This window comes from Pseudomonas inefficax, from assembly GCF_900277125.1.
Lineage (GTDB): Bacteria > Pseudomonadota > Gammaproteobacteria > Pseudomonadales > Pseudomonadaceae > Aquipseudomonas > Aquipseudomonas inefficax.
This window is the reverse complement of the sequence record NZ_OPYN01000184.1, coordinates 1-55,432: the sequence shown is the minus strand read 5'-3', so window position 1 is coordinate 55,432 and position 55,432 is coordinate 1. Positions and strand designations below refer to the sequence as shown.

52 protein-coding genes and 1 other RNA gene (1 of these 53 cut by a window edge) are annotated in these 55,432 nt (G+C 63.1%); 17 read left to right on the top strand and 36 right to left on the bottom strand.

Annotation, left to right across the window (positions count from 1 at the left end; all coding sequences use genetic code 11):
- On the top strand, positions 1-205 hold the 3' end of the coding sequence (locus tag JV551A3_RS22545; protein WP_133974303.1) for a GlcG/HbpS family heme-binding protein. 236 nt of this gene lie to the left of the window's left edge; the window shows 205 of its 441 coding nt (coding positions 237-441); its start codon lies beyond the left edge, outside the window; its stop codon occupies positions 203-205.
- A gap of 135 nt (positions 206-340) precedes the next feature.
- Here JV551A3_RS22545 and JV551A3_RS22540 read toward each other — a convergent pair whose 3' ends face one another.
- The gene (locus JV551A3_RS22540; protein ID WP_133974301.1) at positions 341-952 is read right to left on the bottom strand and encodes a TetR/AcrR family transcriptional regulator; all 612 of its coding nucleotides are present in this window, start codon (positions 950-952) and stop codon (positions 341-343) included.
- Positions 953-1,084: 132 nt separating this feature from the next.
- Between JV551A3_RS22540 and JV551A3_RS22535 the strand changes: the two genes are divergently transcribed.
- Positions 1,085-1,999 (top strand): DUF808 domain-containing protein, encoded by a 915-nt coding sequence (locus tag JV551A3_RS22535; protein ID WP_133974299.1) that lies wholly within the window; start codon positions 1,085-1,087, stop codon positions 1,997-1,999.
- A gap of 138 nt (positions 2,000-2,137) precedes the next feature.
- On the opposite strand, the gene JV551A3_RS22530 is transcribed toward JV551A3_RS22535, so the two are convergent.
- From JV551A3_RS22530 to puuE, 7 genes are all read right to left on the bottom strand, one after another.
- Complete coding sequence (locus JV551A3_RS22530) at positions 2,138-2,920, bottom strand: outer membrane protein OmpK (protein ID WP_133974297.1); 783 nt, start codon at positions 2,918-2,920, stop codon at positions 2,138-2,140.
- Positions 2,921-3,273: 353 nt separating this feature from the next.
- Complete coding sequence (locus JV551A3_RS22525; protein WP_133974295.1) at positions 3,274-4,059, bottom strand: outer membrane protein OmpK; 786 nt, start codon at positions 4,057-4,059, stop codon at positions 3,274-3,276.
- 137 nt (positions 4,060-4,196) lie between these two features.
- Positions 4,197-5,552 (bottom strand): nucleobase:cation symporter-2 family protein, encoded by a 1,356-nt coding sequence (locus tag JV551A3_RS22520; RefSeq protein WP_112253043.1) that lies wholly within the window; start codon positions 5,550-5,552, stop codon positions 4,197-4,199.
- A 225-nt stretch (positions 5,553-5,777) separates the two neighbouring features.
- Positions 5,778-7,106, bottom strand: a complete 1,329-nt coding sequence (locus JV551A3_RS22515; RefSeq protein ID WP_112253042.1) for a urate hydroxylase PuuD — start codon at positions 7,104-7,106, stop codon at positions 5,778-5,780.
- Between the two features lie 59 nt (positions 7,107-7,165).
- Positions 7,166-7,669, bottom strand: coding sequence for an ureidoglycolate lyase (locus JV551A3_RS22510; RefSeq protein WP_003259500.1), 504 nt, complete (start codon positions 7,667-7,669; stop codon positions 7,166-7,168).
- 57 nt (positions 7,670-7,726) lie between these two features.
- Entirely contained in the window at positions 7,727-8,242 is a 516-nt protein-coding gene (uraD, locus tag JV551A3_RS22505) for a 2-oxo-4-hydroxy-4-carboxy-5-ureidoimidazoline decarboxylase (protein ID WP_133974293.1), read from the bottom strand.
- A complete protein-coding gene (gene puuE, locus JV551A3_RS22500) occupies positions 8,242-9,168 on the bottom strand; it encodes an allantoinase PuuE (protein WP_133974291.1) in 927 nt (308 codons plus the stop codon). Before puuE ends, uraD begins: the two co-directional genes overlap by 1 nt.
- A gap of 399 nt (positions 9,169-9,567) precedes the next feature.
- Between puuE and uraH the strand changes: the two genes are divergently transcribed.
- The gene (gene uraH, locus JV551A3_RS22495; protein WP_003259496.1) at positions 9,568-9,921 is read left to right on the top strand and encodes a hydroxyisourate hydrolase; all 354 of its coding nucleotides are present in this window, start codon (positions 9,568-9,570) and stop codon (positions 9,919-9,921) included.
- A 196-nt stretch (positions 9,922-10,117) separates the two neighbouring features.
- Here uraH and JV551A3_RS22490 read toward each other — a convergent pair whose 3' ends face one another.
- A complete protein-coding gene (locus tag JV551A3_RS22490; protein ID WP_133974289.1) occupies positions 10,118-11,467 on the bottom strand; it encodes an NCS2 family permease in 1,350 nt (449 codons plus the stop codon).
- A gap of 282 nt (positions 11,468-11,749) precedes the next feature.
- Between JV551A3_RS22490 and JV551A3_RS22485 the strand changes: the two genes are divergently transcribed.
- Together JV551A3_RS22485 and aqpZ are read left to right on the top strand one after the other, a co-directional pair.
- The gene (locus tag JV551A3_RS22485) at positions 11,750-12,505 is read left to right on the top strand and encodes a GntR family transcriptional regulator (protein WP_015271161.1); all 756 of its coding nucleotides are present in this window, start codon (positions 11,750-11,752) and stop codon (positions 12,503-12,505) included.
- Between the two features lie 235 nt (positions 12,506-12,740).
- Positions 12,741-13,439, top strand: a complete 699-nt coding sequence (aqpZ, locus tag JV551A3_RS22480) for an aquaporin Z (protein WP_133974287.1) — start codon at positions 12,741-12,743, stop codon at positions 13,437-13,439.
- Here aqpZ and guaD read toward each other — a convergent pair.
- From guaD to xdhA, 4 genes are all read right to left on the bottom strand, one after another.
- Positions 13,436-14,740, bottom strand: a complete 1,305-nt coding sequence (gene guaD, locus JV551A3_RS22475) for a guanine deaminase (protein ID WP_133974285.1) — start codon at positions 14,738-14,740, stop codon at positions 13,436-13,438. The two genes, aqpZ and guaD, sit on opposite strands and share 4 nt — an antisense overlap.
- A 10-nt stretch (positions 14,741-14,750) precedes the next feature.
- Positions 14,751-15,596, bottom strand: a complete 846-nt coding sequence (gene xdhC, locus JV551A3_RS22470; RefSeq protein ID WP_133974283.1) for a xanthine dehydrogenase accessory protein XdhC — start codon at positions 15,594-15,596, stop codon at positions 14,751-14,753.
- 118 nt (positions 15,597-15,714) lie between these two features.
- On the bottom strand, positions 15,715-18,114 hold the full coding sequence (gene xdhB, locus JV551A3_RS22460; protein WP_133974279.1) for a xanthine dehydrogenase molybdopterin binding subunit: 2,400 nt from the start codon (positions 18,112-18,114) through the stop codon (positions 15,715-15,717).
- Positions 18,107-19,561 carry a xanthine dehydrogenase small subunit gene (xdhA, locus tag JV551A3_RS22455; protein ID WP_133974277.1) on the bottom strand — a complete coding sequence of 485 codons (1,455 nt, stop codon included), beginning with the start codon at positions 19,559-19,561 and terminating at the stop codon, positions 18,107-18,109. Before xdhA ends, xdhB begins: the two co-directional genes overlap by 8 nt.
- Positions 19,562-19,829: 268 nt before the next feature.
- On the opposite strand from xdhA, the gene JV551A3_RS22450 reads away from it, so the two are divergent.
- The 5 genes from JV551A3_RS22450 to ffs all read left to right on the top strand — a co-directional run bounded on the left by JV551A3_RS22450 (position 19,830) and on the right by ffs (position 28,058).
- A complete protein-coding gene (locus JV551A3_RS22450) occupies positions 19,830-20,489 on the top strand; it encodes a GntR family transcriptional regulator (protein ID WP_015271155.1) in 660 nt (219 codons plus the stop codon).
- A gap of 3 nt (positions 20,490-20,492) precedes the next feature.
- On the top strand, positions 20,493-23,981 hold the full coding sequence (gene smc / locus JV551A3_RS22445; RefSeq protein WP_133974275.1) for a chromosome segregation protein SMC: 3,489 nt from the start codon (positions 20,493-20,495) through the stop codon (positions 23,979-23,981).
- Positions 23,982-24,186: 205 nt separating this feature from the next.
- Entirely contained in the window at positions 24,187-25,077 is an 891-nt protein-coding gene (zipA, locus tag JV551A3_RS22440) for a cell division protein ZipA (protein WP_112253032.1), read from the top strand.
- 238 nt (positions 25,078-25,315) lie between these two features.
- Complete coding sequence (ligA, locus tag JV551A3_RS22435) at positions 25,316-27,646, top strand: NAD-dependent DNA ligase LigA (RefSeq protein WP_133974273.1); 2,331 nt, start codon at positions 25,316-25,318, stop codon at positions 27,644-27,646.
- Between the two features lie 315 nt (positions 27,647-27,961).
- Positions 27,962-28,058: signal recognition particle sRNA small type (gene ffs, locus JV551A3_RS22430), an RNA gene on the top strand.
- Positions 28,059-28,121: 63 nt separating this feature from the next.
- Here ffs and JV551A3_RS22425 read toward each other — a convergent pair.
- From JV551A3_RS22425 to JV551A3_RS22415, 3 genes are all read right to left on the bottom strand, one after another.
- Positions 28,122-28,448 carry a hypothetical protein gene (locus JV551A3_RS22425; RefSeq protein ID WP_133974272.1) on the bottom strand — a complete coding sequence of 109 codons (327 nt, stop codon included), beginning with the start codon at positions 28,446-28,448 and terminating at the stop codon, positions 28,122-28,124.
- A 213-nt stretch (positions 28,449-28,661) separates the two neighbouring features.
- Positions 28,662-29,087, bottom strand: a complete 426-nt coding sequence (locus JV551A3_RS22420) for a hypothetical protein (RefSeq protein WP_133974269.1) — start codon at positions 29,085-29,087, stop codon at positions 28,662-28,664.
- Positions 29,088-29,205: 118 nt separating this feature from the next.
- Positions 29,206-29,628, bottom strand: a complete 423-nt coding sequence (locus JV551A3_RS22415) for a helix-turn-helix domain-containing protein (RefSeq protein WP_133974267.1) — start codon at positions 29,626-29,628, stop codon at positions 29,206-29,208.
- Between the two features lie 82 nt (positions 29,629-29,710).
- Here JV551A3_RS22415 and JV551A3_RS22410 point away from each other — a divergent pair, with 82 nt between their 5' ends.
- Positions 29,711-30,211, top strand: coding sequence for a DUF2938 domain-containing protein (locus JV551A3_RS22410; RefSeq protein ID WP_133974265.1), 501 nt, complete (start codon positions 29,711-29,713; stop codon positions 30,209-30,211).
- 197 nt (positions 30,212-30,408) lie between these two features.
- Here JV551A3_RS22410 and JV551A3_RS22405 read toward each other — a convergent pair whose 3' ends face one another.
- Complete coding sequence (locus JV551A3_RS22405) at positions 30,409-31,176, bottom strand: substrate-binding periplasmic protein (protein WP_133974263.1); 768 nt, start codon at positions 31,174-31,176, stop codon at positions 30,409-30,411.
- A 123-nt stretch (positions 31,177-31,299) separates the two neighbouring features.
- Between JV551A3_RS22405 and dnaX the strand changes: the two genes are divergently transcribed.
- From dnaX to recR, 3 genes are all read left to right on the top strand, one after another.
- Positions 31,300-33,360 carry a DNA polymerase III subunit gamma/tau gene (gene dnaX / locus JV551A3_RS22400; RefSeq protein ID WP_133974261.1) on the top strand — a complete coding sequence of 687 codons (2,061 nt, stop codon included), beginning with the start codon at positions 31,300-31,302 and terminating at the stop codon, positions 33,358-33,360.
- A 63-nt stretch (positions 33,361-33,423) separates the two neighbouring features.
- Positions 33,424-33,759, top strand: coding sequence for a YbaB/EbfC family nucleoid-associated protein (locus tag JV551A3_RS22395; protein ID WP_003259671.1), 336 nt, complete (start codon positions 33,424-33,426; stop codon positions 33,757-33,759).
- Positions 33,760-34,064: 305 nt separating this feature from the next.
- Entirely contained in the window at positions 34,065-34,667 is a 603-nt protein-coding gene (recR, locus tag JV551A3_RS22390; protein WP_051101044.1) for a recombination mediator RecR, read from the top strand.
- A gap of 140 nt (positions 34,668-34,807) precedes the next feature.
- On the opposite strand, the gene JV551A3_RS22385 is transcribed toward recR, so the two are convergent.
- The 16 genes from JV551A3_RS22385 to ccoN (JV551A3_RS22305) all read right to left on the bottom strand — a co-directional run bounded on the left by JV551A3_RS22385 (position 34,808) and on the right by ccoN (JV551A3_RS22305) (position 50,533).
- Positions 34,808-35,356: an adenine phosphoribosyltransferase gene (locus JV551A3_RS22385; protein ID WP_054573138.1), complete on the bottom strand. Its 549-nt coding sequence runs from the start codon at positions 35,354-35,356 to the stop codon at positions 34,808-34,810.
- A 55-nt stretch (positions 35,357-35,411) separates the two neighbouring features.
- Entirely contained in the window at positions 35,412-36,146 is a 735-nt protein-coding gene (gene fnrA, locus JV551A3_RS22380) for a Crp/Fnr family transcriptional regulator FnrA (protein WP_016711709.1), read from the bottom strand.
- A gap of 183 nt (positions 36,147-36,329) precedes the next feature.
- Positions 36,330-37,712: an oxygen-independent coproporphyrinogen III oxidase gene (gene hemN / locus JV551A3_RS22375; protein WP_133974259.1), complete on the bottom strand. Its 1,383-nt coding sequence runs from the start codon at positions 37,710-37,712 to the stop codon at positions 36,330-36,332.
- 185 nt (positions 37,713-37,897) lie between these two features.
- On the bottom strand, positions 37,898-38,581 hold the full coding sequence (locus JV551A3_RS22370; protein WP_112253027.1) for a sulfite exporter TauE/SafE family protein: 684 nt from the start codon (positions 38,579-38,581) through the stop codon (positions 37,898-37,900).
- The gene (gene ccoS / locus JV551A3_RS22365) at positions 38,574-38,789 is read right to left on the bottom strand and encodes a cbb3-type cytochrome oxidase assembly protein CcoS (protein WP_133974258.1); all 216 of its coding nucleotides are present in this window, start codon (positions 38,787-38,789) and stop codon (positions 38,574-38,576) included. The genes JV551A3_RS22370 and ccoS overlap by 8 nt, the downstream gene beginning before the upstream one ends.
- Positions 38,768-41,242, bottom strand: a complete 2,475-nt coding sequence (locus JV551A3_RS22360) for a heavy metal translocating P-type ATPase (RefSeq protein WP_133974257.1) — start codon at positions 41,240-41,242, stop codon at positions 38,768-38,770. Before JV551A3_RS22360 ends, ccoS begins: the two co-directional genes overlap by 22 nt.
- Positions 41,243-41,391: 149 nt before the next feature.
- A complete protein-coding gene (locus tag JV551A3_RS22355) occupies positions 41,392-41,916 on the bottom strand; it encodes a FixH family protein (protein WP_075045875.1) in 525 nt (174 codons plus the stop codon).
- A gap of 15 nt (positions 41,917-41,931) precedes the next feature.
- Positions 41,932-43,347, bottom strand: a complete 1,416-nt coding sequence (gene ccoG / locus JV551A3_RS22350; protein ID WP_133974255.1) for a cytochrome c oxidase accessory protein CcoG — start codon at positions 43,345-43,347, stop codon at positions 41,932-41,934.
- A gap of 320 nt (positions 43,348-43,667) precedes the next feature.
- On the bottom strand, positions 43,668-44,645 hold the full coding sequence (gene ccoP, locus JV551A3_RS22345) for a cytochrome-c oxidase, cbb3-type subunit III (RefSeq protein ID WP_133974253.1): 978 nt from the start codon (positions 44,643-44,645) through the stop codon (positions 43,668-43,670).
- The gene (locus JV551A3_RS22340) at positions 44,642-44,833 is read right to left on the bottom strand and encodes a CcoQ/FixQ family Cbb3-type cytochrome c oxidase assembly chaperone (protein ID WP_003259925.1); all 192 of its coding nucleotides are present in this window, start codon (positions 44,831-44,833) and stop codon (positions 44,642-44,644) included. Before JV551A3_RS22340 ends, ccoP (JV551A3_RS22345) begins: the two co-directional genes overlap by 4 nt.
- Positions 44,834-44,838: 5 nt before the next feature.
- Positions 44,839-45,447, bottom strand: a complete 609-nt coding sequence (ccoO, locus tag JV551A3_RS22335) for a cytochrome-c oxidase, cbb3-type subunit II (RefSeq protein ID WP_112253022.1) — start codon at positions 45,445-45,447, stop codon at positions 44,839-44,841.
- Positions 45,447-46,889, bottom strand: coding sequence for a cytochrome-c oxidase, cbb3-type subunit I (ccoN, locus tag JV551A3_RS22330; protein ID WP_114170175.1), 1,443 nt, complete (start codon positions 46,887-46,889; stop codon positions 45,447-45,449). Before ccoN (JV551A3_RS22330) ends, ccoO (JV551A3_RS22335) begins: the two co-directional genes overlap by 1 nt.
- Positions 46,890-47,348: 459 nt before the next feature.
- Complete coding sequence (gene ccoP / locus JV551A3_RS22320) at positions 47,349-48,290, bottom strand: cytochrome-c oxidase, cbb3-type subunit III (RefSeq protein ID WP_133974251.1); 942 nt, start codon at positions 48,288-48,290, stop codon at positions 47,349-47,351.
- Positions 48,287-48,481, bottom strand: a complete 195-nt coding sequence (locus tag JV551A3_RS22315; protein WP_087499892.1) for a cbb3-type cytochrome oxidase subunit 3 — start codon at positions 48,479-48,481, stop codon at positions 48,287-48,289. The genes ccoP (JV551A3_RS22320) and JV551A3_RS22315 overlap by 4 nt, the downstream gene beginning before the upstream one ends.
- Positions 48,482-48,486: 5 nt before the next feature.
- Positions 48,487-49,095 carry a cytochrome-c oxidase, cbb3-type subunit II gene (gene ccoO / locus JV551A3_RS22310; protein WP_112253019.1) on the bottom strand — a complete coding sequence of 203 codons (609 nt, stop codon included), beginning with the start codon at positions 49,093-49,095 and terminating at the stop codon, positions 48,487-48,489.
- 13 nt (positions 49,096-49,108) lie between these two features.
- The gene (gene ccoN / locus JV551A3_RS22305; protein WP_013973491.1) at positions 49,109-50,533 is read right to left on the bottom strand and encodes a cytochrome-c oxidase, cbb3-type subunit I; all 1,425 of its coding nucleotides are present in this window, start codon (positions 50,531-50,533) and stop codon (positions 49,109-49,111) included.
- 49 nt (positions 50,534-50,582) lie between these two features.
- Here ccoN (JV551A3_RS22305) and JV551A3_RS22300 point away from each other — a divergent pair, with 49 nt between their 5' ends.
- Entirely contained in the window at positions 50,583-51,275 is a 693-nt protein-coding gene (locus JV551A3_RS22300) for an alpha/beta family hydrolase (RefSeq protein WP_133979137.1), read from the top strand.
- A gap of 113 nt (positions 51,276-51,388) precedes the next feature.
- Here JV551A3_RS22300 and ppnP read toward each other — a convergent pair whose 3' ends face one another.
- Both ppnP and JV551A3_RS22285 read right to left on the bottom strand, forming a co-directional pair.
- Complete coding sequence (gene ppnP / locus JV551A3_RS22290) at positions 51,389-51,673, bottom strand: pyrimidine/purine nucleoside phosphorylase (RefSeq protein ID WP_003259920.1); 285 nt, start codon at positions 51,671-51,673, stop codon at positions 51,389-51,391.
- A 73-nt stretch (positions 51,674-51,746) separates the two neighbouring features.
- Complete coding sequence (locus JV551A3_RS22285; RefSeq protein ID WP_112253017.1) at positions 51,747-52,298, bottom strand: 3'-5' exonuclease; 552 nt, start codon at positions 52,296-52,298, stop codon at positions 51,747-51,749.
- A gap of 172 nt (positions 52,299-52,470) precedes the next feature.
- On the opposite strand from JV551A3_RS22285, the gene JV551A3_RS22280 reads away from it, so the two are divergent.
- Together JV551A3_RS22280 and JV551A3_RS22275 are read left to right on the top strand one after the other, a co-directional pair.
- Positions 52,471-53,271: a substrate-binding periplasmic protein gene (locus tag JV551A3_RS22280; protein WP_133974449.1), complete on the top strand. Its 801-nt coding sequence runs from the start codon at positions 52,471-52,473 to the stop codon at positions 53,269-53,271.
- A 63-nt stretch (positions 53,272-53,334) separates the two neighbouring features.
- Positions 53,335-54,348: a GNAT family N-acetyltransferase gene (locus JV551A3_RS22275; protein ID WP_133974247.1), complete on the top strand. Its 1,014-nt coding sequence runs from the start codon at positions 53,335-53,337 to the stop codon at positions 54,346-54,348.
- 115 nt (positions 54,349-54,463) lie between these two features.
- On the opposite strand, the gene JV551A3_RS22265 is transcribed toward JV551A3_RS22275, so the two are convergent.
- Entirely contained in the window at positions 54,464-54,994 is a 531-nt protein-coding gene (locus tag JV551A3_RS22265; protein WP_112253014.1) for an RNA polymerase factor sigma-70, read from the bottom strand.
- Positions 54,995-55,432: the final 438 nt, after the last annotated feature.

Genomic DNA, 55,432 nt, shown 5'->3' with positions numbered 1-55,432 from the left:
ACGGCCGGCATTTTTTGCCGCGCTGAACGGGATCGGCGAGCGGCCGGTGGTGCCGGCGCCGGGTGGCGTGCTGGTGCGTGATCAGGACGGCAAGGTGCTGGGTGCGGTAGGGATCAGCGGGGATACGTCGGATATCGACGAGCAGTGCGCGATCAGTGCGATCGAGGAGGTGGGGTTGAAGGCGGATGCGGGTGTAGCAGCCTAATCTGGTAGCCTAATTCTCTATTGCCTGTTCCGGCCTATTCGCGGGTGAACCCGCTCCCACAGGACCATCACACGCTTGAAGCTCGTGGTGTCCCTGTGGGAGCGGGTTCACCCGCGAAGAAGCCAGCGCCGGGGGTCAGGCCGCCTCAGGCTCACAGCCCTTGAGCACCATGCGGATGATGGTCTCGGCCGCTGCGTCATAATCGCTGTCGGCCAGCTTGGCCTTGCCGGTCACCGCAGAGATCTGCCAATCAAAATCGGCATAGGTCTGGGTCGCTGCCCAGATGCTGAACATCAGGTGGTGCGCATCCACATGGGCGATCTGCCCGCGGTCGATCCAGCCCTGGATGCACTCGATGTTATGCCGCGCCTGCTCGTTCAACTGCGCTACCTGGTTCGGCGACAGATGCGGGGCGCCGTGCATGATCTCGCTGGCGAACACCTTGGACGCATGTGGCAGGTCGCGGGAAATGCGGATCTTCGAGCGGATATACGCACTCAGCACTTCCTTCGGGTCACCGTCGGCATTGAACGGGGTCGACGCCTGCATGATCGGCGCGATGATGCTTTCCAGGACCTCGCGGTAGAGGTTGTCCTTGGATTTGAAGTAGTAATACACGTTCGGCTTTGGCAGGCCGGCCTTGGCCGCGATATCGCTGGTCTTGGTGGCGGCGAAGCCCTTGTCGGCGAATTCCTCGCTGGCCGCGCGCAGGATCAATTCCTTGTTGCGCTCGCGAATGGTGCTCATGGTCAGGGATCTTCCTCGTGTCTGGCCACCTCTAAGAGGGATCGGGCATGGTAGCACCGGGCTCGACGGGCGCTCAAGGCGGCGGCTTTGGGCTAGAATCCTGGGCACTCACTCTTCTGGATACAGGCAAACATGGCAGGAAGCAGTCTACTGGTACTGATCGACGATATCGCCACTGTGCTCGATGACGTCTCGGTGATGACCAAGGTGGCGGCGAAAAAGACCGCAGGCGTGCTGGGCGATGACCTGGCCCTGAATGCCCAGCAGGTCACCGGGGTGCGTGCCGAGCGCGAGATCCCGGTGGTGTGGGCCGTGGCCAAGGGCTCGATGGTGAACAAGGCCATCCTGGTGCCGGCGGCGCTGCTGATCAGTGCGTTCATCCCCTGGGCGGTGACACCGTTGCTGATGCTGGGCGGTGCCTACCTGTGCTTCGAGGGTTTCGAGAAGCTGGCGCACAAGTTCCTGCACAGCAAGGCCGAGACGGACGCCGAGCACGAAGCGCTCAAGGAGGCGGTGGCCGATGCCAATGTCGACCTGGTGGCGTTCGAGAAAGCCAAGATCAAGGGCGCGGTACGTACCGACTTTATCCTTTCGGCGGAAATCATCGCCATTACCCTGGGCATCGTTGCCGACTCGCCGTTGACCCAGCAGATCGTCGTGCTGTCGGGCATCGCGGTGGTCATGACCATCGGCGTGTACGGGCTGGTGGGCGGTATCGTCAAGCTCGATGACCTGGGGTTGTGGATGACTCGTAAGGCATCACGCCTGGCCAGGGCGGTGGGTAACGGCATCCTGCGGGCTGCACCGTACATGATGAAGAGCCTGTCGGTAATCGGCACGGCGGCCATGTTCCTGGTCGGTGGCGGGATCCTGGTGCATGGCATCGGGCCGCTGCATCACGCCATCGAGGCGTTCAGCGAAGGGCGTGGCGGGGCGTTGACCGTGGCGCTGCTGAACGGCGGTGTCGGGGTTGTGGCCGGTGCCGTGGTGCTGGCGGTGGTGGGCATTGCGGGGAAATTGTGGCGGGCGGTTCGGCCGGCCAAGTGATGCGGCCTGGCCGGGGCTTCGCCCCGGTTCGCGGGTGAACCCGCTCCCACAGGTACAGCGCAGGCCTTGAATCCGGCGCGGACTTTGTGGGAGCTGGCTTGCCGGCGATGGGCCGCAGCGCGGCCCCAACGCTTCAGATCAGAAGTGAACCTTGAGCAGGAAGCTCATGGTGTTCTGGTCGGTGGTGAAGGCATCGGAATCCTTGATGCCATACTTGTTCTTCCAGTAGTCGTACTCGACACCCACATACAGCTGCTTCTCGCCCAGGTGCAAGGCCTTGCCCAGGTCATACTTGATCTGCGGATTGAAGTGCAGGTTGGCCTGGTAGGTGCCGCGGCGGTTCTCGTCGTTGTCCACCACCCAGTCCATGAAACCGTCGATCAGCACATCGGATGAACCGACCGGAATGGTGTACGACCACACCGGGGTGATCTGCCACACGTTGTCGCCGGCGCGGCTGCCGTCGGTGGTGCGGTTGTAGAAGTTCAGCTGGAAGTAGTCGAAGCCAGGGATGTCCAGGTCGAAGCCAGGGCCGATCAGGTACGACTCGGTATCACCTTCGCCGAACTCGTAGGTCATCGCCAGCAACACGTCCTTGACCGGGCCGAACGCCAGCTTCTGGTCGAAGATCTTGCCAAACGACAGGCGCGGGCTGATTTCGCCGTAGTAGGTGTTAGGGCCATTGCCTGCATCTTTCTGGCCCTGATAGAAGATCTTGTCGACAAAGATGAAGTTATCGCCGTACTTCCAGCCATCAGCGTGCTCGAAGGTCACGGTTTGCTGGATCGACGGGTTGACCTTGAAGTTCTTGCCCCACAGGTAGGTCAGGCTGTTGTTCTGCCATTGCAGCAGGTCGCCGCCGAAGGTGGTGCCACAGGCCAGCAGGCCGCCGGCGAGGATCAGGCTGTTGATGGTACGCATTGCGAGTGTCGCTCCCTTGGTTGATCAATTGTCAGCGCTCGTTGTTGGCGCTTTTTTTGTCTTTTGAGTCAGCTTTTTTCGATAGGCCACAGCTGTTTGGCAAGGGTTGAGCCAACTTTCCTGGGCTGGCAAAACCTTCCTGCTCGACTTCGTTCTGAACGGATGAAAAGGGTCTTTCAGGCTGGCAACACGTTGGCCAACCGCCCGTATTCATTGACTGAGCGGTCAGTAAACGCAGGCAGAATCCCTTCTGCCCTGATCGAGGGGGCGCGCAGATTACTGGCTTGCGCGCCTTGCCTCAAGTGCTCCGTCCTGGAGCAGTGTGGTACAAACTTGTGCGTTCGGTCAGTTTTTCAGAAGTGCACCTTGATCAGGGCACTGGTGACGCTCTGGTTACTGTCGATATTGCCTTGGCTGTCGATGCCGTACTTGTCCTTCCAGTAGCTGTACTCGATGCCCACGTACAGCTGCTTGGCGCCCAGGTTCAGGGCTTTGCCCAGGTCGTACTTGACCTGCGGGTTGAACTGCAGGTTGGCGTGGTAGGTACCACGGCGGGTCTGGTCATTGTCGACCACCCAGTCCATGTAACCGTCGATCAGAATGTCGGATTTGCCCACCGGAATGGTGTACGAGAAAGCCGGGGTAATCTGCCAGACGTTGTCACCGGGGCGGCTGCCTTCGGTGTTGCGCAGGTAGAAGTTGAGGGTGAAGTAGTTGAAGCCGGGAATGTTCAGGTCGAAGCCGGGGCCGATCAGGTAGGCCTCGTTGTCGCCCTCGCCACGTTCGTAGGTCATGGCCAGCAGCACATCCTTGATCGGGCCGAAGGCCAGGTTCCGGTCAAAGATCTTGCCGAACGACAGGCGCGGGCTGAACTCACCGTAGTAGGTGGTCACGCCTTTGCCCGGGTCGGGCTTGCCGTTGTAGAAGATCTTGTCGACGAACATGAAGGTGTCGCCGTACTTCCATTTGTTGGCGTGCTCGAAGGTAACCGTCTGCTGGATGCCTGGGTTGACCTTGAAATCCTTGCCGTACAGGTAGGTCAGGCTTTCGCCATGCCACTGCAGCCATTCGCCAGCGTGGGCGGGAAGAGTGGCCAGCAGGCTGCTGCCCAGCAAGAGGGACGAGGTGATGCGTTTCATGTTGTGGTTCCCGGACTTATTGTTTTTGTTGGGTTTTTTTGGCGCGCAGGCGCCCCGGACGGCCCATTCCGGCGGGCCGACGGTGTAGCGTTTACGGCGAATTCGAGGCGGGGCGGCAGTGCGCCGCCCCCCTGTGCTCAATGCTGGTGACAGGCTTCGTTGTGCACCGCACGGTCGGCACCGCCAAGGATGTTGAACAGCACGTTCAACACCAGGGCACTGACCGTGGCCATGGCGATGCCACTGTGGGTGATGGGTTCCATCCACTGGGGCATCTGGGCGAAGAACTCCGGACGCACCACGGGGATCAACCCGAAGCCGACGCTCACCGCAACCAGCAACTGGTTGCGACGGTCGCCGATGTCCGCTTCCTGGAGAATCTTGATCCCGGTGGCGGTGACCATGCCGAACATGGCGATGGACGCGCCGCCCAGTACCGCAGGCGGAATCGAGGCAATCAGGAAGGCCGCCTTGGGCAGCAGGCTTAGCAGGATCAGCAGTGCACCGGCCACGATGGTGACATAGCGGCAGCGCACCCCGGTCATTTGCACCAGGCCGATGTTCTGGGCGAACGAGGAGTGGGTGAAGGTGTTGAAGAAGCCGGCGATGAACGACGCGCCGGCATCGCACAGCAGGCCGCGACGCAGCATCCCTGGGGTAACTTCACGATCGGTCACCTTGCCCAGGGCCAGGAACATGCCGGTGGACTCGACGAAGATGATCACCACCACCAGGCACATGGACAGGATTGGCGCCAGGCTGAAGGTCGGCATGCCGAAGTGCAGTGGGGTTACCACTTGCAGCCAGGGTGCGTCGTTCAGGCCCGACAGGTCGACCATGCCGATGGAACCAGCCAGGACGTAGCCCAGGCCCATGCCCACCAGCACCGACACGTTGACCCAGAAGCCACGCATGAAACGGTTGATCAACAGGATTACCGCCAGCACCAGGCCAGCCACCATCAGGTAGATCGGTGAGCCGAAGGCTTCAGCTTCCTGGCCGCCACCAGCCCAGTTGACCGCCACCGGGAACAGCGACAGGCCAATCGAGGTGATCACCGTACCGGTGACCAGTGGCGGGAAGAAGCGTACGACCTTGGACATGAACGGCGCGATCAGCATGCCGAAGAAGCCGGCAGCAATGGTCGCGCCGAAGATCCCCTGCAGGCCTACGCCTGGCATGCCGGCCATGGCCACCATGCTGCCGACGGCAGCGAAACTGGCACCCATCATCACCGGCATGCGGATGCCCACCGGGCCGATACCGAAGGACTGGATGATGGTGGCGACGCCAGCGACCAGCAGGTCGGCGTTGATCAGGAAAGCGACTTCTTCACGGGACAACCCGGCGGCCTGGCCGATGATCAACGGCACGGCGATCGCGCCACCGTACATCAGCAGAACGTGTTGCAGGCCAACCAGGATCAGTTGGAACAGGGGCAAGGGCTCACGCGGCGGCGCAACAGGGATGTACGCCTTGCGGGACTCGGACATGCAGCACCTCGAGTTTTGTTTTTATTCTCGGATCCAAGCGCCGGTCTCAGGCGGCAGGCCCGGTGGAGGCAGCCTGGGGTTCCCGCTAGAGGTCGAACGCTCGATGCTTGCTTGTTGCGTAATACATGAAGCCTGAGGCTGGCTTTGCCGGCCTCTTCGCGGGCACGCCCGCTCCCACAGGGGGAGGTGATCCCCCTTGGGAACGGGTTGCCTGGCGAGGTGCTATCAGTTGACCGGGGCGCCTTTGGCGATCCAGTCACCGACCAGCTTGCGCTCTTCGGTGGTCATCTGGGTGATGTTGCCCAGCGGCATGATCTGGCTGGCAACCGCTTGCGCCTGGATGCGCGCGGCCTGGGCCTGGATCTGCTGCGGGGTGTCGAACATCACGCCGGCAGGGGCGGCGCTGAACAGTGGGCTGGTCGGCTTGGACGAGTGGCACACGGTGCAGCGTTCCTGGATGACATTGTGGATCTTGTCGAAGGTCTCGCCGCCGGCCTGGGCCGTAGCCTGGGCAGGGGCTTCGGCCGGCGCGGCAGGCGCTGCGGCAGCCTTGGCGGCGTCCTCGGCACGTTGCTCGGCTGCGGTCTTGCCACCTACAGCAGTCGCGGGCAGTGGCTGGTACTCGACTTTCGCCGCAGCCTGCTCAGGGCTGACCGCCATCGGTTTCGGCCCGGTGACGTAGGCCAGGCAGATCATCGCCAGGGCGCCGACCGGCAGGGTCCAGGCGTACTTGTTGCTGTCGTGGCGGGTGTTGAAGTAGTGACGGATCAGGACCGCAGCTACCGCGATACCGGCCAGGATCAGCCAGTTGTACTGGCTACCGTAGGTGCTCGGGAAGTGGTTGCTGATCATGATGAACAGCACCGGCAGGGTGAAGTAGTTGTTGTGGCGCGAGCGCAGCAGGCCCTTGGCCGGCAGTACCGGGTCGGGGGTCTGGTTGTTCTCGATCGCCGCCACCAGCTGGCGCTGGGCCGGCATGATAATGCGGAACACGTTGCCGACCATGATGGTGCCGATGATCGCGCCGGTGTGCAGGTACGCACCACGGCCGCTGAACACCAGGCTGAAGCCCCAGCATGCGGCGATGATCAGCACGAACAGTACTGCACCGAGCAGCGCTGGCTTCTTGCCCAGGGGCGAGTCGCACAGGAAGTCGTAGATGAACCAGCCTGCGATCAGCGAACCGATACCGATGGCCACGCCTTCGGCACCGCTGAGGGTGCTGCCAGGGGCCAGCAGGTACAGGGCCGGGTTCCAGTAGAACACCACGCACAGCAGGGCGATACCGGACATCCAGGTGAAGTAGGCTTCCCATTTGAACCAGTGCAGGTTCTCGGGCATTTTCGGGGGAGCGAGCTTGTATTTTTCCAGGTGGTAGATACCACCGCCGTGAATTGCCCAGAGATCACCCGACAACCCATCGCGCGGGTTGCTTCGGTTCAGGTGGTTCTCCAGCCAGACGAAGTAGAACGATGCACCGATCCAGGCGACGCCGGTGATCATGTGAACCCAGCGAATGCTCAGGTTCAGCCATTCGTGAAGGTGTGCTTCCACAGTATGTACCTCTTGCCGGTCACCCGATCGGGCAATGCCCTTGAATGACCGACCTTTTCTTATTGGTGGGGATTGAGGACCAGCATCTGTTCCTCGGTGAAGTAATGCTCGTCGCAGTTGTTGCCGGAACCACTGCGATCAACCACCAGGAAGTCATCCCGCTTTTCGATCGTCAGCACCGGGTGGTGCCAGACGCCGCGATGGTAATTAACGCCCTGCCTGCCATTACTGCGGAAGGCTCGGACCAAACCTGATACAGGTGCATCGCCAACTGGCGCGACCACGATCAGAAAGGGGTTGCCGAGCAGCGGGATGAAAGCCTGGCTGCCCAGCGGATGGCGTTCCAGCATGCGCACGGTCAGCGGCATGTCCAGCGCATCGGCGCGGAAGATGCTGATGATCGCCTTGTCTTCAGGCTCGGCGGTTTCGACCGTGGCGAGCTTGTGGAAGCGCATGGTCGAGCCGTTGTTGATCATGAAGTGGTCGCTGCCATCGGTTTCGATCACATCTCCGAAGGGGGCGAAGGCTTCTTTGGTCAGGGGCTCGATCATCAGGGTGCGCATGCGGATATCTCTTCTATGTTCGTTATTCTGGATAAGGCTCAAGCGTTGCTACGGCGGTTACAGCTGCAGCAGGCGGAACAGGGCGATCAGGTTGATCTGCGCCAAGGCTTCCTTGAATTCGGCATCGGCATCGTTGTGGATGCGTTTTTCGAACGAGGCGAGGATCTGGTGCCGGTTGCTGCCTTTTACCGCCATGATGAACGGGAACTGGAACTTGGCCTTGTAGGCGTCATTCAGCTCGGTGAAACGGGCGAACTCTTCGGCGGTGCACTGGTGAATACCGGCGCCGGCCTGCTCGTTGGTGCTCGATTCGGTCAGCTCGCCCTGAATGGCGGCCTTGCCGGCCAGGTCCGGGTGAGCGTTGATCAGCGCCAATTGGTCGGCGTGGTTGGCGCTGAGCAGGATATCGCTCATGCGCTGGTGCAGCGCCTCGATCTCGTCCAGCTCGCCCAGTTGGCCCAGGTCGTAGGCTTTTTCGGCTACCCACGGCGAGTGCTCGTAGATGTCGGCGAAGGCCTTGACGAAGGCGTCGCGGTCCAGGGCGGATGGCTTGAGGGTATTGAAGGCGGTCATCAGGCGTTCTCTTTCTTGTACGGGTGGGTGGCGTGCCAGTGGCGGGCAATGTCCACGCGACGGGCGAACCAGACCTGGTCATGGCTTTTTGCGTAATCGACGAAGCGCTTCAGTGCTGCCAGGCGTGCCGGGCGGCCGACCAGGCGGCAGTGCAGGCCGATGGACAGCATCTTTGGAGCCTCGGCGCCTTCGGCGTACAGCACATCGAAGGCGTCTTTGAGGTACTGGAAGAACTGCTCGCCGCAGTTGAAGCCCTGTACCTGGGTGAAGCGCATGTCGTTGGTGTCGAGGGTGTAGGGGATCACCAGGTGCGGCTTGCCGGTAGGGTTGTTCGGCTCCCAGTAGGGCAGGTCGTCGTCATAGGTGTCGCTGTCGTACAGGAAGCCACCTTCCTCCATCACCAGGCGACGGGTGTTCGGGCCGGTGCGGCCGGTGTACCAACCCAGCGGGCGCTCACCGGTGATTTCGGTGAGGATGCGGATGGCTTCGAGCATGTGCTCGCGCTCCTGGGCCTCGTCCATGTACTGGTAGTCGATCCAGCGGTAGCCGTGGCTGCAGATTTCATGGCCGGCCTCGGCCATGGCGCGGATCACGTCGGGGTGGCGCTGGGCGGCCATGGCCACGGCGAAGATGGTCAGCGGCACGCCGCTGTCCTTGAACAGCTTCAGCAGGCGCCACACGCCGGCACGGCTGCCGTACTCGTACAGCGATTCCATGCTCATGTTGCGCGCGCCCTGCAATGGCTGGGCGGCGACCATTTCCGAGAGGAACGCTTCGGACTCCTTGTCACCGTGCAGGATGTTGCGTTCGCCACCTTCCTCGTAGTTGAGGACGAAAGATAGCGCGATGCGAGCGTTGCCCGGCCATTGCGGGTGAGGAGGGTTGTTGCCGTAACCGATCAGGTCGCGAGGGTAGTCAGCGCTCACTGCAGTCTTCCTTCTTGTGCGTTAGTGCGGGGGTGGGCGGGCCGCGTCGGTATGTCGCACCACCGGATGGGCTGATTGTATACAACTTCTGAAATCTTTTGTAAGCCTGTTTTTCCGCATTTCTTCCCTTTTGTCGCCTCGCAGCGACCTGGAAAAACAGTGCAAGAAACCTGCCTGATTGGTCAGCTAATGACGTTGGCGTCTTTACGGTGCCTGTATTTGCGACCTATGGGTCGTTTGCAAGCAAGAATCGGTGGGTGCGACAGATGGGTTCAAAAAATTGTGTACAATTTTGCGTTGGAATGTCTTAATGGCGTCATTCCCGCACATCACAGGCCCTTTTGGCATGATGATGGCCGTGTATTTTTTGCCCACAGATTGAACAAGAGGCGACAAGCAATGGGACGTTTGACCACACACGTACTGGATGCCGCGCATGGCTGCCCGGGCAGCTCGATCAAGGTCGAGCTGTACCGTGTCGAAGGCCAGCAGCTGGAGCTGGTGAACACCGCCCTGACCAACAGCGATGGCCGCGTCGACGCGCCACTGCTGCAGGGTGACGACTACCGTACCGGCGTCTACCAGCTGCAGTTCAGCGCTGGCGACTACTACCGCGCTCGCGGTGTACAGCTGCCGGCCCAGGCGTTCCTGGATGTTGTCGTGCTGCGTTTTGGCATCGACGAGCAGCAGGAGCACTACCACGTGCCGCTGCTGATCTCGCCGTACAGCTATTCGACCTATCGTGGAAGCTAGTTGGTCGCTAGAAGAATCTTCGTAGGTCCTTTGGCCCGCTCTCACACTGGCGGGCTTTTTTTCGTCTGCTGTTTTTGTATTGCCTGCACCGGCCTCTTCGCGGGTAAACCCGCTCCCACAGGAAGCGAAGAGGCCGGTACAGGCTGTAGAAACAAAGAAAGGGCGCCGAGGCGCCCTTGGTTGGTGCAGCAGGGGGTCAGAGGAACACGAACTTGGCAATGAAGATCGCGCACAGCACCCACAGGCTGGCGGAGATTTCCTTGTATTTGCCGGTACCTGCCTTCAACGCCACGTAGCTGATAAAGCCCAGGGCAATACCGTCGGCCACCGAGAAAGTCAGCGGCATCATGATCACCGTGACGATCGCCGGAATGCTGTCGGTAGCCTCGTCCCAGTGGATATGCGCCATGCTGCCCATCATCAGCATCGCCACGTAGATCAGCGCACCGGCGGTGGCATAGGCCGGAATCATCCCAGCCAGCGGGGCGAAGAACATCGCCGCGACAAACAGCAGGCCGACCACCACCGCAGTCAGGCCGGTACGGCCACCTGCGGCTACACCGGCAGCACTTTCCACATAGCTGGTCACCGGCGGCACGCCGACCACGGCGCCAAACACACTTGAAGCACTGTCGGCCTTCAGCGCCTTCGACAGGTTCTCGATGCGCCCGTCCGGCGCCACCAGGTTGGCCCGCTGCGCCACGCCCATCAGGGTGCCGGCGGTGTCGAACATGTGCACGAACAAAAACGCCAGCACTACGCTGATCATGCTGACGTTGAACACGCCGGCCACGTCCATGGCCATCCAGGTCGGTGCCAGGCTTGGCGGCATCGACATCACTCCGCCGAATTTCACCAGGCCCAGACCCCAGCCGGCCAGGGTGACACCGATGATGCTGATCAGGATCGCACCGAACACCCGCTTGTAGCTGAGGATGGCGATCAGCAGGAAGCATACCGCCGCCAGCAGCGGCCCCGGCTCATGCAGCGAGCCCAGCTTGATCAGCGTGGCCGGGCTGTCGACGATGATGCCTGCCGTTTTCAGGCCGATCAGCCCGAGAAACAATCCGACGCCGGCCCCCATGGCATGGCGCAGGCTGACCGGGATGCTGTTGAGCAACCATTCGCGCACTTTCGACAAGGTCAGGAACATGAACAGCACACCCGAGACGAATACTGCGCCCAGTGCCGTTTCCCAGTTGTAACCCATGGTGCCGACCACGGTGTAGGTGAAGAACGCGTTGAGCCCCATGCCCGGTGCCAGGCCCACCGGCCAGTTGGCGTACAGGCCCATCAGCAGGCAGCCCAGCGCAGCGGCGATGCAGGTGGCGACGAAGGCGGCACCGTGGTCGATGCCGGCGTCGGCCATGATGTTGGGGTTGACGAAGATGATGTAGGCCATGGTGATGAAGGTGGTCACCCCGGCGATCATTTCGGTCCTGACGGTGCTGCCGTGTTGCTTGAGTTTGAAAATCCGCTCCAGCCAGCTCGTTTCGAGCGGTGGGGCAAGATCCAGCGTAGGGGCTTCGGATTTGCGGCTTTCCACAGCAAGTACTCCTCAAGTCTTTCTTGTTGTTATGGAGCCAGTGGCCTGCGCAATGCACTTGGCGGCTCCGCGAGGGAAGGCAGACGTCTGACCGGTTTGTTGACTTGCGGGTCAAGAAGTTGCTCGGTGGATTATCCTTTTGTGTACAAAGAATGCAAATAATGTTTTATCTTTTGTGTGCGCAAGGTGTCGTACAACGGCTATATAGGTAAAAGGCCACCTGCAGAAACGGCTCAGCCTGTGTACAATGGCGCCATACTTTCCTTCGTGCCTCGAGAGCCCATGAACGAACAGCTGCAACCTCTGAAGAAACCTGCGCGTACCGGCAAGGCTGGCCGCAGTGGTACCCAGGACGACATCGTCTACGCGCATATTTTCGAGGCGATCCTCGAGCAGCGTCTGGCACCGGGCACCAAGTTGAGCGAGGAAGCGCTGGGCGAGATCTTCGGCGTCAGCCGCACCATCATCCGCCGCGCCTTGTCGCGCCTGGCCCACGAAAGCGTGGTGCTGTTGCGGCCGAACCGCGGTGCGGTGGTGGCCAGCCCGACGGTGGAAGAGGCCCGCCAGGTGTTCTTCTCCCGGCGCATGGTCGAACGGGCAATCACCGAACTGGCCGTGCAGCACGCTACCCTCGAGCAGCTCAACGAGTTGCGGCAGATGGTGCGTGAGGAGCGCGACAGCTTCTCCCGTGGTGACCGCGGCGCCGGCATTCGTCTTTCCGGCGAGTTCCACCTCAAGCTGGCCGAGGCTGCGGGTAATGCGCCACTGGTCAGCTTCCAGCGCAGCCTGGTATCGCAGACCTCGCTGATCATTGCCCAGTACGAGAGCGGCAACCGTTCGCATTGCTCTTATGACGAACACATGCAGCTGATCGATGCCATCGAGGCGCGCGATGCCGAGCAGGCGGTGAGCCTGATGATGCACCACATGGATCACATCGACAGCAAGCTGAACCTGGACGAGGAGAGTGCCTCGGACGATCTGCACGCGGTGTTCTCGCATTTGCTGAAAAAGCCCAAGGTTTCTGCCAAGGGTTGATCGTTTGCCTGGTTGATTGAAGGGGGCTGCTTTGCAGCCCATTCGCAGCACAAGGCTGCTCCTACAGGGATCGCATGACCTTTGTAGGAGCAGCCTTGTGCTGCGAATGGGGCGCGAAGCGGCCCCAGCCACTTCTGGCCATTGTTCAAAGGTCTGCTAAATTCTTGTGAGCAAACCTTCATCAAGCAGTTGGGCTTGCGCATTCGTTGCGTTCAACTTCTTGAGGAATGGACTCATGAGCATGTCCCTCGGTAAGCGTATGGGGGCCGAGCTGGTCGGCACCTTCTGGCTGGTGCTTGGCGGCTGTGGCAGTGCGGTACTCGCCGCAAGCTCCCCCATCGGCATCGGTGTACTCGGCGTCGCCTTCGCCTTTGGCCTCACCGTGCTGACCATGGCCTTCGCCATCGGCCATATCTCCGGTTGTCACCTCAACCCCGCCGTGTCATTCGGGCTGGTGGTGGGCGGGCGCTTCCCGGTCAAAGAGCTGTTGCCCTACGTGATCGCCCAGGTGATCGGCGCCATACTGGCGGCAGGTGTGATCTACCTCATCGCCAGCGGCAAGGCAGGTTTCGAGCTGTCTGCGGGGTTGGCTTCGAACGGCTACGCCGATCACTCGCCCGGCGGCTATACGCTCGGGGCGGGCTTTGTCAGTGAAGTGGTGATGACGGCGATGTTCCTGGTGGTGATCATGGGCGCCACCGACGCCCGGGCGCCGGCAGGTTTTGCGCCGATCGCCATCGGCCTGGCCCTGACCCTGATCCACCTGATCTCGATCCCGGTGACCAATACCTCGGTCAACCCCGCGCGTAGCACGGGGCCGGCCTTGTTCGTCGGTGGCTGGGCCCTGCAACAGCTTTGGCTGTTCTGGGTGGCGCCGCTGATCGGTGCGGCGATCGGCGGCGCATTGTACCGGGGCTTGGCGAACGAGCCTTAGCGTTGGTGCACGCAACGCCCGGCGGCGTAGGTTTCGCGCACGGTGCGGTCGTCGCCGAGGGTGGTGAGCACGAACAGGGTTTCCTCGATGCTGTTGGACTGCTGGATGCGGTAGTCCAGCAGTGGCGTGGCCTTGTAGTCCAGTACCACGAAGTCGGCGTCGTTGCCCGGGCGCAGGCTGCCGATGCGATCGTCCAGGCGCAGTGCGCGCGCGCCGCCGAGGGTGGCCAGGTACAGTGACTTGTACGGGTGCAGACGCGCGCCCTGCAACTGCATCACCTTGTACGCTTCGTTCAGGGTGTTGAGCAGCGAGAAGCTGGTGCCGGCGCCAACGTCGGTGCCCAGGCCCACATTGACCTTGAAGCGCTCCGCCTGGGGCAGGTTGAACAGGCCGCTGCCGAGGAACAGGTTGGAGGTGGGGCAGAAGGCCACGGCCGAGCCGGTTTCGGCCAGGCGCTGGCATTCGTCATCGCACAGGTGCACGCCATGGGCGAATACCGAGCGCTCGCCCAGCAGCTCGAAGTGGTCGTATACGTCCAGGTAACCCTTCTGCTCGGGGAACAGCGACTTGACCCAATCGATTTCCTTGAGGTTTTCCGACAGGTGCGTGTGCATGTACACCCCCGGGTGTTCCTTGAGCAGTTGGCCCGCCAGCGCCAGCTGTTCAGGCGTACTGGTCGGGGCGAAACGCGGGGTGACTGCATAGTGCAGGCGGCCCTTGCCGTGCCAGCGCTCGATCAGTGCCTTGCTTTCGGCATAGCCGGACTCGGCGGTGTCGGTCAGGTAGTCCGGGGCGTTGCGGTCCATCATCACCTTGCCGGCGATCAGGCGCAGGTCCAGGCGCTCGGCCTCTTCGAACAAGGCATTGACCGATTCCGGGTGCACGCTGCCGAACACCAGCGCGGTGGTGGTACCGTTGCGCAGCAGTTCCTTGAGGAAGATCTTCGCCACCTGGTCGGCATGGCCTTTGTCGGCGAACTGCTTTTCGCAGGGGAAGGTGTAGGTGTTCAGCCAGTCCAGCAGCTGTTCGCCATAGGAGCCGATCATGCCGGTCTGCGGGAAGTGGATGTGGGTGTCGATGAACCCCGGGGTGATCAGCGCGTCCTGGTAGTGCTCGACCGGGATATCGGCATCCAGCGTCGGTAGCAGTTCGGCGGCGTGGCCAATGGCGCGGATGCGGCCTTCGTCGACCACCAGCAGGCCGTCCTCGAAGTACTCATGGGAAGCCTCCAGGCCCACCTCGGCCGGGTCGGCGATGCTGTGCAGGATGGCGGCACGGTAGGCTTTGCGGGTAACGGTCATAACACACTCGTCAAATGGCTTGGCTGCGCCGGGAAGGCGGCAGCAACTGGGCAATGGGGCCGGCATTGGCGGCAGCGTCATGCTGGCCGAAGCAGGCGTTGTAGGTGGCGATGATTTCACCAGCGATGGACACGGCGATCTCGATGGGCAGCTTGCCCTTGACCTCGGCCAGGCCCATCGGGCAGCGCATGCGCGCGATCACCGCGTCGTCGTAGCCGCGCTCGCGCAGGCGATGCTCGAACTTGACCCGTTTGGTCTTCGAGCCGATCAGGCCGAACCAGGTGAAGTCGTTGCGCTTGAGAATGGCGGCGGTCAGTTCCAGGTCGAGCTGGTGGTTGTGGGTCATGACGATGCAGTAGCAGCCTGGCGGCAGTTCTGCCACTTCGTCGACCGGCTCCTCGCTGACCACTTTGGTCACCCCGTCGGGGATCAGGGCAGGGAATTCCTGCTCGCGCGAATCGATCCAGCGCACCCGGCAGGGCAGGGCGGCGAGCAAGGGTACCAGAGCCCGGCCGACATGGCCCGCGCCGAACACCGCGATCTGCGCCTGCACCGCGGCCATGGGTTCGAACAGCAGTACATTGACGCCGCCGCAGCACTGGCCAAGGCTTGCGCCGAGGCTGAAGCGCTCCAGGTGCGGAGTGGTGCGGTGCTCTTCGAGCATTTGCCGGGCGATGTGCAGCGCCTTGTATTCCAGGTGGCCGCCGCCGATGGTGTCGAACAGGCCGCTGGCGCTGACGACCATTTTCGAGCCGGCATTGCGCGGGGTCGAGCCGCGCTCCTCGATGATGGTCACCAGCACGCAGGCTTCGCCACGGGACTGGTGGTCGGCGAGGGCGTTGATCCATTGGTGCATGATGCAACCTCTCTATAGCTGCGTCGCGATCCCTGTGGGAGCGGGTTCACCCGCGAATGCGGCGGTGAAACCACTATCGCATTCGCGGGTAAACCCGCTCCCACCGGGCCCTGCATTGTCAGTGAGACACGGTTTCCAGTTCCGGCTCGGCAGGTTGCGCGGCAGCCACCGCCTTGCGCATCTGCTCGCAACCCCACAACACCCGCTCCGGCGTCGCCGGCGCATCCACCTGTGGCTGCACGCGGTAGTCGGCGATGCTGGCCACGGCGTCCTTGATCGCGCACCAGGCAGCGATGCCGAGCATGAACGGCGGCTCGCCCACGGCCTTGGAGTGGAACACGGTGTCTTCCGGGTTCTTGCGGTTCTCCACCAGCTTCACCCGCAAATCCAGCGGCATGTCGGCCACTGCAGGGATCTTGTAGCTGGCCGGGCCGTTGGTCATCAGCTTGCCCTTGGCGTTCCACACCAGCTCTTCGGTGGTCAGCCAGCCCATGCCCTGAATGAAGCCGCCTTCCACCTGGCCGATGTCGATGGCCGGGTTCAGCGAATCACCCACATCGTGCAGGATGTCGGCACGCAGCATCTTGTATTCGCCGGTCAGGGTGTCGACCACCACCTCCACGCAGGCTGCGCCGAAGGCGAAGTAGTAGAACGGCCGGCCACGCGCCTGGCTGCGGTCGTAGTAGATCTTCGGCGTGCGGTAGAAGCCGGTGCTGGACAGCGACACCTGGGCGAAGTAGGCCTGCTGCACCAGCTGCTCGAAGCTGACGATCTGGTCGCGCACGCGCACATGGCCGTTGCGGAACTCGACGTCTTCCTCGGTCACCTGGTAGTGCCGCGCGGCGAACTCGGTCAGGCGCTTCTTGAGGATTTCGGCAGCGTTCTGCGCCGCCTTGCCGTTCAGGTCGGCACCACTGGAGGCTGCGGTCGGCGAGGTGTTGGGCACCTTGTCGGTATTGGTGGCGGTGATCTGGATGCGGCTGAAATCGACCTGGAAGATTTGCGCCACCACCTGTGCCACCTTGGTGTTCAGGCCCTGGCCCATCTCGGTGCCGCCATGGTTCAGGTGGATGCTGCCGTCGGTGTAGATATGGATCAGCGCACCGGCCTGGTTGAGGAAGGTGGCGGTGAACGAGATACCGAACTTGACCGGAGTCAGGGCCAGGCCCTTCTTCAGGACCGGGCTGTTGGCGTTGAAGCGGCGGATCGATTCGCGGCGCTCGGCGTAGTCACTGCTGGCTTCCAGTTCGGCGGTCATCTCTTCGAGCATGTTGTGCTCGACGGTCTGATAGTAGTGGGTGACGTTGCGCTCGGTCTTGCCGTAGTAGTTGGCCTTGCGCACCGCCAGCGGGTCGCGGCCCAGGTGACGGGCGATGTGGTCCATCACCTGCTCGATGGCGACCATCCCCTGCGGGCCGCCGAAACCACGGTAGGCGGTGTTGGAGGCGGTATTGGTCTTGCAGCGGTGGCCGTGCACGGTGGCATCGCCCAGGTAGTAGGCGTTGTCGGAGTGGAACATGGCGCGGTCGACGATCGAGCCGGACAAGTCCGGCGAATAGCCGCAGTTGCCCGCCAGGTCGAAATTGATGCCGTGCAGGCGCCCGTCGTCGTCGAAGCCCACGTCGTATTCGACGTAGAACGGGTGGCGCTTGCCGGTCATGGTCATGTCTTCGACCCGTGGCAGGCGCATCTTGGTCGGCTGGCCGGTCAGGCGCGCCACCACGGCACACAGGCACGCCGGGCTGGCGGCCTGGGTTTCCTTGCCGCCAAAGCCGCCGCCCATGCGGCGCATGTCCAGCACCACCTTGTTCATTGGCACATCGAGTACTTCGGCGACCAGTTTCTGCACTTCGGTGGGGTTTTGCGTGGAGCAGTAGACGATCATGCCGCCGTCTTCGGTGGGCATCACCGAGGAAATCTGCGTTTCCAGGTAGAAGTGTTCCTGGCCACCAATGTGAAGGGTGCCCTGGATGCGGTGCGGGGCACTGGCCAGGGCAGCAGCGGAATCGCCACGCTGGTGGGTGTGGCTGTCGAGCACGAAGTGTTTCTTGCGCAATGCCTCGACCACATCCAGCACCGGCTCCAGGTCTTCATACTCGACGATGGCGGCCATGGCCGCACGGCGTGCGGTATCGAGGTCACGGGCGGCCACGGCGAGCACCGGCTGGCCGAAGAACTCGACCTTGTCGATGGCCAGCAGCGGGTCGCCGGCCACCACCGGGCCGATGTCCTTGAGGCCAGGGATGTCTTCATGGGTGATGGCGATGCGCACGCCCTCGAAGGCATAGCACGGCGTGGTGTCGATGCGCAGGATGCGCGCGTGGGCGCGGTCGGCGGTGCGCGCATAGACGTGCAGCTGGTTGGGGAATTCCAGGCGGTCGTCGATGTACACCGCGTCGCCGGACACATGTTTGTCGGCGCTGTCGTGCTTGACGCTGCGGCCGACCCCGGTAGTCAGGTCCTGGCTGAACAGTTCGGCCATCTCGGCCTGGCTCTTGGCTACGTGATGGTTAGACATAAGCGGTCACCCGAGTTTCGATGTACGGCGTTTGCTGTTCGATGAAGTACTTGCGCAGCAGGTTCTGCGCGGTCAGCAGGCGGTATTCCTTGCTGGCGCGGAAATCGCTGAGCGGGGTGAAGTCTTCGGCCAGGGCCTGGCAGGCGCGCTCGATGGCGGCCTGGTTCCAAGGCTTGCCGCGCAGCGCTGCTTCGCAGGCACGGGCCCGTTTGGGGATCGCCGCCATGCCGCCGAAGGCGATGCGCACACCGCTGACCACGCCGTTTTCGATGCTCAGGTTGAAGGCACCGCACACCGCAGAAATGTCGTCGTCCAGGCGTTTGGACACTTTATAGGCGCGGAACCCCCAGTCGCTGGTAGCGCGCGGCACGATGATCTTCTCGATGAACTCGCTGTCCTGGCGGGCAGTGATGCGGTAGTCGATGAAATAGTCTTCCAGCGGCATCACCCGCTGACGCTCGCCCTGGCGCAGGACGATCTGCGCGTCCAGGGCAATCAGCAGGGGTGGCGAGTCGCCGATTGGCGAAGCGTTGCCGATATTGCCGCCCAGGGTGCCCTGGTTGCGGATCTGCAGCGAGGCGAAGCGGTGCAGCAGGGCGCCGAAGTCCGGGTATTCCTCGTTCAGCGCGCCGTAGCAGTCGGTGAGCGGGGTGGCGGCGCCGATTTCCAGGTGGCTGGCGGTCTTCTCGATGCGCTTGAGCTCGGCCACATGGCCGACGTAGATCATCACCGGCAAGGTCTTGTGGAACTGGGTGACTTCCAGGGCCAGGTCGGTACCGCCGGCCAGCAGCCGCGCTTCGGGGTGCGAGCTGTACAGGTCGGCCAGGTCGGCCACGGTCAGCGGCACCAGGCAGCGCTTGTCGCCGCTGTTCAGTTCGCCGGTCTGGGTTGGCGCAATGGCTTTCAGGCGGCTGATGGTCTGTGCCTGCTGGGCATCGAACTGGTCGCGGCAGGGCTGGCGGCAGCTCTGCTCGGCGGCGTCGAGGATCGGCCGGTAGCCGGTGCAGCGGCACAGGTTGCCGGCCAGGGCTTCCTGGGCCTGGTGCAGGTCGGGGCCATTGCTGTTCTTCTGCAGGGCGAACAGCGACATGACGAAGCCGGGTGTGCAGAAGCCGCACTGTGAGCCATGGCAATCGGCCATGGCCTGTTGCACGCTGTGCAGTTGGCCCTGGTGCTTGAGACCCTCGACGCTGATCAGTTGCTTGCCGTGCAGCGACGAAACAAAGGTCAGGCACGAGTTGAGGCTGCGGTAGCGCAGGCTGTCGTTGCCCTGGTCGTCCTGGGTCAGTTCGCCGACCACCACGGTGCAGGCGCCGCAGTCACCACTGGCGCAGCCCTCCTTGGTGCCAGGTTTGCCCAGGTGCTCACGCAGGTACTGCAGCACCGTCATGTTCGGGTCCAGGGCATGCTCACTACGCAGCTCCTGGTTGACGAGAAACTGGATCACGGGGATGGCCTCGCAATGGTTTTATTGTTGTTGGGCGGACTCTAAGCAAGAGCTGTCCTGCTGGTCAATAAATTTCTGACTCAAAGGTCAGGAAATTGCTCATGTCGCTGCCCAACGGCTCACATTGCCCATATGCCAAGCATAGATTGCGCCGCGCTCGGGGTTGCCTGTCGGGTCAAATAAACCCCCTGGCCCCTCTGCGCGATCAACGGTCAAGTACGCTACAATTCGCTGCTTGTGCCCAGTTCAATGATTTTGAAGGAAAACCATGACGTTCAAGGCCCCGGACAGCCTCTCCGAGCAGATTGCCGATTACCTGGCCGAACGCATCATTCGCGGCGAGCTGGCGCCAGGCGAGCGTATCCAGGAGCAGAAGGTCACCCAGGCGCTGAATGTCAGCCGCGGCTCGGTGCGCGAGGCGCTGCTGATTCTCGAACGTCGGCACCTGGTAGCGATCCTGCCGCGCCGGGGTGCCCATGTGACCGAACTCGACGAGCGCAGCGTGCGTAGCCTGTGCGCACTGATGGGCGAGTTCTACATCCTGCTGGGTAACGCGGTTGCGCAAAAATGGCGCACCGATGCAGACCTGCGCCCGTTCCTGGAGATCCAGCAGCGCTTGCAGCGGGCCCATGACCAACTGGACATCAAGGCCTTCGTCGCCGACAGCTTCGCGGTCATGCGGGCGGCCTATCCGTTCGCTGACAACCCGTTCCTGCAGGAAACCGTGGAAAACCTGCAGCCGGCGATGAGCCGTGCCTATTACCTGTCGCTGGACCAGCGCCAGGCCAACATGATCGATTATCTGGACCTGTTCGCCCGCCTGCTCGACGCCGTGATCGCCCGCGATCTGCCGCGCATTCGCGAGGTGCTCACTGCCTATGGCCAGCGCAGCTGCGAACTGGTGCTGGCGGCGTTGGCCCGAGGCTGACCGATGCGCCTGAAGTGCATTCGCCTCGCCGGGTTCAAGTCGTTCGTCGACCCGACCACGGTCAACTTCCCCAGCAACATGGCGGCCGTGGTCGGCCCCAACGGCTGTGGCAAGTCCAACATCATCGATGCCGTGCGCTGGGTGATGGGCGAGAGCTCGGCGAAGAACCTGCGCGGCGAGTCGATGACCGATGTCATCTTCAATGGCTCCAGTGGCCGCAAGCCGGTCAGCCAGGCCAGCATCGAGCTGGTGTTCGACAACAGCGAAACCACCCTGGTCGGCGAATATGCCGCCTACGCCGAGATCTCGATCCGCCGCAAGGTCACCCGCGACGGGCAGAACAGCTACTACCTCAACGGCACCAAGTGCCGTCGGCGCGATATCACCGATATCTTCCTCGGCACCGGCCTGGGGCCGCGCAGCTACTCGATCATCGAGCAGGGCATGATCTCCAAGCTGATCGAGGCCAAGCCCGAAGAACTGCGCAACTTCATCGAGGAAGCTGCCGGCATCTCCAAGTACAAGGAGCGCCGCCGTGAAACCGAGAGCCGCATCCGCCGCACCCAGGAGAACCTGGCGCGCCTGACCGACCTGCGCGAAGAACTGGAGCGCCAGCTGGAACGCCTGCACCGCCAGGCCCAGGCGGCTGAGAAGTACCGCGAATACAAAGCCCAGGAACGCCAGCTGAAGGCTCGCCTGTCGGCCTTGCGCTGGCGTGACCTGGACGATCGGGTGCGCCAGCGCGAGGCGGTGATCGGTGACCAGGATGTAGCCCATGAGGCGCTGGTGGCCGAGCAGCGCAATGCCGATGCCAGCATCGAGCGCCTGCGCGATGGCCATCACGAATTGTCCGAGCGCTTCAATCAGGTGCAGGGCCGCTTCTACTCGGTGGCCGGTGACATCGCCCGGGTCGAGCAGAGCATCCAGCACGGCCAGCAACGGCTGCGCCAGTTGCAGGATGACTTCAAGGAAGCCGAGCGCACGCGCCTGGAGACCGAGTCGCACCTGGGCCACGACCGTACCCTGCTGGCTACCTTGGGCGAAGAGCTGGCCATGCTCGAACCCGAGCAGGAAATGACCCTGGCCGCTGCCGAAGAAGCCGCCGCTGCCCTTGAAGAAGCCGAGCTGGGCATGCACGGCTGGCAAGAGCAGTGGGACAGCTTCAACAGCCGTTCCGCCGAGCCCCGGCGCCAGGCCGAAGTGCAGCAGGCGCGCCTGCTACAGCTGGAAACCAGCCTGGAGCGCCAGGCCGAGCGCCAGCGCAAGATGGGCGAAGAGCGTGAGCTGCTGGGCAGCGAACCGCAGGATGCGGCCATGCTCGAACTGGCCGAGCAGCTGGCCAGCAGCGAAATGTTGCTGGAAGAGTTGCAGTTGTCGGAAGAGCAGGTGGTCGAGCGCCTGGAGGGCGCACGTGAGCAACTGCAACAGGCCACCCAGGCCCAGCAACAGGCACAGGGCGACCTGCAGCGCCTGGGCGGCCGCCTGGCCTCGCTCGAAGCCTTGCAGCAGGCCGCCCTGGAGCCGGGTGCAGGTGCTGCGCACTGGCTGCACGACCAAGGCCTGGAGCAACAGCCGCGGCTGGCTGAAGGGTTGCGGGTAGAGCCGGGCTGGGAGCTTGCGGTAGAAACCGTGCTCGGCGCCGACCTGCAGGCTGTGCTGGTGGACGACCTCGGTAACCTCGATTTTACCGGCCTGGAGCAGGGCGAGTTGCGCCTGCTGCTGGCCAGCGGTACCGGCTCGTCGCTGCCCGGCAGCCTGCTGGAAAAGGTCGAAGGCCGGGTCGACCTGGCGCCCTGGCTGGGCCAGGTCAAGCCCGTGGAAGACCTTGCCCAGGCACTGGCGCAGCGCGCCTCGCTCGGCGAAGGCCAGAGCCTGGTCAGCCGCGATGGCTATTGGGTTGGCCGGCACTTCCTGCGGGTGCGCCGTGGCGGCGAAGCCGAAGGCGGCGTGCTGGCACGCGGCCAGGAGATCGAGCGTCTGGGCCAGCAGCAACTGGAGCAGGAAGCGGCGCTTGAGCAATTGGAGCAGCAACTGCAGGCCCTGCGCGAGCAGCAGCTGGACCTGGAAGAACAGCGTGAGCAGCTGCGTCGCCGCACCCAGGAAGAAAACCGTCTGCATGGCGAACTGAAGGCCAGCCTGTCGGCTGGTCGCGCACGTGCCGAGCAGGTCGAGCTGCGCCGCCGGCGCCTGCAGGAAGAGCTGGCTGAACTGGAAGAACAGCGCGCCCTTGAGCACGAGCAACTGGGCGAAGCCCGCCTGCTGCTGCAGGAGGCCCTGGAGCTGATGGCCCAGGACACCGAGCAGCGCGAGCAATTGATGGCCCGCCGCGACACCCTGCGCGAAAGCCTCGATCGGGTGCGTCAGGAGGCCCGTCAGCACAAGGATCACGCCCACCAGCTGGCTGTTCGCCTGGGCTCGTTGCGTGCCCAGCACGATTCCACCCGGCAGGCCCTGGAGCGCCTGGAACAGCAGGCCGCGCGCCTGACCGAGCGCCAGGAGCAACTGAGCCTGAACCTGGAGGAGGGCGAAGCCCCGCAGGAAGAGCTGCGCCTGAAGCTGGAAGAACTGCTGGAGCGGCGCATGAGCGTCGACGAGGAAATGCGCCAGGCCCGCCTGCACATGGACGAAGCCGACCGCGAACTGCGTGACGCCGAAAAGCGCCGTACCCAGGCCGAGCAACAGGCCCAGCTGCTGCGTGGCCAGCTGGAGCAGCTGCGCCTGGAATGCCAGGGCCTGGATGTGCGGCGCAAGACCTTGCAGGAGCAGTTGCTGGCCGATGGCTACGACCTGCAAGGCGTGCTCGCCACTCTGGAAGCAGAGGCCAGCGAGCAAGGCACCGAACAGGAACTGGAACAGCTCGAGGCGCGTATCCAGCGCCTGGGGGCGATCAACCTGGCGGCCATCGAGGAGTACGAGCAGCAGTCCGAGCGCAAGCGCTACCTGGACGCCCAGGACGCCGACCTGGTCGAAGCCCTGGAAACCCTGGAAAACGTCATTCGCAAGATCGACAAGGAAACCCGCAACCGCTTCAAGGATACCTTTGATCAGATAAATGCCGGATTACAGGCACTTTTCCCAAAAGTTTTCGGTGGTGGCAGCGCTTATCTGGAACTGACGGGCGAAGATCTACTCGATACAGGGGTAACGATCATGGCGCGGCCACCGGGCAAGAAGAACAGCACCATCCATCTGCTGTCCGGCGGCGAGAAGGCACTGACCGCATTGGCGCTGGTGTTTGCCATCTTCAAGTTGAACCCCGCACCGTTCTGCATGCTCGATGAGGTCGACGCGCCGCTGGACGATGCCAACGTCGGGCGTTACGCCCGTCTGGTCAAGGAAATGAGTGAAAGCGTGCAGTTCATCTACATCACCCATAACAAGATTGCCATGGAAATGGCGGACCAATTGATGGGGGTGACCATGCATGAACCAGGGTGTTCGCGTCTGGTTGCCGTCGATGTGGAGGAGGCCATGGCCATGGTCGACGCCTGATGCTCGACGATAAGGGCATATTCTGTAGCGAAATGCCCCCGCCATGTGCGACAGACGGTGTAAAGTTGTCTTTGGTCGTGCTAGCTTAATGTCACTCGTTTTTTGCGTGGGTAAAACGCCTGTCAGAACATAGAGTTGGCGCCACGTGTTAAAGGGCTTTGAACCCTTTGTTTTCAAGCATATTTTTATAGAGGCACGGGATTACATGGAAATCGGTCTGCGCGAGTGGCTGATCGTCATCGGCATCATTGTCATTGCCGGGATTCTTTTCGACGGCTGGCGCCGCATGCGCGGCGGGAAAGGCAAGTTGAAATTCCGTCTGGATCGCAGTTATTCCAACCTGCCGGACGAAGAGGGCAATGCCGAAGTGCTTGGCCCGTCGCGGGTGCTGGATACCCACAAGGAGCCTGAGCTGGATGAAAGCGACCTGCCGTCGCTCAGCGCTTCTGCGCGTGATCGCGAGCGTGAGCCCAAACCGGCCAAGGCTGCCAAGCGCGGCAAGCGCGCCACCGCGGCTGCAGATGCACAGCAGGGCGACCTGAACCTGAGCGCCGAGCCGCGCGAGCCCGACCTGTTTGCCGACAGCGATGACGACTTTGCCGCGGAAAATACCCGCAGCAACGGTGCGGCGCCTGCCAGCAGCAGCGTCAAGGAGCTGCCGCCGGCTGAGGAGGTACTGGTGATCAGCGTCATCTCCCGCGACGAGAGTGGCTTCAAGGGCCCGGCGCTGCTGCAGAACATCCTGGAAAGCGGCCTGCGCTTCGGTGAAATGGACATCTTCCACCGTCACGAGAGCATGGCCGGTCACGGCGAGGTGCTGTTCTCCATGGCCAACGCCGTCAAGCCCGGTGTGTTCGACCTGGACGACATCGACCACTTCAGCACCCGCGCGGTAAGCTTCTTCCTCGGCCTGCCGGGCCCGCGTCATCCGAAGCAGGCCTTCGACGTGATGGTGGCTGCGGCGCGCAAGCTGGCGCACGAACTGAACGGTGAGCTCAAGGACGACCAGCGCAGCGTGCTGACTGCCCAGACCATCGAGCACTACCGCCAGCGCATCGTCGAGTTTGAGCGCCGTGCGCTGACCCAGAAGCGCTGACAGATCCAGACGAAAGAGCAGCCTGAGGGCGTGCTGGTCGGTTCGGGTGATGCTGTTGTCCTGTGCCGGCCTCTTCGCGGGTAAACCCGCTCCCACAGGGATACCACAAACCGCAAGGGCAGTGGAGTCCCTGTGGGAGCGGGTTTACCCGCGAAGAGGCAGGCACAGGCAATAAAACCCTGAACACCAGGCACCACCCCCAGGCTGCTCTTTTGCTTTGCAAGAGAAGACAAATCCCATGACCGCCGAAACCCGTATCCACGAACTGCGTGCCGAGCTCGACCAGCACAACTACCGCTACTACGTGCTCGACGAGCCAAGCGTGCCCGATGCCGAATACGACCGCCTGTTCAACGAGCTCAAGGCGCTTGAAGCCGAACACCCGCACCTGGTGACCCCTGACTCGCCCACCCAGCGCGTTGGTGGCGAAGCCCTGTCCGCGTTCAGCCAGGTGCGCCACGAAGTGCCCATGCTCAGCCTGGGCAACGCTTTCGAAGAGGCCGACCTGCGTGAATTCGGCCGCCGGGTGGTAGACGGGCTTGATCAGCCCGGTGCGGTCGACTACAGCTGCGAGCCCAAGCTCGACGGCCTGGCGGTGAGCTTGTTGTACCGCGACGGCCAGCTGGTGCAGGGCGCCACCCGTGGCGACGGCACCACCGGCGAAGACATCAGTGCCAACGTGCGCACCGTGCGCAACATCCCGCTCAAACTGCAAGGCCAGGGGTGGCCGGCGGTGCTGGAGGTGCGCGGCGAGGTGTACATGAGCAAGGCCGGTTTCGACCGGCTCAACGCCGCCCAGGCCGAAGCCGGCGGCAAGACCTTCGCCAACCCGCGCAACGCCGCAGCCGGCAGCTTGCGTCAGCTGGATTCGAAAATCACCGCCAGCCGCCCGTTGGAGTTCTGCTGCTATGGCGTCGGCCAGGTGTCCGCGAGCATTGGCGACAGCCACATCGGCATCCTCGAGCAGCTCAAGGCCTGGGGCCTGCCGATAAGCCGCGAACTCAAGCATGCCGCCGGCATCGAAGAATGCCTGGCCTACTACCGCGACATCGGCGAGCGACGCAACAGCCTGCCTTACGAAATCGATGGCGTGGTGTTCAAGGTCAACAGCCTGGCCGCCCAGCGCGAACTGGGCTTCCGCGCACGTGAGCCGCGCTGGGCGATTGCCCACAAGTTCCCGGCCATGGAAGAGCTGACCGAGGTGCTGGATGTCGAGTTCCAGGTCGGCCGCACCGGCGCGGTAACGCCCGTGGCACGACTGAAGCCGGTCAAGGTAGCCGGTGTGACCGTGTCCAACGCCACCCTGCACAACATGGACGAGATCGCCCGCCTGGGCCTGCGCATTGGCGACACGGTGATCATCCGCCGCGCCGGTGACGTGATTCCGCAGGTGATGCAGGTGGTGCTGGAGCGGCGTCCGGAAGATGCACGCCCGGTGCAGGTGCCGAGTGAATGCCCGGTATGCGGCTCGCAGGTCGAGCGTACCCAGCTGGTCAAGCGTAGCAAGGGCAAGGAAACCACCAGCGAGGGCGCGGTGTACCGCTGCGTCGGTCGCCTGGCCTGTGGCGCCCAGCTCAAGCAGGCGATCATCCATTACGTGTCGCGCCGCGCCATGGACATCGACGGCTTGGGTGAGAAAAGCGTCGAGCAGTTGGTGGACGAAGGCCTGATCGGTCCGCCGGCCGACCTGTACAAGCTGGAGTTCGACCAGATCGTCGGCCTGGAAGGCTTTGCCGAGGTGTCCAGCAAGAAGCTGCTGGATGCCATCGAAGCCAGCAAGCGCCCGAGCCTGGCGCGCTTCATCTACGCCCTGGGCATCCCGGACGTAGGCGAGGAGACCGCCAAGGTACTGGCCCGCTCGCTGGGCAGCCTGGCGCGCGTGCAGCAGGCGCTGCCGCAGGTGCTTACCTACCTGCCGGACATCGGCCTGGAGGTGGCGTACGAGATCCACAATTTCTTCGAGGACGAGCACAACCGCAAGGTCATCAAGCAATTGCTCGATAGCGGCATGCAACTGCAGGACGAAGGCGAGCTGGCTGCCGAGTTCGCCGCCAGCACCACGCTGGCCGGCATGATCGCCAAGCTCGACATCGCCTCGGTTGGCCCGACCGGTGCCGAGAAACTGGTGGCCAAGCTCGACAGCCTGGAGAAGATCATTGCCGCCGACGGCATCGACCTGCGCCAGGCCCTGGCGGCCAAGCAGGCCGACGCCGTGCGCGAGTTCTTCAAGGATGAAGCCAACCAGAAACTGGCCCGGGACATCGAGGCACAGTTGCTGGCGTTCGGCATGCACTGGAGCAGCGAGAAGAAAGTCGCCGAAGGCCTGCCGCTGGCCGGCCAGACTTGGGTGCTGACCGGTACCTTGGAGCGCATGAGCCGCGACATCGCCAAGGAAAAGCTGGAAAGCCTCGGCGCCAAGGTGGCGGGTTCGGTTTCCGGCAAGACCCACTGCGTGGTGGCGGGGCCGGGGGCGGGGTCCAAGCTGGCCAAGGCGAGCGAGTTGGGGGTCAAAGTGCTGGACGAAGATGCCTTCGTCACCTTCCTGGGCGAGCAGGGCATCGCTGTCTGAAAGGCCAAGGCCAGATCCACTGGCTTGCACGGTCCTTGTGGGAGCTGGCTTGCCGGCGATCACCGGCAAAGCCGGTGCCATCCACCGCGGTGCCTGCTTCGCGGGCACGCCCGCTCCCACAGGTCCTGCGCTGGTCTTGCTGTCAGCGCTACCCCTGTAGGAGCGGGTTCACCCGCGAATTGGCAGTCCCATGCCATCCTGACCCGGACAAGTCATTGAGAAATGATGACTTTTTCTCCTCCAGAGGTTGTATCTGCCCCCAAGACCGGTACAATGGCGCCACTCGCTGTTCAGCGAGCCTTGTAGTGGTGGCCCCATCGGTCCCCCCGCATTGATTACCCGTTAACCTGGTCAGGCCCGGAAGGGAGCAGCCATAGCGGGAACATCGAGTGCCGGGGTGTGGCTGGTGGGGCTGCCTCCTTTTCAGGTCCTTGAATTCTCAAGGATTTCTCGCATTACCCTACTCGATTTCTCCTCAAGCGCATTGCGAAGCTACACGAACGAGGTTTTCAGAAAAGAGCCCTCGCTGATAAACGTAGACTTTCCCGCCCATGTCCCCTTTGAACGTCTCGATCACATTGTCCGCCGCAACAGGGCTGCTCAGGATCACGCGATAGCTTCGGCTCGTATGGGTGACGTTTGGCGATTGCTGATTTTCTTGCAGCTTCTGCATGACGCAAGCGGAAAAAGCTTCTGGAGATTTGGCGGTTACCAACTCCTTTGTCGGTTGGTTAGGCGCGGATGCGCACCCCGCCAGCAGCGTGATAGTGAAGGAGGCAGCAGCAAAAGGCAGAAAGCGCATCAGACAGTCCGGATTTGAGGTTCAGGCGTCATTCTCCATTTCATTTGGCTGATAGAAAACAGGCAAATATCGATATTATCTATCATCGATCTTGATGATTAGGCGGAGTAGGCACTGTCGTCCTACCCCCATCGAAAGCCCGTATCAGCAGGTATTCATTACTTTAGAGAAACCTGTCCGGAGGCCGAGCGTTGTGCTGTTCGGCAAATGCCTTTACAGGTTGTACTTCTCATCGATCCTGCGTTTGTCGAGCGTGTAGCGCTTGAGGTCGATCGAGTCCGATTCCAGTTGGGCATCAAGCTCGTCCATGTCGCGCTTTTTTAGCGTTGCAAGGTGGGCTTTGGTGGCTTGGTAGTTGAGCATCTCTGCGGCGTCATGCCCGCTCACCGGGTCCCAGAGAATCGAGATTGGCCACAGCAGCAGGTTCACTACGCCAAAGCCGTATGCGCGTCCGTAAAACGAGCCTCCACCCGGAAGCAGGCCAAGGCCGGCAGCTAGCCCAGGGCTTTTTTCCTGAACCGCGAGGTTTCTGGCGCGATAGCTGGCAAGTTCCGATTCCTGGGCTGAATTGAGGCCGGTTGCACAACCCGTGGTCAGTGCTATCAGGGCGGCAGCGGTCAAATTGCGTACTGTGGACATACAGCATTTCCTAAATATGGGTACTTTTCTCGGCGCATGGCTGGGCGCGGAGGCGCGCCACTTTACACTGAGTGGTGGCGCATTGATATCATTTGGGGTGTGAGTGCAGGCCGGGTGATTATTCTGGATGGTTCAAGGCAGCCGTTGATCGCTTGGGCCTTTTCCCATACCCCATGGCCGACAGCTTCATCAGCCGCTGGAATTTCGGGCATGCCAGGTGATCTTGCTCAGGGCACTGCGCGGCATGCCGCAAGCCCTTGCTCATCGCCTGCAAGCGTTTGACCCGGGCATCCAGTTCGTCGGCTTTGGCTATCAGCATCTGCCGGTCGACCTGCAGGTCCACCAGCATTGCCCCCACCTCATCCAGCGAAAAACCCGCAGCCTGGCCCAGGGCGATCAACGCCAGTCGGTCTGCAACATCGGCTGCGAACTGCCGCCGCTGGCCGCGCCCGGCAAGTGATTTGAGCAAACCTTTCTTCTCGTAGTAGCGCAGCGTCGAGGCGGGTACGCCTGTGCGTCTGGCGACGTCGGCAATGTCCATTTCGGGCCCTTGACTTGAAGTTGACTTCAACTTCTATGCTGCGCGGCATGCTGATGACCGTCAATCTTCGAGGGCTTGTTCAATGACGTTTACCGCGATGTTTTCCGCTGCTTTGCCAATTGGTATCGGTGCCACGATGGTGATGGACTTGTGGGGGCTGCTGCTGAGGCGGATGGGTGTCGCCACGCTGAATTTCGCCATGGTCGGGCGTTGGGCGGGGCATTTGCTGCACGGGCGTGTGCGGCACCAGGCGATTGCCAAGGCAGAACCGGTGCGGCATGAGCTGGCGTTGGGATGGGGGATTCATTACGCCATCGGCGTGCTGTTCGCGATGTTGCTGGTTGTGATTGCAGGGGAAGGGTGGCTATTGGCGCCTACTCTTTTGCCTGCGGTGGCGGTCGGTGTGGGTACGGTCCTGGCACCGTTGTGTTTCATGCAGCCGGCAATGGGCGCGGGGTTCTTTGCGTCGAGGACGCCGACGCCTGCGCGCAACTGCCTCAAGAGCCTGGCCACGCATTTTGTGTTTGGCGTGGGGATGTTCTTGAGTGCGGGTTTGCTGGCGAGCGCGCAATCAGCCTGCTGACAGCACCACCAGGCTTGAGCCTGCAATAGAAACTGTGTCTGCACCGCACAATCCTGTGGGAGCGGGCATGCCCGCGAAGAAGGCAACTCGGTGGATGGCACCGGCTTTGCCGGTGTTCGCGGGCTTGCCCGCTCCCACAGTGACCGCGCCGGCTTTGAGATTTCGATTCAGAGAGTTGCTGCCGATACTCCAAGGGATCAGGGGCGAGCCACAGACATGGGTTCCTGGTTGCCCGCGCCCCCATACCGCTGCACGATCCGCTCGATCTCGCCCGACTGCTTCATCCGTACCAGTGCCCGCAGCAACCCTTGGGTCGGTATCGCCGGGTCATTGCGTACCATGCATCCCAGGTCCTGGTCCTCCAGCACCGCCAGCGCCTGCAATTGCTGCTCGGCGGGGAGACCCTGGTTGAACCACTGCAGCGACAGCTGGTTGCTTACCGCATGCCGATAGCGCCCGGCTTGCAGCTTCTGCAGCACCAGCAACTGGCTGCGGCTGTCTTCGCGGTGCAGGCGGCCCTGGTCGAGCAGCGGTTGCAAGGTCGGATAGGCGTAGCCAAGCACTGTGCCGATGGCCTGGGCAGGCAGTTGCTCCGGGGGCAGCGGGGTACTGTCGCCAGCGCGGCCTACCAGCAGGTCCCGCTGGTGCAGCAGCGGGACGCTCCAGACAAAATCCCTCGGCCGGTCATTGAACCACTGGGTGCTGACGTAGCAGCGCACATCGATATCACCGCTGTTCATCGCCTCCTGCAGGCGCAGCCGGGCCATGACATGGTATTCGGGGCGTACGCCCACCTCTTTGGCCAAGGCCTGCATCAGGTCGTACAGCATGCCTTCTACTGGCTGGTCGCCTTCGATGCGCACCAATGGCATGCTCCAGCTTTCGGCGACAGAAAAACGCAACACGGGCTGTTCAGCCTGGCTGTAGGTACTCCACAGCAGCAACAGGGCCAGCAGTCTTTGCAAAGGCAATCCTCCCTGGATGGCACATCAGTTTCAAAGCTTAGACGACTTGCGCAGGGTGCAATTTTGCCCCCGCTCCGCTAGCATTAGCGATCTTCCGCTCGATCAGGCTACGATGGTTTTTCGATGAGTTATCAGGTTCTTGCACGTAAATGGCGTCCGCGCTCGTTCCGCGAAATGGTCGGCCAGACCCATGTGCTCAAGGCCTTGATCAATGCCTTGGACAACCAGCGCCTGCACCATGCCTACCTGTTCACCGGTACGCGGGGCGTGGGCAAGACCACCATCGCCCGTATCATCGCCAAGTGCCTGAACTGCGAAACCGGTATCACCTCCACGCCCTGTGGCACCTGTTCGGTGTGCCGGGAGATCGACGAAGGTCGTTTCGTCGACCTGATCGAGATCGACGCCGCCAGCCGCACCAAGGTCGAGGACACCCGCGAATTGCTCGATAACGTGCAGTACGCCCCGAGCCGTGGGCGCTTCAAGGTCTACCTGATCGACGAAGTGCACATGCTCTCGACCCACTCGTTCAACGCCTTGCTCAAGACGCTGGAAGAGCCGCCGCCCTACGTCAAGTTCATCCTCGCCACCACCGACCCGCAGAAACTGCCAGCCACCATCCTGTCGCGCTGCCTGCAGTTCTCGCTGAAGAACATGAGCCCGGAGCGGGTGGTCGAGCACCTCAGCCATGTGCTGGCCGCCGAGAACGTGCCGTTCGAGCCGGATGCCCTGTGGCTGCTGGGCCGTGCCGCCGATGGTTCGATGCGCGACGCCATGAGCCTGACTGACCAGGCCATCGCCTTTGGCGAAGGCAAGGTCCTGGCCGCCGATGTGCGGGCCATGCTCGGCAGCCTCGATCATGGCCAGGTTTATGGTGTGCTGCAGGCGCTGCTCGAAGGCGATGCCCGGGCCTTGCTGGAGGCCGTTCGCGACCTGGCCGAGCAGGGGCCGGACTGGGCTGGCGTGCTGGCCGAGATGCTCAATGTGCTGCACCGCGTAGCCATTGCCCAGGCGCTGCCGGAAGCGGTGGACAACGGCCAGGGCGACCGTGAGCGGGTGCTGGCGCTGGCCTCGGCATTGCCAGCCGAGGACGTGCAGTTCTATTACCAGATGGGCCTGATCGGCCGCCGTGACCTGCCACTTGCGCCAGACCCGCGCGGCGGTTTTGAAATGGTCCTGCTGCGCATGCTGGCGTTCCGCCCCGCCGACACCGACGACGCGCCGAAGCCGGTACTAAAGCCAGTGGGGATCAGCCAGGCCACAGCTGATCCTGCAACACAGGTGGCAGCGCCGGCGGTTGCCGTGGCGCCGCCGGCCGCTGCTGTCGTCGAGCCTGTTGCACCGGTTGTCACGCAACAAGTGCAGGCGCCCGCACCGGTCGAGCCAGCGCCACAGCCGGTTGTCGAGCCTGCCCCGGTCATCGAGCCACAGCCAGAACCAGAACCAGAACCGGTGGCAGAGGTGGTCGACCTGCCATGGGAAGAGCCCGCGCCAGCGGCAGCACCGGTAGTGGCCGAGCCTGCACCGGTTCCTGCACCGCCCGCTGCGCCCACGCCGGCACCTGCCGCCCCGGCACACGACGACGAGCCGCCCTTCGACCCGTCCGCCTATGCCGCCGTGGGCATGGACCGCGACGATGAACCGCCACTGGACGAAGACTATTACGGCGGCGAAAGCGACCCGGTCGGCTTCAGCTACCTAGACGAACTGGCCGAACATGTGCAGGAAGAAGCACCCAAGCCGGTAGCTGAACCGCTGCCGGCAGCCAAGCCGGCCACCGGCCTGGCCTTGCAATGGCTGGAATTATTCCCACAGTTGCCTGTGTCCGGGATGACAGGCAACATCGCGGCAAACTGTACGTTGATTGCCGCTGATGGCGACGACTGGCTGCTGCACCTGGACCCTGGCCAGGGGGCGCTGTTCAACGCCACACAGCAGCGGCGCCTGAACGACGCGCTCAACCAGCACCTGGGGCGCACGCTGAACCTGCGCATCGAGCTGATCCTGCCCGAGCAGGAAACCCCGGCGCAGGCGGCGGCGCGCAAACGCGCCGAGCGCCAGCAGGACGCGGTCACCTCGATCGAGCAGGATCCGTTGATCCAGCAGATGATCAAGTTGTTCGGCGCCAAGGTGCGGCAGGATACTATTGAGCCTGTAGAAGCCCTGGTTAACCAGGGCCAGTAACGGATAACCATGCGGCCGGCCCGGTGCCGGGCCGCATCACATGACCCAATCGAGGTATTCCCCATGATGAAAGGTGGCATGGCCGGCCTGATGAAGCAGGCCCAGCAAATGCAGGAAAAGATGCAGAAGATGCAGGAAGAGCTGGCCAACGCCGAAGTCACCGGCCAGTCCGGTGGCGGCCTGGTGAGCGTGGTGATGACCGGTCGTCACGACGTCAAGCGTGTCAGCATCGACCAGAGCCTGATGTCGACTGATGAAGACGACAAGGAAGTGCTGGAAGACCTGATCGCCGCTGCACTGAACGACGCCGTGCGCAAGGTCGAGCAGAACAGCCAGGACAAGATGGGCAGCATGACCGCTGGCATGCAGCTGCCGCCGGGCTTCAAGATGCCGTTCTAAGGGCATTTGCGTTACTGAAAAAACCGCCGCTGACGACAGCGGCGGTTTTTTTGTGCGTTCCTGCAGCCTGCGCGGTCATTATTCTTGAACCTGGTGTGGTCCATGTAGGAGCGGCCTTGTGTCGCGATAGGGCTGCATAGCAGCCCCGGCAATTCATGCTGCGAAGCTGAGATCCTGGGGCCGCTGCGCGCCCCATCGCGACACAAGGCCGCTCCTACAGGGACAGCGCAGGGCTGGAGGCTGATTTGACGCCGCCGCCCCCGCTGGGTATAAACCGCCTCTTATTGAATTGTCAGGCCTTCCACATGAGTTTCAGCCCCCTCATCCGCCAACTGATCGATGGCCTGCGCATCCTGCCAGGCGTCGGCCAGAAAACCGCCCAGCGCATGGCCCTGCAACTGCTCGAGCGTGACCGCAGTGGCGGCCTGCGCCTGGCCCAGGCCTTGACCCAGGCCATGGAAGGGGTTGGGCATTGCCGTCAGTGCCGCACCCTGACCGAGCAGGAGTTGTGCCCGCAATGTGCCGACCCGCGCCGTGACGATACCCAATTGTGCGTGGTCGAAGGGCCGACCGATGTGTATGCAGTGGAGCAGACCGGCTACCGTGGCCGCTACTTCGTGCTCAAGGGCCACTTGTCACCGCTGGACGGGCTGGGGCCGGAGGCGATCGGGATTCCGCAGCTGATGGCGCGGATCGAGGAGCAGGGCACCTTCACCGAGGTGATCCTGGCGACCAACCCGACGGTGGAAGGGGAGGCGACGGCGCATTACATTGCCCAGTTGCTGAGCGAGAAGGGCTTGGTGGCGTCGCGGATTGCCCATGGCGTGCCGCTGGGTGGCGAGTTGGAGCTGGTGGATGGTGGGACCTTGGCCCATGCGTTTGCCGGGCGGCGGCCGATTTCGCTCTGATTGAGAACTGTTGGGGCCGCTTTGCGGCCCATCGCGACACAAGGCCGCTCCTACAGGGGCCGCGCAGACTTGAATGCGGCGCGGTCTCTGTAGGAGCGGCCTTGTGTCGCGATGGGCTGCAAAGCAGCCCCAAAATCCACTCAGTATTCGCTAAGAGAAAACTCGGTAAGGCAGAAGGTCGGCACACCCGCAGCCTGCAAGCGGCGCGACCCCTCCAGCTCCGGCAAATCAATGATCGCCGCTGCCTCGAACACCTGCGCCCCGGTCCGACGCACCAGGTTGGCTGCTGCCAGCAGCGTACCGCCAGTAGCAATCAGGTCATCGAAGATCAACACCGAATCCCCTTCGCACAGGCTGTCGGCATGCACTTCCAGGAAGGCTTCGCCGTACTCGGTCTGGTAACCCTCGCTCAGCACGTCAGCCGGCAGCTTGCCCTGCTTGCGGAACAGGATCAGTGGCTTGTTCAGCTGGTGGGCGATGATTGAGCCGATCAGAAAACCCCGCGCATCCATGGCGCCGATATGGCTGAACTCGGCTTCGACATAGCGCTCGATGAACTGGTCGGCGACATAGCGCAGCCCGCGCGGCGACTGGAACAGCGGGGTGATATCGCGGAAGATCACGCCCGGTTTGGGGAAGTCCACTACCGGGCGGATCAGGGCTTTGAGGTCGAAGGCGTCGCTGTGCATTGTTGCGGGTATCCTGGGAAAACGAATGCCCAAGTATACCCGCTAAACGCCGGCCTCAGGCCTCGATTGCGCCACCGGCCAGCGCGCACAGCTGGATCGGGTCGAGAATGTGCACTTCCTTGCCTTCGGCGCGAATCAGGCCATTTTGCTGGAAGCGGGTGAACACCCGCGACACGGTTTCCACCGCCAGGCCCAGGTAGTTGCCGATTTCGTTGCGCGACATGCTCAGGCGGAACTGGTTGGCCGAATAGCCGCGGGCGCGGAAGCGAGCGGACAGGTTGACCAGGAAGGTGGCAATACGTTCGTCGGCGGTCTTTTTCGACAGCAGCAGCATCATTTGCTGGTCGTCGCGGATTTCCCGGCTCATTACCCGCATCAGCTGGCGGCGTAGCTGCGGCAGCTGCACCGACAGTTCGTCGAGGCGCTCGAACGGGATTTCGCACACCGAAGTGGTTTCCTGGGCCTGGGCCGACACCGGGTAGGCCTCGGTGTCCATGCCTGACAGGCCGACCAGCTCGCTGGGCAAGTGGAAGCCGGTGATCTGCTCTTCGCCGCTGTCGCTGAGGCTGAAGGTTTTCAGGGCGCCGGAACGTACTGCGTAGACCGAGCCGAAATTGTCACCTTGGCGGAACAGGAACTCGCCTTTTTTCAGCGGTCGCCCACGCTTGACGATTTCATCCAGTGCATCCATGTCTTCCAGGTTGAGCGACAGGGGCAGGCACAGGGGGGCCAGGCTGCAGTCCTTGCAATGGGCCTGGTTGTGTGGGCGCAGTTTGACTGGCTCGGACATTTTCATCGATCCTTGTGGGAAAGCACACATAAGACGTAAGGGTAACTCACGGCGTAGGTTGTAGGCCAGCGTACGCTGTTGTGGTGCGAGCTGGCAGGCCCTGGCGGGTGTGCGCCAGGGCCTTCGCTGTGCCCATAGTGTGCCTGGCAAGGAAACTTGTCCATGCGGTTGAACGACTCGGTTTCAGATCACCCGCGAAAAGCGCTGGCGGTTGTGCATCGCCAGGTAGGCGTCGAACACCATGCACACCGAGCGCGCCAGCAGGCGGCCGGCAGGCAGGATGCGGATGCCTTTGTCGTCCAGGCGGATCAGGCCGTCGCGCTGCAAGGTCAGCAGCTCTGGCCAGAGGTCGTTGAAGTAACCGCGAAAATCGATGGTGAAGGCCTGTTCGATCGGCTCGAAATCCAGCTCGAAATGGCAGATCAGCTGCTGGATCACCGCCCGGCGGATGCGGTCGTCGTGGTTGCACAGCAAGCCGCGCTGGGTGGCCAGCTGGGCGTTGGACAGGCTGTCCTGATAGGTGTTGAGGTCGCTGCTGTTCTGGCAGTACAGGTCGCCGATCTGGCTGATGGCCGACACGCCCAGGCCGATCAGGTCGCAGTGCCCATGGGTGGTGTAGCCCTGGAAGTTGCGCTGCAGGGTGCCTTCTTCCTGGGCGATGGCCAGCTCGTCGTCGGGCAGGGCGAAGTGGTCCATGCCGATGTAGCGGTAGCCGGCTGCGGTCAGCTGGTCGATGGTGGCGTGCAGCATCTCCAGCTTGGCGGCCGCGCTGGGCAGGTCGTTGCTGTCGATGCGCCGTTGCGGCATGAAGCGCTCGGGCAGGTGGGCGTAGTTGAACACCGACAGGCGGTCGGGTTGCAGGCGGATCACTTCTTCGACGGTGCGGGCAAAGCCTTCCGGGGTCTGCTTGGGCAGGCCGTAGATCAGGTCGAGGTTGATCGAGCGGAACTGCAGGGTGCGCGCGGCTTCGATCAGGGTGCGCGTCTGCTCCAGGCTCTGCAGGCGGTTGACCGCGCGCTGCACGGCCGGGTCGAGGTCCTGCACGCCCAGGCTGACGCGGTTGAAGCCCAGCTCGCGGAGCAGGCCCATGGTCGACCAGTCCGCTTCGCGTGGGTCGATCTCGATGCCATAGTCGCCGGAGTCGTCATCCAGCAGGTGGAAGTGCTGGCGCAGGGTGGCCATCAGCTGGCGCAGTTCCACATGGCTGAGGAAGGTTGGTGTGCCGCCGCCAAAATGTAGCTGTTCAACACGCTGTTTAGGGTCGAGGTGGCAGGCGATCAGCTGGATTTCCTGCTCCAGGCGCTGCAGGTAGGGCGCGGCGCGGGCGCGGTCCTTGGTAATGACCTTGTTGCAGGCGCAGTAGTAGCAGATGTTGGCGCAGAACGGCACGTGTACGTACAGCGACAGCGGGCGCGCGGCCCGACGGCTCTCGCGCAGGGCGTGGAGCAGGTCGAACGAGCCCACTTCGCTGTGCAGTTGCACGGCGGTCGGGTAGGAGGTGTAGCGTGGCCCGGCGAGATCGTAGCGGCGGATCAGGTCGGTATCCCAACGTAGGTCGTCGAGCATGAGGGCGGTCCCCGGAAAGAGCAGCAGTGTCCGGAGTCTATGGCCGTCTGTAGGAAACTGTGTTGATTTGTATCAAGGGCATAGGGGCTGCTCTGCAGCCCTTCGCGGGCTTGCCCGCTCCCACAGGGGTACACATGATCCTGTGGGAGCGGGCATGCCCGCGAAGGGGTGCAAAGCGGCCCCCATCAATGCCCCATCAACCAATGCTGATGCGGCCCAGGCAGCGTCCAGATACCAAACAGCATCACCAGCACCCCGCCAGCCACTCGCACACTGCGCCGTTTCAACAAAATGTTTACCCGTTCCGCAGCCAATCCGGTAGCCAGCAGCACCGGCCAGGTCCCCACACCGAACGCCAGCATCAGCGCCGCGCTGTACCCGGCATTGCCTTGGCTGGCGGCCCACAGCAAGGTGCTGTACACCAGCCCGCATGGCAACCACCCCCACAAGGCCCCCAGCAACAACGCCCGGGGCAGGCTGGACACTGGCAGCAAGCGTGATGCCACCGGCTGGATATGCCGCCACAGCCCCCGGCCCAGTGCCTCGATGCGGGTCAGCCCGCTCCACCAGCCGGCCAGGTACAACCCCATGGCGATCAACAGTAGCGCCGCCACCACGCGCAGCCCCAGGGCCGCTGGGCTGCTGGCCACAGCCCAGCCGGCCAGGCCCAGCAGCAGGCCGGCACAGGCATAACTGAGAATGCGCCCAAGGTTGTACGCCAGCAGCAGGCGCAAGCGCCGGCCACGTTGTTCTGGCGGTATGGCAAGGGTCAGCGCACCCATCAGACCGCCGCACATGCCCAGGCAGTGGCCACCGCCGAGCAGGCCGAGGATCAACGCCGAGCCCAGCAGGGGCAGCAGGTCAGGCACGGGGCGAGGATTCCTTGTCGGTCTCGGCCTGGTTGTCGTCTGGCTTCACCGCCGCCTGGTGGCGCGGGTCCTGATCGTCGAACAGGATACTGTGGGCAGGGCTTTCCAGGTCGTCGTACTGGCCGCTGTCCACCGCCCAGAAGAAGATGTACACGGCCACGCCGACCAACAGCAGGGCCGCGGGGATCATGACATAGAGGGCGGGCATGGCGACTTCCTCGCGGGCAAGGGCGCTTCGTTCGCTGGCAAGCCCGATGCCAGGGGCAGGCGGGTCAGGCGCAGGGCGTTGAGTACCACGATCAGTGAACTGACCGACATGCCGATGGCTGCCCAGACCGGAGTGATCCAGCCAAGCGCGGCGAACGGCAACATCAGGCCATTATACAGGGTCGCCCACAGCAGGTTCTCGACGATGTTGCGGCGGGTGCGGCGGGCCAGCTCGAAGGCCTGTACCAGCGCCTGCAGGCGGTTGGACAGCAGCACGGCGTCGGCGCTGGTCTTGGCCAGGTCGGTGGCGCTGCCCATGGCGATACTGATGTCGGCGGCGGCCAGAACCGGCACGTCGTTGACCCCGTCACCCAGCATCAGCACCTTGCGCCCGGCGGCCTGCAGCGCCTTCAGCCGGTCCAGTTTGTCGTCCGGGCGCAGGCCACCGATGGCTTGGTCGATGCCCAGCTGCACAGCTACTTCGGCAACCATCGGCGAGCTGTCGCCAGACAGCAGCAACGTGCGCCAGCCCCTGGCCTTGCAGGCCGCCAGCAGGGCTGGGGCATCGTCGCGCAGGCGGTCGTCCAGGCCGAACCAGGCCAGCGGGCCCTGGCGGTCGCCCAGCAGCAGCCACTGGCCGCGCGGCTCTGGCACACCGGGGATTTCCGCGCCGCTCAGGGCGCAGACGAAGGTGGCCTGGCCAATGCGCAGGCGCTGGCCTTCAACCAGCCCTTCCAGGCCCAGGCCCGGCACGGTCTGCACGTCGTCAGCAGGCGTGGCGGTACGGCCGAAGGCACGGGCGATGGGGTGTTCGGAGCGGTTCTCCAGCGCTGCGGCCAGGGCCAGGCAGCGGTCGGCGGGCAGGCTGCCGAGCGGGCGAATGCTGCGCAAGGTCAGGCGGCCCTCGGTCAGCGTGCCGGTCTTGTCGAAAATCACCGTGTCGATCTGGTTCAGGCCTTCCAGTACATGGCCACGGGTCACCAGCAGGCCGAGCTTGTGCAAGGTGCCGGTGGCCGCGGTCAGCGCCGTCGGCGTGGCCAGGGACAGCGCGCAAGGGCAGGTTGCTACCAGCATGGCCAGCACGATCCAGAACGCCCGCGCCGGGTCCAGGTACCACCACCACAAGCCGATGGCCGCGGCGGCCAGCAACGAGAACAGCAGGAACCACTGCGAGGCCCGGTCGGCGATTTCGGCCAGGCGTGGTTTTTCGGTCTGGGCGCGCTCCAGCAGGCGGACGATGGCCGACAGCCGCGAGTCGTGGCCGAGGGCTTCGACTGCCACGTTCAGGGTGCTTTCGACATTCAGGGTACCGCCGGTGACCCGCTCGCCGACCTGCCGCGGCTGCGGCAGGTATTCACCGGTCAGCAACGATTCATCGACGCTGGAGCGGCCTTCGACGATGCGCCCGTCGGCGGGGATTACCGCGCCTGGCAGCACCTGTACCGTGTCACCGCGCTGCAGCTCGCTGAGCAGGATGCGTTCGCTACGGCCGATAGCGTCCAGGCGCAGGCACGAGGCCGGCAGCAGGTTGACCAGCTGCGCAGTGGCCGCAGCGGTGCGTTCGCGGGCGCGGCGCTCCAGGTAACGGCCAGTGAGCAGGAACAGCGCGAACATGCCCACGGTGTCGAAATACAGCTCGCCGCTGCCGGTGATGGCGGTCCAGATGCCGGCGCCGAAGGCCAGGCCAATGGCCAGTGACACCGAAACGTCCATGGTCAGGTGGCGGGTACGCAGGTCGCGTGCAGCGCCCTTGAAGAACGGAGCGCAGCTGTAGAACACGATGGGGATGGTCAGGAACAGCGCTACCCAGCGCAGGATGGTGTGCAGTTCGGGCGACAGGTCGATGTTGAATTCCGGCCAGGTGGCCATGGTTGCCATCATCGCCTGGAACCACAGCAGCCCGGCCACGCCCAGGCGGCGCAGGGCGCTGCGGTTCTCGCGGGCCAGTTGCTCGGCGGCCTGGTCGGGCTGATAGGGGTGGGCGGCGTAGCCGATCTGGCGCAGCTCGGCGAGCAGGCGCGAGAGCGGCAGTTGCTTGTCATGCCAGTTCAGCAGCAGGCGGTGGTTGGACAGGTTCAGGCGCGCCTCGGCGACGCCGGGCAGGTTGCGCAGGTGCTTTTCGATCAGCCAGCCGCAGGCGGCGCAGCTGATGCCTTCGACCAGCAGGGTGGTTTCGGCCAGGTCGCCAGCATGGCGAACGAAGGTTTGCTGAACGTCGCTGCGGTCGTAGAGGGCCAGTTCGTCCTGTAGCTGCTTGGGCAGGGCCTCGGGGTTGGCACTGTTGTCGCTGCGATGCTGGTAGTAGTGCTCCAGGCCACCGGCAACGATCGATTCGGCCACCGCCTGGCAGCCGGGGCAGCAGAACTGCCGGGGCTGGCCGAGAACCACGGCGGTGAAGCGGCTGCCGGCGGGGACGGGCAGGGCGCAGTGGTAGCAGGGGGTGGGTTGGGTCATCACATCGTTGCCTTAAACATATCGGCCGGCTGGGCACGGCACCTGTGGGAGCGGGTTTACCCGCGAATGCGTCAGACCTGAAAACATCATCGCCTGATCTGACGCATTCGCGGGTGAACCCGCTCCCACAAGGAGCGGCGGAGGTGCGTTTATTGGTGCTCGGCTCCCTGGAGGGCTTCATCACCCAGCTGCAAGGTCACACCATGCTCCACCTTCTCCTCCTCGAACAAGCGCCAAACCTGGCCACCTTCGCTACCCAGCAGCTCAACGAAGCGCCGCCCGTCAACCTTGTCCTCCAACTGCCCCACATAGCGCCCAGCCTCGACCCGGCTCAACAGCACCTTGCGGTCTTTCTCCGGCTGAGTTGGCGATATCAGGTTCAGCTCCAGGCTCTGCGGGTCACTGTTGCCGGCCAGGCGCACATCCACTTCGCCGGTCAGCTCGTCCAGGTGCACGCCGGCCTTCAGGCCCAGCGTCTGCGCCAGCAGTTCTCGGTCCAGCGAGCGGTTGATGCCCTTGCCTGCCTCGTAGTAGTTGTCGTTCACCAGGTTGTCCGGGTTGTGCACGGCGATGCTGACCATGGTCAGGCTCAGGCACACCGAGGTGGCGAGGATGCCGATGATGATCCAGGGCCAGAGGTGCTTGTACCAGGGGCTGGCGGCGGTGGCAGGCATTGTGGGTTATCTCTCTTAGCGGATCTGTGGGCCGATGAAGCGGCTCTTGGCTTCAACCTGGGCGTCGCTGTCATCGGCGCTCTTGAGGATGAAGGTGATTTCGTTGGTGGTCGACGGCAGTTTCTCGGGCGCGATCGACAGCTGCACCGGCAGGCTGACGATATCACCAGCGTCCACGCGGATCTCGCGCTGGCCTTCAAGCTTCAGGTCCGGCAGGCCGGTGGCGTCCAGCACGTAGACGTGGTCACGCTGGTCCTTGTTCATCACCTTCAGGCTGTACACGTTCTCGATCCGGCCCTGGGCGTTCTCGCGGTACAGCACGCGGTCCTTGCTCACGTCGAAACCGACCAGCGAACGAGTGGCGAAGGCGGTGGCCAGGCCGACTATCATCACCAGCAGAACCACGGCATAGCCGATCAGGCGCGGGCGCAGCATGTGGGTCTTCTGCCCGGAAAGGTTGTGCTCGGTGGTGTAGCTGATCAGCCCCCTGGGGTAGTTCATCTTGTCCATGATGTTGTCACAGGCGTCGATGCACGCGGCGCAGCCGATGCACTCGATCTGCAGGCCGTCACGGATGTCGATGCCGGTGGGGCAGACCTGCACGCACATGGTGCAGTCGATGCAGTCGCCCAGGCCCGCGGCCTTGTAGTCCAAGTCCTTTTTACGCGGGCCGCGGGTTTCGCCACGGCGCGGGTCGTAGGAAACGATCAGCGTGTCCTTGTCGAACATCACGCTCTGGAAGCGCGCGTAGGGGCACATGTACACGCATACCTGCTCGCGCAGCCAGCCGGCGTTGCCGTAGGTGGCGAGGGTGAAGAAGCCAACCCAGAAGTAGGCCCAGCCGTCGGCCTGGCCGGTGAAGAATTCGGTGGCCAGTTCACGGATCGGCGAGAAATAGCCGACGAAGGTCATGCCGGTGACGAAACCGATCAGCAGCCACAGGCTGTGCTTGGCGAACTTGCGCAGGAACTTGTTGCCGCTCATGGGCGCCTTGTCGAGTTTCATGCGCTGGTTGCGGTCGCCCTCGGTGACCTTTTCGCACCACATGAAAATCCATGTCCACACGCTTTGCGGGCAGGTGTAGCCGCACCACACGCGGCCGGCGAACACGGTGATGAAGAACAGGCCGAAGGCGGCCACGATGAGGATGCCTGAAAGCAGGATGAAGTCTTGCGGCCAGATGGTCGCGCCGAAGATGTAGAACTTGCGCTCGGGCAGGTTCCACCACACGGCCTGGTGGCCGCCCCAGTTCAACCACACGGTGCCGAAGTACAGCAGGAACAGCACCGCCCCGCCGACCATGCGCAGGCGTCGGAACAGGCCGGTGAAGGCACGGGTGTAGATCTTTTCCCGGGAGGCGTAGAGGTCGACGGAATCCTTCCCTTTGTTGGCAGGCGGGGTGACGTCATGTACCGGAATTTGCTTGCTCATCATCAAGTCCCACGGCAGTGGAGAAACGCCGCAGCCAGTGCGTGCCGGCCGCAGTCTCGCGCAATCTGCTAGCGCTCTGCGGCCCATGATACGCCGCTGATGGCAGTATGGGGCTGCACTGCGACCTTTAGTCGCGTTGGGTTCGTGGTGTGAATCGTGTTATGGCGGGTGTCAATTGATCCAGGTCATTTCCCTGAGAGAAATGCTGTGCCTTTGCTGGCCTCTTCGCGGGTGAACCCGCTCCCACAGGAATCGCACAGGTCCTGAGGCAAGCGCAGTACCTGTGGGAGCGGGTTTACCCGCGAAGAGGCCGGGCCTGCTTACTCGGCCTTAACCGGCTCAGCCTGCTGCGACAGGCTGTACACATACGCCGCCAGCAAGTGCACCTTGTCATTCCCTTGCAGCTGCTCCTGGGCCGGCATCTGCCCTTGGCGACCGTAACGGATGGTCTGCTGCAACTGGGCAAAGCTTGAACCGTAGATGAACGCCTGTGGGTGGGTCAGGTTCGGTGCGCCCATTGCCGGCGTACCCTTGCCCTCAGGCCCGTGGCAGGCCACGCAGTTGGCGGCGAAGATCTTCTGCCCGTTCTCGGCATCGGCCTTCACGCCCTCTGGCAGCGTACGGCCATCGAGCTTGCTGACCACGAACGCGGCCACATCGGCCACGCCCTGGTCACCGATCACCTCGGCCCAGGCCGGCATCACGCCGTGGCGGCCGCCCATGATGGTGGTCTTGATGGTGTCCGGCTCGCCGCCCCAACGCCAGTCGTTGTCGGTGAGGTTGGGGAAGCCGAAGGCGCCCTTGGCGTCGGAGCCGTGGCACACCGAGCAGTTCGAGGCGAACAGCCGCGCGCCCATCTTCAGAGCCTGCGGGTCCTTGGCCACTTCTTCGATTGGCATGGCGGCGAACTTGGCGAAGATCGGCCCGAAGCGGGCGTCGGCCTTGGCCATTTCCTTTTCCCACTCGTGCACGCCGGTCCAGCCTGGCTGGCCGTTGGAGAACTCGGTCTGCTTGTCGTTATCCAGGTACGAGTAGCCCGGCAGGACGCCTTTCCAGTTGCCAAGGCCTGGGTACAGCACCAGGTAGCCGAGGGCGAAGACGATGGTGCCGACGAACAGCCAGAACCACCATTTCGGCAGTGGGTTGTCGTATTCCTCGATGCCATCGAAGGCATGTCCGACGGTTTCGTCGGTGACCTCTTCGCGCTGGCCCTTGCGGGTCGACAGCAACAGCCAGGTCAACGAGAAGATGGTGCCCAGGGTCAGGACGGTAACGTACAGACTCCAGAAGGTTGTCATTGTTTTTTGCTCCCAGAAGCTTTTGCTTGCTCGACGTGCCGGCTGGCTTCGGGGTCATCCGCGAAGGGCAGTTGGGTCGCTTCGTCGAAGTCCTTCTTGCGCCGTGGGTTGAACACCCACAGCGCCAGGCCCACGAATGCCACCATCACCACGACGGTGCCCAGGCCGCGAATCATCCCGATATCCATCAGCGTCACCGTTTGCTCTTGATGATGGTGCCAAGACCCTGCAGGTACGCGACGATGGCGTCCATTTCGGTCTTGCCCTTGACCGCGTCGCTGGCCCCGGCGATGTCGGCGTCGGTGTACGGCACACCGAGGGTGCGCAGCACTTCCATCTTCTTCGCGGTGTCCTTGCCATCGAGCTTGTGCTCGACCAGCCACGGGTAGGACGGCATCTTCGATTCCGGTACCACGTTGCGCGGGTTGTACAGGTGCGCACGGTGCCAGTCATCGGAGTAGCGGCCACCGACCCGGGCCAGGTCCGGCCCGGTACGCTTGGAGCCCCACAGGAACGGGTGGTCCCATACGCTTTCGCCGGCCACCGAGTAATGGCCGTAGCGTTCGGTTTCGGCACGGAACGGGCGGATCATCTGCGAGTGGCAGCCCACGCAGCCTTCGCGGATGTAGATATCGCGGCCCTCAAGTTCCAGCGCGGTGCGCGGCTTCATGCCTTCCACGGGTTTGTTGGTAACGTCCTGGAAAAACAGCGGGACGATCTGGGTCAGGCCACCGACGCTCACGGCGATGACCATGAAGAAGGCCAGCAGGCCTATGTTCTTCTCGACGGCTTCATGCTTCATCAGTGCGCTCCCACGACGACGATCTTGGCGGCTTCCTCAGCCTGTGCCGGGTTGGCGGCACGTACGGTGCGGAACACGTTGTAGGCCATCAGCAGCATGCCGCTGGCGAAGAACGCACCGCCCAGGGCGCGGACGATATAGCCAGGGTGGCTGGCCTGCAGGGCTTCGACGAAGGAGTAGGTGAGGGTGCCGTCATCGTTGATGGCGCGCCACATCAGGCCCTGGGTGATGCCGTTTACCCACATCGAGGCGATGTACAGCACGGTACCAATGGTGGCCAGCCAGAAGTGCGCGTTGATCAGGCCGACGCTGTGCATCTGCTCGCGGCCATACAGGCGCGGGATCATGTGGTATACGGCGCCGATCGAGATCATCGCCACCCAGCCGAGGGCGCCGGCGTGAACGTGGCCGATGGTCCAGTCGGTGTAGTGCGACAGCGAGTTCACGGTCTTGATGGCCATCATCGGGCCTTCGAAGGTGGACATGCCGTAGAACGCCAGCGACACCACCAGGAAGCGCAGGATCGGGTCGGTGCGCAGTTTGTGCCAGGCACCGGAGAGGGTCATCATGCCGTTGATCATGCCGCCCCAGCTTGGTGCCAGCAGGATGATCGACATCACCATGCCCAGCGACTGTGCCCAGTCAGGCAGCGCGGTGTAGTGCAGGTGGTGCGGGCCGGCCCAGATGTACAGGGTGATCAGCGCCCAGAAGTGCACGATCGACAGGCGATACGAGTAGATCGGGCGTTCGGCCTGCTTGGGTACGAAGTAGTACATCATCCCCAGGAAGCCGGTGGTGAGGAAGAAGCCCACGGCGTTGTGGCCGTACCACCACTGGATCATCGCATCGGTGGCGCCGGAGTAGGCCGAGTACGACTTGAACAGGCTTACCGGCAGCGAGATGTGGTTGACGATGTGCAGCATCGCGGTAACCACGATGAACGCGCCGTAGAACCAGTTGCCGACATAGATGTGCTTGGTCTTGCGCTTGACGATGGTGCCGAAGAACACCAGCCCGTAGGTGACCCAGACGATGGCCAGCAGGATCGCCAGCGGCCACTCGAGCTCGGCGTATTCCTTGGTGGTGGTGTAGCCCATCGGCAGGGTGATCAGCGCCCCGACGATCACCGCCTGCCAACCCCAGAAGGTGAAGGCGGCCATGCTGTCGGAAATCAGCCGAGTCTGGCAGGTGCGCTGCACCACGTAGTAGCTGGTGCCGAACAGCGCACAGCCCCCGAAGGCGAAGATCACCAGGTTGGTGTGCAGCGGGCGCAGGCGGCCGAAGCTGGTCCAGGGCAGGTCCAGGTTCAGTTGCGGCCATACCAGTTGCGAGGCGATGAAGACGCCGAGGCCCATGCCAAGGATCCCCCAGACCACCGTCATGATGGCGAACTGGCGGACGACCTTATAGTTATAAGCAGTCGGACTGATTGCTGTGCTCATTGCTAAGGTTCCACGGTTTTGATGTTCTTGTTGGTCGAAAAATCGGCGCCAGTATTGATAACCATCAGGGTTACTGCAACGCAACTTTGGTACGCCGACCCGTGCCCGAGCCCGTTCACTGATGTCCCGCAGCGATCGGGTCTGGACGATTGTACACAAATAAATATTTGTAATGTGTACCGTTTTTCGCCTTTTTCTGATCGATCGGTCAAGCTTTTTATCGGGACGGCGACAGGCTACGCGCCGTGTCTGCTTCGGTCCTTTCGGAGCGAGGCCCACTGAGGCAACAAGCTTAGTTGTGTTCGGAGGGGGTGCAAGGAGGGGGTAGAGCGGGGGCAAGGTGGGAATGGGGCTGCTTTGCAGCCCGTCGCGACACAAGGCCGCTCCTACAGGAAGTACGCAATCCCTTGTAGGAGCGGCCTTGTGTCGCGATAGGGCCGCAAAGCGGCCCCAGGAGTATTACTTGGCAGTCACAGTTTCAGCGGCACTGTCCTGTGACAGGCTATACACATAAGCCGCCAGCAGGTGCACCTTGTCGTTGCCCTGAATCTCCGCCTGCGCCGGCATCTGACCCTGGCGACCATAGCGAATGGTCTGCTGCAGCTGGGCAAAGCTCGACCCGTAGATGAACGCCTGCGGGTGGGTCAGGTCTGGCGCGCCCATGGCCGGAGTGCCCTTGCCTTCAGGCCCGTGGCAGGCAACGCAGTTGCCGGCGAAGATTTCCTTGCCCTTGGCCGGGTCGGCCTTGGCGCCTTCCGGCAGGCTGCGGCCGTCCATGCTGGTCAGCACGAACGCAGCCACATCGGCCACGCCCTGCTCGCCAATCACCTCAGCCCAGGCCGGCATCACGCCATGGCGGCCGTTCAGGATCGAAGCCTTGATGGTTTCCGCTTCACCACCCCAGCGCCAGTCCTTGTCGGTGAGGTTTGGGAAGCCAAAGGCACCCTTGGCGTCCGAGCCGTGGCACACCGAGCAGTTGGAGGCGAACAGGCGGCTGCCCATCTTCAGCGCTTGCGGGTCCTTGGCCACTTCTTCCACGGGCATGGCAGCATACTTGGCGAAGATCGGGCCGAATTTTGCGTCGGCCTTGTCCATTTCCTTCTGCCATTCGTTGGCGCCGGTCCAGCCATTTTCATAGCCCGGCAGGATGCCCTTCCAGTTGCCCAGGCCCGGGTAGAGGATCAGGTAGCCGACCGAGAACACCAGGGTGCCGACGAACAGCCAGAACCACCACTTGGGCAGCGGGTTGTCGTATTCCTCGATGCCGTCGAAGCTGTGGCCCATGGTCTGGTCGGTGGTGTTGTTGCTCTGGCCCTTGCGGGTGGCGAGCAGCAGCCAGGTCAGGCCAACCAGGCTACCAATGGTCAGTACGCAGATGTACGTACTCCAGAAGGTGGTCATTGCCCGTTACTCCTTTTTGCAGCAGGTTCCTGTCCGGCAGAGGGCAGGCGGTCGTCGACGAAGGGCAGCAGGCGCGCTTCGGCGAAATCATGGTCGCGGCGGCGGTTGAATACCCACAGGGTGAGGCCGATGAAGGCGATCATCACCACCAGGGTACCCAGGCCGCGGATCATGCCGATGTCCATTCCCATCGCATTCACCTCTTGTTCTTGATCGCGGTGCCGAGCACCTGCAGGTAGGCGACCAGGGCGTCCATCTCGGTCTTGCCCTTGACCGCGTCGCGGGCTCCGGCGATGTCGTCGTCGCTGTACGGCACACCGAGGGTGCGCAAGGTGCGCATCTTGGTGTCGGTGTGGCTGTTGTCGACCTGCTGGGCGACCAGCCACGGGTACGACGGCATCTTCGATTCCGGCACCACGTTGCGCGGGTTGTACAGGTGCGCACGGTGCCAGTCGTCCGAGTAGCGGCCGCCGACCCGGGCCAGGTCCGGCCCGGTACGCTTGGAACCCCACAGGAACGGGTGGTCCCACACGCTTTCACCGGCCACCGAGTAGTGGCCATAGCGCTCGGTTTCGGCACGGAAGGGGCGGATCATCTGCGAGTGGCAGCCCACGCAGCCTTCGCGGATGTAGATGTCGCGGCCTTCCAGCTGCAGCGCGGTGTAAGGCTTCATGCCTTCCACCGGCTTGTTGGTGACGTCCTGGAAGAACAGCGGGACGATCTGGGTCAGGCCGCCGATACTGACGGCAAACACCATCAGCAGGGCCAGCAGGCCGACGTTTTTCTCGATGACTTCATGTTTCATCAGGCAGATCTCCTCAAGCCAGCTGGGCGTTCGCAGGGGCGACATCGAGCGCCGGCGAACGCACGGTGCGCCAGGTGTTCCAGGCCATCAGGAACATGCCGCTGAGGAAGATCGCACCGCCGACGAAGCGCACGATGAAGCCTGGGTGGCTGGCCACCAAGGTTTCCACGAACGAGTAGGTGAGCGTGCCGTCGCTGTTGACCGCGCGCCACATCAGGCCCTGGGCGATGCCGTTGACCCACATCGAGGCGATGTACAGCACGGTACCGATGGTAGCCAGCCAGAAGTGCGCGTTGATCAGGCCGATGCTGTACATGCGCTCCTTGCCGAACACTTTCGGAATGGTGTGGTACAGCGCACCGATCGAGATCATCGCCACCCAGCCGAGGGCGCCGGCGTGCACGTGGCCGATGGTCCAGTCGGTGTAGTGGGACAGGGCGTTGACCGTCTTGATGGCCATCATCGGGCCTTCGAAGGTGGACATGCCGTAGAACGCCAGCGACACCACCAGGAAGCGCAGGATCGGGTCGCTGCGCAGTTTGTGCCAGGCGCCGGACAGGGTCATCATGCCGTTGATCATGCCGCCCCAGCTTGGTGCCAGCAGGATCAGCGACATCACCATGCCCAGCGACTGCGCCCAGTCGGGCAAGGCGGTGTAGTGCAGGTGATGCGGGCCGGCCCAGATGTACAGGGTGATCAGCGCCCAGAAGTGCACGATCGACAGGCGATAGGAATACACCGGGCGTTCGGCCTGCTTGGGCACGTAGTAGTACATCATCCCGAGGAAGCCTGCGGTCAGGAAGAAGCCCACCGCGTTGTGGCCGTACCACCACTGCACCATGGCATCGGTGGCGCCGGCATAGACCGAGTAGGACTTGGTCAGGCTGACCGGCAGCTCCAGGTTGTTGACGACATGCAGCATGGCAACGGTGAGGATGAAACCGCCGAAGAACCAGTTACCGACGTAGATGTGCTTGGTGTTGCGCTTCATCAGCGTGCCGAAGAACACGATGGCGTAGCTCACCCAGACGATGGTGATCAGGATGTCGATCGGCCATTCCAGTTCGGCGTATTCCTTGGAGCTGGTGTAGCCCAGCGGCAGGCTGATGGCCGCCAGCAGGATCACCAGTTGCCAGCCCCAGAAGGTGAACGCGGCCAGGCCCGGTGCGAACAGGGTGGTCTGGCAGGTGCGTTGCACCGAATAATAGGAGGTGGCGAACAGCGCACAGCCGCCGAAGGCGAAGATCACCGCATTGGTATGCAGGGGGCGCAGGCGGCCGAAGCTGGTCCAGGGGAGGTCGAAGTTGAGGGAAGGCCAGGCGAGCTGGGCGGCGATGAAGACGCCGAGCCCCATCCCGACGATTCCCCACACCACCGTCATGATGGCGAATTGGCGGACCACCTTGTAGTTATAGGCGGTACTGCTGGTTGTGTTCATGTATGGGTTCCCATCCACGGTTATTGGCAGGCTTTACAGCGAGGCAAGCATGATTAATGGGCAAAGTGCCGGTATTGACGGGGATCAATGGGCGAAGGTCGGAAATGTCCCAGGCTTGCGCTGCGATCCCCCGCACGTTCGGGGCAATGGCGGCTACAGGGGCTGCCTGATCCTGGCCCACGGCGCAGGCGCGCCGATGGACAGCGGCTTCATGGACGAAATGGCGCAAAGGCTTGCGGCGCTTGGGGTAGCGGTAGTGCGCTTCGAGTTCCCGTACATGGCCGAGCGCAGGGTTGCCGGTGGCAAGCGGCCGCCAAACCCGCAGAAGGTGTTGCTGGAATGCTGGCGCGAGGTGTACCGGCAGGTGCGACCTTTGGTCGCGGGCAAGCTGGCGGTGGGAGGCAAGTCCATGGGCGGGCGCATGGCCAGCCTGCTGGCCGATGAATTGGGGGCGGATGCACTGGTGTGCCTGGGCTATCCGTTCTATGCGGTGGGCAAGCCAGAGAAGCCGCGGGTCGAGCACCTGGCTGAATTGAAGACGCCGACGTTGATCGTGCAGGGCGAGCGGGATGCGCTGGGTAACCGCGAGGCGGTGGCAGGGTATGCGTTATCGCCGGCGATCGAGGTGTGCTGGTTGGTGGCGGGGGACCATGACCTGAAGCCGCTGAGGGCCTCGGGGTTCAGCCATGAGCAGCATTTGCAGGCGGCGGCTGAGAAGGTTGCGGCATTCCTGTCGCGATAGTGCTGGATTCTTCGCGGGCTTGCCCGCTCCCACAGGTACGGCACAGGCCCGGAAGCTTGTAGTGAACCTGTGGGAGCGGGCGTGCCCGCGAAGAGGCCCGACCAGGCTGACGCTTAGTCGCGGTACTCGCACAGGTAAGCGGTATCCACCTTCACCTGCAGCTGGAACTTGCTGTCAGCCGGCACGTTGAACTTGTCGCCTGCCTTGAAGGTTTCCCAGTTGTCGCTACCTGGCAGCTTCACGGTCAGCGCACCCGAAACCACGTGCATGATCTCGCGCTTGGCAGTGCCGAACTCGTATTCGCCCGGGGCCATCACGCCGACAGTGGCCGGGCCTTCTTCGCCCGCGAATGCGATCGACTTGACGGTGCCGTTGAAGTACTCGTTGACCTGGAACATGGGCGACTCCTGAAAGGGGAGATGAAAAAGGGCTGGCCAGTATGCCCAAGCCCACGGGCTCCGTCATCTGCTTTCAGGTAGCGTCCGCCGGCAGGCTCAACGGCAGCAGCCGCGCGGTATTGCGCGCATCTTCCAGGGCCCGGTGCTGCTGCCCGCAAAAGTGCATGCCGGCCAGCTGCAGTGCACCGTTCAGCCCAGCGGGGCGCTGCAGGTGGCGGGCCTTGGCGAAGCGTTGCTTGAGGTTGATGTGCGGCAGGGTCCGCAGCAGGCTGTCCAGCCCATGCTGCTGCCACTCCTGGTGCAATTGCTGGCGGTCGTAGTCGCCCCAGCTGACCCAGGCCTGAAGCTGCCCACGGTGGTGCCCGAGCCAATGCTCGAAGCTTGCCCATACTTCGCGGAACGACGCGGCACTGTCCACGCTGGCCTGGCTGATATGGGTCAGCTCACGACAGAACGGTGTCAACTGCGGCCGCCGCCGAGGCTTCACGAAACGCTGGAAGTGGTCGACCTCGCGGCCTTCGCGGGTAACCAGGCTTGCGCCGATTTCAATGACTTCCATCTCTGTGACCGGCCACCCACCATCGTCGGTGGTGGCTTCCAGGTCGATCACCAACCAATGGCCCATACCAGGCTCCCTTGCAGATCCTGCTAGAGCGTAGCCAAACTCAGGGCATCCGGCACCCCCTGGCAATTTGCCCGCAGCTTTGGCGCAAAGTGCCACCAACCGGCAGTTGTGCCCGGAACGGAAAACGCCTAGCTTAGGCGGACCCAGGCATGAACCGTGATGAGTGTCCGTCTTGACTCCAGCGCCCGGCCTCAAGGCCCTCTCTTCCCTGATGCTGCTGGCCGTGTTCTGGCTGGCGGCGCCGACATGGGCTGCCGATGCCGTCGAGGTGAGGATTGGTGCGGCGCATTTCCCGCCGTACACGGTACGCCCCGAGCAGGGTGCCGACAGCGGTCTGTTGCCACAGCTGGTCGACGCGCTCAACCGCGCGCAGCAGCGCTACCACTTCGTCGTGGTGCCCACCTCCATCCAGCGGCGTTTTGGTGACTTTCAGCAAGGCCGCACCGACATGGCCATTTTCGAGAACCCGGCGTGGGGCTGGCAGCAGATTGCTCACCAGAGCGTGGACATGGGCCTGGAAGATGCCGAGGTGTTCGTCGCCCGCCAGGCCAATGGCCGTGACCCGAGTTACTTCGACGACCTGCACGGCAAGCGCCTGGCGCTGTTCAACGGCTACCACTATGCGTTCGCCGGCTTCAACTCCGACCCGGACTACCTGCGCAAGACATTCAACGCGACGCTGACCTATTCCCACGACAGCAACTTGCTGATGGTGCAGGCCGGCCGCGCCGACATCGCCTTGGTCACACGCTCCTACCTCAGCGATTTCCTGGCGCGCAACCCGGCCACCCGGGAGCAATTGGTGCCCTCGCAGCGCATCGACCAGGTCTACCACCACTATGCCTTGCTGCGCCCGGGGGCACCCATCGGCGAGCAGTCGTTCGCGGCACTGCTGCGCGCCCTGCGCGAAAGCGGCGAGCTGGCGCGCATCTTCGAGCCCTATCGCATCACGGTTGCCGCACCACGCGACTAAATTCCCGCGGTACGGCAACGTTCTCAGCAGTGAGCCTTTTCATCATTGCCGTGAGTCAAGCCCATGCCGTTCGATGCCGCTTCGCAGCCCCAGTCAGCGCCACGCTGGCGCAGCCTCAGTGCCGAGGAGGGTGGCAGCTGGCTGAGCCTGTCCCTCGAAGGCCGCCCACTGATCCAGGTGCACCTGGAGGGGGGCGCTACACCGCATGTTCATCTCGAGCAACTGTGCCCCGAGCGCCCCTATGAGGCCTTGTGGGCCGCCTGTTACTGGTTGCTGGCCCGCAACACCGCCTGCCAGCGCCTGGCCTGGCACCTGCCCGAGCCGTTGCCTCAGGCATTGGCCAGTGGCCTGCTGCTGGTCGGCGAACAGCCTGGCCAATACCTGTGCGAGCGGGCGCTGTTCTGGCAACTGCCACAGCCGTGGCTGGGCGAGCAGGCCAATGTGGCATACCCGCAGCAGATGCAGATCAGCGACGGCAAGCGCCACCCACGCCGCGCGCCCAAGCCTCGTGGCGAGGTATACCGGCGCTTCGATTCGCGTCTGGGCAGTTGGGTATCGCTGCGTACCTTGGAGATCGAGCACGACCTTGAACGCTTCAACCGCTGGCAGAACAACCCACGGGTAGCGGCGTTCTGGCAAGAGGCTGGTACCCTTGCGCAGCACCGCGAATACCTGGACAAGCTCGAGGCCGACCCGCATGCCCTGACGCTGATCGGCTGCTTCGATGACCAGCCGTTTGCCTACTTCGAGGCGTACTGGGCCAAGGAAGACCGCATTGCGCCGTTCTATCCGGCCGACGACTACGACCGTGGCATCCACATGCTGGTAGGGGAGGAGAGCCACCGCGGGCCGCACAAGGTGGCCAGCTGGCTATCGGCGCTGGTGCACTACCTGTTCCTGGATGATCCGCGCACCCAGCGGGTGGTGGCCGAGCCGCGTGCCGACAATGGCAAGATGATCGGCTACATGCACGACCAGTGCTTCCACTGCGACAAGGAATTCGACTTCCCGCACAAGCGCGCGGCGTTGATGATTCTGGGACGGGAGCGGTTCTTCGATCGCTGCAAACTGGCTTGATATCGAGGCGGCTTCTTCGCGGGCGCGCCCGCTCCCACAGGTCCCCCTCAGCCTTTGAGGTCTGTGCTTATCCTGTGGGAGCGGGCGTGCCCGCGAAGAAGCAGACTCTGCCTGATCAGGCCTGGCGACTGGCCGTCTTGCGGCAATGCACCAGCGCATCGCGAATCATGAAGTTGACCAGCGTCGGCGACACGCCCAGCTCTTTGGCAATGTCTTTCTGCGGCACGCCATGCAGGCGGTACATCTCGAAGGCATAGCGGGTGCGCTGAGGCAGTTCGTTCAGCGCCTCGGCAATGTCATCCAGCGCAGCAAGGTTGATGTGAGTGGCTTCGGGAGAGGCATTTTGCACGACCACATTCATGCCTTCCTCCTCGCTGCCGGAGTACTTCAGCTCCATCGCCTGCTTGCGATAGTGGTCGATGGCCAGGTTGCGCACGATCTGGAACAGGTAGCTCAGCTGCGCCTTGAACGACGAGGTGATCTGCGGGGCGGCGCTGAGCCGGAAAAAGGCGTCCTGCACCACATCTTCGGCGCGCGATCGGCAGCCGGTGATGCGGGCAGCGATCTTGACCAGGATGCTGCGGTTGTCGACGAAGGCCTGGAGTAATGGTGAATCGCACTTACTTGTGGATAGTTGTTCCGCCATGGAAATCACCTTGTCACAGAGGGGAAAGGACGCATCCAAAGTTGGGAAGCTTCCTACGACGGGCGACAAGCTATTCAGAATGATAATGATTGTCAAATGCGAAATGTAATTAGTTTCATGTGATTTCGGTTCTAAGGCGCAGGGATCGCTGGGCGCATTGTCGGGGCATTTTCAGCGCCTGTGAGATCGAGCGCCGCGCGGGCGGCGCTCGGTCCCCCAGGCGCCACACCTCTCAAGGCATAAACCCACCAACTTTCACACAACCCAAAACCCCCAACCCCGCTAATTTCTCCCCCCGCCCATCCGTTCCCCTGTGTACACCTCAGGCCGCCACATGCCGCTGCGCCCACGTTCGCGCAGCAGCCGGCCCGACCCAACCAGACACTGGCAGGAACACCCCATGACGGACGCCTTCGAACTCCCGCNCTCGCTGGTCCA

What these genes read in the sequence shown, in the direction of transcription:
- JV551A3_RS22540 (WP_133974301.1), bottom strand. Translation starts at nt 952, where the DNA reads ATGAGCACCATTCGCGAGCGCAACAAGGAATTGATCCTGCGCGCGGCC.
- JV551A3_RS22535 (WP_133974299.1), top strand. Translation starts at nt 1,085, where the DNA reads ATGGCAGGAAGCAGTCTACTGGTACTGATCGACGATATCGCCACTGTG.
- JV551A3_RS22530 (WP_133974297.1), bottom strand. Translation starts at nt 2,920, where the DNA reads ATGCGTACCATCAACAGCCTGATCCTCGCCGGCGGCCTGCTGGCCTGT.
- JV551A3_RS22525 (WP_133974295.1), bottom strand. Translation starts at nt 4,059, where the DNA reads ATGAAACGCATCACCTCGTCCCTCTTGCTGGGCAGCAGCCTGCTGGCC.
- JV551A3_RS22520 (WP_112253043.1), bottom strand. Translation starts at nt 5,552, where the DNA reads ATGTCCGAGTCCCGCAAGGCGTACATCCCTGTTGCGCCGCCGCGTGAG.
- JV551A3_RS22510 (WP_003259500.1), bottom strand. Translation starts at nt 7,669, where the DNA reads ATGCGCACCCTGATGATCGAGCCCCTGACCAAAGAAGCCTTCGCCCCC.
- uraD (WP_133974293.1), bottom strand. Translation starts at nt 8,242, where the DNA reads ATGACCGCCTTCAATACCCTCAAGCCATCCGCCCTGGACCGCGACGCC.
- uraH (WP_003259496.1), top strand. Translation starts at nt 9,568, where the DNA reads ATGGGACGTTTGACCACACACGTACTGGATGCCGCGCATGGCTGCCCG.
- JV551A3_RS22485 (WP_015271161.1), top strand. Translation starts at nt 11,750, where the DNA reads ATGAACGAACAGCTGCAACCTCTGAAGAAACCTGCGCGTACCGGCAAG.
- aqpZ (WP_133974287.1), top strand. Translation starts at nt 12,741, where the DNA reads ATGAGCATGTCCCTCGGTAAGCGTATGGGGGCCGAGCTGGTCGGCACC.
- guaD (WP_133974285.1), bottom strand. Translation starts at nt 14,740, where the DNA reads ATGACCGTTACCCGCAAAGCCTACCGTGCCGCCATCCTGCACAGCATC.
- xdhC (WP_133974283.1), bottom strand. Translation starts at nt 15,596, where the DNA reads ATGCACCAATGGATCAACGCCCTCGCCGACCACCAGTCCCGTGGCGAA.
- xdhB (WP_133974279.1), bottom strand. Translation starts at nt 18,114, where the DNA reads ATGTCTAACCATCACGTAGCCAAGAGCCAGGCCGAGATGGCCGAACTG.
- JV551A3_RS22450 (WP_015271155.1), top strand. Translation starts at nt 19,830, where the DNA reads ATGACGTTCAAGGCCCCGGACAGCCTCTCCGAGCAGATTGCCGATTAC.
- smc (WP_133974275.1), top strand. Translation starts at nt 20,493, where the DNA reads ATGCGCCTGAAGTGCATTCGCCTCGCCGGGTTCAAGTCGTTCGTCGAC.
- zipA (WP_112253032.1), top strand. Translation starts at nt 24,187, where the DNA reads ATGGAAATCGGTCTGCGCGAGTGGCTGATCGTCATCGGCATCATTGTC.
- ligA (WP_133974273.1), top strand. Translation starts at nt 25,316, where the DNA reads ATGACCGCCGAAACCCGTATCCACGAACTGCGTGCCGAGCTCGACCAG.
- JV551A3_RS22425 (WP_133974272.1), bottom strand. Translation starts at nt 28,448, where the DNA reads ATGCGCTTTCTGCCTTTTGCTGCTGCCTCCTTCACTATCACGCTGCTG.
- JV551A3_RS22420 (WP_133974269.1), bottom strand. Translation starts at nt 29,087, where the DNA reads ATGTCCACAGTACGCAATTTGACCGCTGCCGCCCTGATAGCACTGACC.
- JV551A3_RS22415 (WP_133974267.1), bottom strand. Translation starts at nt 29,628, where the DNA reads ATGGACATTGCCGACGTCGCCAGACGCACAGGCGTACCCGCCTCGACG.
- JV551A3_RS22410 (WP_133974265.1), top strand. Translation starts at nt 29,711, where the DNA reads ATGACGTTTACCGCGATGTTTTCCGCTGCTTTGCCAATTGGTATCGGT.
- dnaX (WP_133974261.1), top strand. Translation starts at nt 31,300, where the DNA reads ATGAGTTATCAGGTTCTTGCACGTAAATGGCGTCCGCGCTCGTTCCGC.
- JV551A3_RS22395 (WP_003259671.1), top strand. Translation starts at nt 33,424, where the DNA reads ATGATGAAAGGTGGCATGGCCGGCCTGATGAAGCAGGCCCAGCAAATG.
- recR (WP_051101044.1), top strand. Translation starts at nt 34,065, where the DNA reads ATGAGTTTCAGCCCCCTCATCCGCCAACTGATCGATGGCCTGCGCATC.
- JV551A3_RS22385 (WP_054573138.1), bottom strand. Translation starts at nt 35,356, where the DNA reads ATGCACAGCGACGCCTTCGACCTCAAAGCCCTGATCCGCCCGGTAGTG.
- fnrA (WP_016711709.1), bottom strand. Translation starts at nt 36,146, where the DNA reads ATGTCCGAGCCAGTCAAACTGCGCCCACACAACCAGGCCCATTGCAAG.
- hemN (WP_133974259.1), bottom strand. Translation starts at nt 37,712, where the DNA reads ATGCTCGACGACCTACGTTGGGATACCGACCTGATCCGCCGCTACGAT.
- ccoS (WP_133974258.1), bottom strand. Translation starts at nt 38,789, where the DNA reads ATGCCCGCCCTCTATGTCATGATCCCCGCGGCCCTGCTGTTGGTCGGC.
- JV551A3_RS22360 (WP_133974257.1), bottom strand. Translation starts at nt 41,242, where the DNA reads ATGACCCAACCCACCCCCTGCTACCACTGCGCCCTGCCCGTCCCCGCC.
- JV551A3_RS22355 (WP_075045875.1), bottom strand. Translation starts at nt 41,916, where the DNA reads ATGCCTGCCACCGCCGCCAGCCCCTGGTACAAGCACCTCTGGCCCTGG.
- ccoG (WP_133974255.1), bottom strand. Translation starts at nt 43,347, where the DNA reads ATGAGCAAGCAAATTCCGGTACATGACGTCACCCCGCCTGCCAACAAA.
- ccoP (WP_133974253.1), bottom strand. Translation starts at nt 44,645, where the DNA reads ATGACAACCTTCTGGAGTCTGTACGTTACCGTCCTGACCCTGGGCACC.
- JV551A3_RS22340 (WP_003259925.1), bottom strand. Translation starts at nt 44,833, where the DNA reads ATGGATATCGGGATGATTCGCGGCCTGGGCACCGTCGTGGTGATGGTG.
- ccoO (WP_112253022.1), bottom strand. Translation starts at nt 45,447, where the DNA reads ATGAAGCATGAAGCCGTCGAGAAGAACATAGGCCTGCTGGCCTTCTTC.
- ccoN (WP_114170175.1), bottom strand. Translation starts at nt 46,889, where the DNA reads ATGAGCACAGCAATCAGTCCGACTGCTTATAACTATAAGGTCGTCCGC.
- ccoP (WP_133974251.1), bottom strand. Translation starts at nt 48,290, where the DNA reads ATGACCACCTTCTGGAGTACGTACATCTGCGTACTGACCATTGGTAGC.
- JV551A3_RS22315 (WP_087499892.1), bottom strand. Translation starts at nt 48,481, where the DNA reads ATGGGAATGGACATCGGCATGATCCGCGGCCTGGGTACCCTGGTGGTG.
- ccoO (WP_112253019.1), bottom strand. Translation starts at nt 49,095, where the DNA reads ATGAAACATGAAGTCATCGAGAAAAACGTCGGCCTGCTGGCCCTGCTG.
- ccoN (WP_013973491.1), bottom strand. Translation starts at nt 50,533, where the DNA reads ATGAACACAACCAGCAGTACCGCCTATAACTACAAGGTGGTCCGCCAA.
- JV551A3_RS22300 (WP_133979137.1), top strand. Translation starts at nt 50,583, where the DNA reads ATGATTAATGGGCAAAGTGCCGGTATTGACGGGGATCAATGGGCGAAG.
- ppnP (WP_003259920.1), bottom strand. Translation starts at nt 51,673, where the DNA reads ATGTTCCAGGTCAACGAGTACTTCAACGGCACCGTCAAGTCGATCGCA.
- JV551A3_RS22285 (WP_112253017.1), bottom strand. Translation starts at nt 52,298, where the DNA reads ATGGGCCATTGGTTGGTGATCGACCTGGAAGCCACCACCGACGATGGT.
- JV551A3_RS22275 (WP_133974247.1), top strand. Translation starts at nt 53,335, where the DNA reads ATGCCGTTCGATGCCGCTTCGCAGCCCCAGTCAGCGCCACGCTGGCGC.
- JV551A3_RS22265 (WP_112253014.1), bottom strand. Translation starts at nt 54,994, where the DNA reads ATGGCGGAACAACTATCCACAAGTAAGTGCGATTCACCATTACTCCAG.